The 42,064-nt window shown below is 63.2% G+C and carries 44 protein-coding genes; 24 read left to right on the top strand and 20 right to left on the bottom strand.

The genetic code is table 11. The annotated features are described in order from the left end of the window. Positions 1-114: 114 nt before the first annotated feature. From QCE49_RS12475 to QCE49_RS12465, 3 genes are all read right to left on the bottom strand, one after another. Positions 115-693, bottom strand: a complete 579-nt coding sequence (locus QCE49_RS12475; protein WP_250460276.1) for a hypothetical protein — start codon at positions 691-693, stop codon at positions 115-117. A 551-nt stretch (positions 694-1,244) separates the two neighbouring features. Next, a complete protein-coding gene (gene chrA / locus QCE49_RS12470) occupies positions 1,245-2,450 on the bottom strand; it encodes a chromate efflux transporter (RefSeq protein WP_250460278.1) in 1,206 nt (401 codons plus the stop codon). 280 nt (positions 2,451-2,730) lie between these two features. Beyond that, positions 2,731-3,432, bottom strand: coding sequence for a FadR/GntR family transcriptional regulator (locus QCE49_RS12465; RefSeq protein WP_250460280.1), 702 nt, complete (start codon positions 3,430-3,432; stop codon positions 2,731-2,733). A gap of 381 nt (positions 3,433-3,813) precedes the next feature. Between QCE49_RS12465 and garL the strand changes: the two genes are divergently transcribed. From garL to gudD, 4 genes are all read left to right on the top strand, one after another. Beyond that, complete coding sequence (gene garL / locus QCE49_RS12460) at positions 3,814-4,599, top strand: 2-dehydro-3-deoxyglucarate aldolase (RefSeq protein ID WP_175979608.1); 786 nt, start codon at positions 3,814-3,816, stop codon at positions 4,597-4,599. Next, positions 4,533-5,543: a 2-hydroxy-3-oxopropionate reductase gene (locus tag QCE49_RS12455; protein WP_268811673.1), complete on the top strand. Its 1,011-nt coding sequence runs from the start codon at positions 4,533-4,535 to the stop codon at positions 5,541-5,543. The genes garL and QCE49_RS12455 overlap by 67 nt, the downstream gene beginning before the upstream one ends. Positions 5,544-5,808: 265 nt before the next feature. Continuing rightward, on the top strand, positions 5,809-7,143 hold the full coding sequence (locus QCE49_RS12450) for an MFS transporter (RefSeq protein WP_008352655.1): 1,335 nt from the start codon (positions 5,809-5,811) through the stop codon (positions 7,141-7,143). Positions 7,144-7,178: 35 nt separating this feature from the next. Next, positions 7,179-8,510 carry a glucarate dehydratase gene (gudD, locus tag QCE49_RS12445; protein WP_175979607.1) on the top strand — a complete coding sequence of 444 codons (1,332 nt, stop codon included), beginning with the start codon at positions 7,179-7,181 and terminating at the stop codon, positions 8,508-8,510. A 7-nt stretch (positions 8,511-8,517) separates the two neighbouring features. Here gudD and QCE49_RS12440 read toward each other — a convergent pair whose 3' ends face one another. Together QCE49_RS12440 and QCE49_RS12435 are read right to left on the bottom strand one after the other, a co-directional pair. After that, the gene (locus tag QCE49_RS12440) at positions 8,518-9,333 is read right to left on the bottom strand and encodes a DUF72 domain-containing protein (protein ID WP_250460283.1); all 816 of its coding nucleotides are present in this window, start codon (positions 9,331-9,333) and stop codon (positions 8,518-8,520) included. Positions 9,334-9,535: 202 nt separating this feature from the next. Then, the gene (locus tag QCE49_RS12435; protein ID WP_239295478.1) at positions 9,536-9,838 is read right to left on the bottom strand and encodes a hypothetical protein; all 303 of its coding nucleotides are present in this window, start codon (positions 9,836-9,838) and stop codon (positions 9,536-9,538) included. Between the two features lie 408 nt (positions 9,839-10,246). Between QCE49_RS12435 and arsC the strand changes: the two genes are divergently transcribed. The 3 genes from arsC to QCE49_RS12420 all read left to right on the top strand — a co-directional run bounded on the left by arsC (position 10,247) and on the right by QCE49_RS12420 (position 12,505). Next, positions 10,247-10,669, top strand: coding sequence for an arsenate reductase (glutaredoxin) (gene arsC, locus QCE49_RS12430; protein WP_008352660.1), 423 nt, complete (start codon positions 10,247-10,249; stop codon positions 10,667-10,669). 125 nt (positions 10,670-10,794) lie between these two features. Beyond that, positions 10,795-11,085, top strand: a complete 291-nt coding sequence (locus QCE49_RS12425) for a hypothetical protein (protein ID WP_008352663.1) — start codon at positions 10,795-10,797, stop codon at positions 11,083-11,085. 247 nt (positions 11,086-11,332) lie between these two features. Next, the gene (locus QCE49_RS12420) at positions 11,333-12,505 is read left to right on the top strand and encodes a GGDEF domain-containing protein (RefSeq protein WP_250460294.1); all 1,173 of its coding nucleotides are present in this window, start codon (positions 11,333-11,335) and stop codon (positions 12,503-12,505) included. Here the strand turns inward: QCE49_RS12420 and QCE49_RS12415 are convergent. Continuing rightward, on the bottom strand, positions 12,502-12,996 hold the full coding sequence (locus tag QCE49_RS12415) for an MgtC/SapB family protein (protein WP_051996639.1): 495 nt from the start codon (positions 12,994-12,996) through the stop codon (positions 12,502-12,504). The genes QCE49_RS12420 and QCE49_RS12415 overlap by 4 nt on opposite strands. A 129-nt stretch (positions 12,997-13,125) precedes the next feature. Between QCE49_RS12415 and QCE49_RS12410 the strand changes: the two genes are divergently transcribed. Next, entirely contained in the window at positions 13,126-13,515 is a 390-nt protein-coding gene (locus tag QCE49_RS12410) for a RidA family protein (protein WP_008352667.1), read from the top strand. Positions 13,516-13,521: 6 nt separating this feature from the next. On the opposite strand, the gene QCE49_RS12405 is transcribed toward QCE49_RS12410, so the two are convergent. Beyond that, positions 13,522-14,118 carry an alpha-ketoglutarate-dependent dioxygenase AlkB gene (locus QCE49_RS12405; protein ID WP_175979604.1) on the bottom strand — a complete coding sequence of 199 codons (597 nt, stop codon included), beginning with the start codon at positions 14,116-14,118 and terminating at the stop codon, positions 13,522-13,524. A 189-nt stretch (positions 14,119-14,307) separates the two neighbouring features. Between QCE49_RS12405 and QCE49_RS12400 the strand changes: the two genes are divergently transcribed. After that, positions 14,308-14,703 carry a response regulator gene (locus QCE49_RS12400; protein ID WP_008352671.1) on the top strand — a complete coding sequence of 132 codons (396 nt, stop codon included), beginning with the start codon at positions 14,308-14,310 and terminating at the stop codon, positions 14,701-14,703. 6 nt (positions 14,704-14,709) lie between these two features. Here QCE49_RS12400 and QCE49_RS12395 read toward each other — a convergent pair whose 3' ends face one another. Together QCE49_RS12395 and QCE49_RS12390 are read right to left on the bottom strand one after the other, a co-directional pair. Then, complete coding sequence (locus QCE49_RS12395; RefSeq protein ID WP_008352672.1) at positions 14,710-15,516, bottom strand: endonuclease/exonuclease/phosphatase family protein; 807 nt, start codon at positions 15,514-15,516, stop codon at positions 14,710-14,712. Between the two features lie 50 nt (positions 15,517-15,566). Next, positions 15,567-16,088, bottom strand: coding sequence for a hypothetical protein (locus QCE49_RS12390; protein WP_239295483.1), 522 nt, complete (start codon positions 16,086-16,088; stop codon positions 15,567-15,569). 330 nt (positions 16,089-16,418) lie between these two features. Here QCE49_RS12390 and QCE49_RS12385 point away from each other — a divergent pair, with 330 nt between their 5' ends. The 6 genes from QCE49_RS12385 to QCE49_RS12360 all read left to right on the top strand — a co-directional run bounded on the left by QCE49_RS12385 (position 16,419) and on the right by QCE49_RS12360 (position 21,252). Further along, entirely contained in the window at positions 16,419-17,396 is a 978-nt protein-coding gene (locus QCE49_RS12385; protein ID WP_008352674.1) for an AAA family ATPase, read from the top strand. Positions 17,397-17,581: 185 nt separating this feature from the next. Next, positions 17,582-18,682 (top strand): NAD(P)/FAD-dependent oxidoreductase, encoded by a 1,101-nt coding sequence (locus tag QCE49_RS12380; protein WP_175979601.1) that lies wholly within the window; start codon positions 17,582-17,584, stop codon positions 18,680-18,682. A 132-nt stretch (positions 18,683-18,814) separates the two neighbouring features. Next, positions 18,815-19,132: a high-potential iron-sulfur protein gene (locus QCE49_RS12375; RefSeq protein WP_008352676.1), complete on the top strand. Its 318-nt coding sequence runs from the start codon at positions 18,815-18,817 to the stop codon at positions 19,130-19,132. Positions 19,133-19,302: 170 nt separating this feature from the next. Continuing rightward, positions 19,303-20,592, top strand: coding sequence for an MFS transporter (locus tag QCE49_RS12370; RefSeq protein ID WP_175979600.1), 1,290 nt, complete (start codon positions 19,303-19,305; stop codon positions 20,590-20,592). 124 nt (positions 20,593-20,716) lie between these two features. Further along, complete coding sequence (locus QCE49_RS12365) at positions 20,717-21,085, top strand: hypothetical protein (protein WP_250460296.1); 369 nt, start codon at positions 20,717-20,719, stop codon at positions 21,083-21,085. A 23-nt stretch (positions 21,086-21,108) separates the two neighbouring features. Beyond that, a complete protein-coding gene (locus QCE49_RS12360) occupies positions 21,109-21,252 on the top strand; it encodes a type II toxin-antitoxin system YoeB family toxin (RefSeq protein WP_250460299.1) in 144 nt (47 codons plus the stop codon). A gap of 48 nt (positions 21,253-21,300) precedes the next feature. On the opposite strand, the gene QCE49_RS12355 is transcribed toward QCE49_RS12360, so the two are convergent. Together QCE49_RS12355 and QCE49_RS12350 are read right to left on the bottom strand one after the other, a co-directional pair. Next, complete coding sequence (locus QCE49_RS12355; RefSeq protein WP_008352684.1) at positions 21,301-21,609, bottom strand: hypothetical protein; 309 nt, start codon at positions 21,607-21,609, stop codon at positions 21,301-21,303. Between the two features lie 9 nt (positions 21,610-21,618). Next, the gene (locus tag QCE49_RS12350) at positions 21,619-22,374 is read right to left on the bottom strand and encodes a Mut7-C ubiquitin/RNAse domain-containing protein (protein WP_250460321.1); all 756 of its coding nucleotides are present in this window, start codon (positions 22,372-22,374) and stop codon (positions 21,619-21,621) included. Here QCE49_RS12350 and QCE49_RS12345 point away from each other — a divergent pair. From QCE49_RS12345 to QCE49_RS12330, 4 genes are all read left to right on the top strand, one after another. Continuing rightward, positions 22,373-23,368, top strand: a complete 996-nt coding sequence (locus tag QCE49_RS12345; RefSeq protein WP_279613006.1) for an NAD(P)-dependent oxidoreductase — start codon at positions 22,373-22,375, stop codon at positions 23,366-23,368. The two genes, QCE49_RS12350 and QCE49_RS12345, sit on opposite strands and share 2 nt — an antisense overlap. Before the next feature lie 66 nt (positions 23,369-23,434). Then, entirely contained in the window at positions 23,435-24,064 is a 630-nt protein-coding gene (locus QCE49_RS12340; RefSeq protein WP_250460303.1) for a LysE family translocator, read from the top strand. A 152-nt stretch (positions 24,065-24,216) separates the two neighbouring features. Next, positions 24,217-24,657 (top strand): hypothetical protein, encoded by a 441-nt coding sequence (locus QCE49_RS12335; protein ID WP_175979596.1) that lies wholly within the window; start codon positions 24,217-24,219, stop codon positions 24,655-24,657. A 7-nt stretch (positions 24,658-24,664) separates the two neighbouring features. Beyond that, positions 24,665-25,030 carry a response regulator gene (locus tag QCE49_RS12330; RefSeq protein WP_008352689.1) on the top strand — a complete coding sequence of 122 codons (366 nt, stop codon included), beginning with the start codon at positions 24,665-24,667 and terminating at the stop codon, positions 25,028-25,030. A gap of 236 nt (positions 25,031-25,266) precedes the next feature. On the opposite strand, the gene argC is transcribed toward QCE49_RS12330, so the two are convergent. The 3 genes from argC to QCE49_RS12315 form a co-directional block, all read right to left on the bottom strand. Beyond that, positions 25,267-26,220, bottom strand: coding sequence for an N-acetyl-gamma-glutamyl-phosphate reductase (gene argC, locus QCE49_RS12325; protein ID WP_008352692.1), 954 nt, complete (start codon positions 26,218-26,220; stop codon positions 25,267-25,269). Between the two features lie 46 nt (positions 26,221-26,266). Beyond that, entirely contained in the window at positions 26,267-26,881 is a 615-nt protein-coding gene (locus QCE49_RS12320) for a flavodoxin family protein (protein ID WP_239295487.1), read from the bottom strand. A 126-nt stretch (positions 26,882-27,007) separates the two neighbouring features. Then, positions 27,008-27,598, bottom strand: a complete 591-nt coding sequence (locus tag QCE49_RS12315) for a YbhB/YbcL family Raf kinase inhibitor-like protein (RefSeq protein WP_008352697.1) — start codon at positions 27,596-27,598, stop codon at positions 27,008-27,010. Positions 27,599-27,890: 292 nt separating this feature from the next. Between QCE49_RS12315 and QCE49_RS12310 the strand changes: the two genes are divergently transcribed. Beyond that, positions 27,891-28,604, top strand: coding sequence for a response regulator (locus QCE49_RS12310; RefSeq protein WP_008352699.1), 714 nt, complete (start codon positions 27,891-27,893; stop codon positions 28,602-28,604). A gap of 82 nt (positions 28,605-28,686) precedes the next feature. Here the strand turns inward: QCE49_RS12310 and QCE49_RS12305 are convergent, their stop codons facing one another. Then, the gene (locus QCE49_RS12305; protein WP_008352701.1) at positions 28,687-29,373 is read right to left on the bottom strand and encodes an orotate phosphoribosyltransferase; all 687 of its coding nucleotides are present in this window, start codon (positions 29,371-29,373) and stop codon (positions 28,687-28,689) included. A 308-nt stretch (positions 29,374-29,681) separates the two neighbouring features. On the opposite strand from QCE49_RS12305, the gene QCE49_RS12300 reads away from it, so the two are divergent. Then, positions 29,682-30,923 carry an MFS transporter gene (locus QCE49_RS12300; RefSeq protein ID WP_250435327.1) on the top strand — a complete coding sequence of 414 codons (1,242 nt, stop codon included), beginning with the start codon at positions 29,682-29,684 and terminating at the stop codon, positions 30,921-30,923. Positions 30,924-31,174: 251 nt separating this feature from the next. After that, positions 31,175-33,448: an NADP-dependent malic enzyme gene (locus tag QCE49_RS12295; RefSeq protein WP_250460305.1), complete on the top strand. Its 2,274-nt coding sequence runs from the start codon at positions 31,175-31,177 to the stop codon at positions 33,446-33,448. Positions 33,449-33,517: 69 nt separating this feature from the next. Here the strand turns inward: QCE49_RS12295 and QCE49_RS12290 are convergent, their stop codons facing one another. Then, positions 33,518-37,093: an indolepyruvate ferredoxin oxidoreductase family protein gene (locus tag QCE49_RS12290; RefSeq protein WP_250460316.1), complete on the bottom strand. Its 3,576-nt coding sequence runs from the start codon at positions 37,091-37,093 to the stop codon at positions 33,518-33,520. 345 nt (positions 37,094-37,438) lie between these two features. Between QCE49_RS12290 and QCE49_RS12285 the strand changes: the two genes are divergently transcribed. Further along, positions 37,439-37,648, top strand: coding sequence for a hypothetical protein (locus QCE49_RS12285; RefSeq protein WP_250460318.1), 210 nt, complete (start codon positions 37,439-37,441; stop codon positions 37,646-37,648). A 94-nt stretch (positions 37,649-37,742) separates the two neighbouring features. Here the strand turns inward: QCE49_RS12285 and hppD are convergent, their stop codons facing one another. Further along, positions 37,743-38,846, bottom strand: coding sequence for a 4-hydroxyphenylpyruvate dioxygenase (hppD, locus tag QCE49_RS12280; RefSeq protein WP_008352709.1), 1,104 nt, complete (start codon positions 38,844-38,846; stop codon positions 37,743-37,745). Between the two features lie 145 nt (positions 38,847-38,991). On the opposite strand from hppD, the gene QCE49_RS12275 reads away from it, so the two are divergent. Next, a complete protein-coding gene (locus tag QCE49_RS12275) occupies positions 38,992-39,495 on the top strand; it encodes an Lrp/AsnC family transcriptional regulator (protein ID WP_008352710.1) in 504 nt (167 codons plus the stop codon). 73 nt (positions 39,496-39,568) lie between these two features. Here QCE49_RS12275 and QCE49_RS12270 read toward each other — a convergent pair whose 3' ends face one another. From QCE49_RS12270 to QCE49_RS12260, 3 genes are all read right to left on the bottom strand, one after another. After that, entirely contained in the window at positions 39,569-40,165 is a 597-nt protein-coding gene (locus QCE49_RS12270; protein ID WP_235366314.1) for a GNAT family N-acetyltransferase, read from the bottom strand. A gap of 288 nt (positions 40,166-40,453) precedes the next feature. Beyond that, a complete protein-coding gene (locus QCE49_RS12265) occupies positions 40,454-41,059 on the bottom strand; it encodes a TetR/AcrR family transcriptional regulator (protein ID WP_250460319.1) in 606 nt (201 codons plus the stop codon). A gap of 33 nt (positions 41,060-41,092) precedes the next feature. Then, a complete protein-coding gene (locus QCE49_RS12260; RefSeq protein WP_034473234.1) occupies positions 41,093-41,893 on the bottom strand; it encodes a DUF1835 domain-containing protein in 801 nt (266 codons plus the stop codon). Positions 41,894-42,064: the final 171 nt, after the last annotated feature.

The following is a 42,064-nucleotide window of genomic DNA, read 5'->3' as shown; positions in this document are numbered from 1 at the left end:
TTTCGGGGGGGGTCCTAAACACCGGCGGCGATGCCACGTGCGCAATTTACCCCCTGGGCGTTGATGGCCGCCGGCCCGCCCCCCCCCCACCCTCGACCGTGAGCGAAATGCGGGTCAGGCAACCATGTACTCCCTGAACGGCGTCACGAGCCGCTCGCGTAAGTCTGGCGGTACGTTTCCAAGACCTGCTTGGTCAAACGTATCGACGTTCATTTTGAAGAACGCTCGCTCAACGCTCCGTAACAACGTAATGGCATTTGGGTATAGCGCGAGGAGCTGTTCTACAGCTTCCAATGCGCTAGCGTATCGGGCATCAGTCGGGGTGTAAGGATAGTTGTGCTCTCGTAGCAGCCAATCATTAGCGAAGAGAGTCGCGAGTCCTTCTTCCATGACCGGTGCATTTACGCCGCCACTTGGGGCCAACAGGTGAACACATTCGTGGGCAAGCTGATATTCGGCTTGCAACCAGTAGTCTTGCGCCGACGTCGAGAGTTGGATTGCGACGTGCTTGGCGCTGCCCGGATACCAGATTCGTGGGCCGGTTGATTCGAATTCAACCCCTACTAACGTGTAGGTCTCGTCGCGGCTGCCGTATTTCGACTCGATTTCTCGCAAAATTGTGGCCGTTCGGCTCGCCAGGGTCCGTCGGTACCCGCCGGGCGTTGGATGGGTGATAAAAAAGTCGTCGTTCATGTCTGCTCGAGAACTGGTGTCACCTGAGGTGGCGTCGAATGCTTTTAGCAAATTCCCGTCGGATTTGACACCGCTGCTGTGAGGAAAGACATAGATGCTCCGGCACCGCAGGAAGTTGCGCCCCCGAGGTGGTCATGCTAGGAGAGACGAGCGCGGCTCGACAGTTGTGCTTCCTTAGACACGACGCTGCTACGGATTTGGCGATGAGGCTCGCCGTTAGCTGTCGACGCTCTCGTCCAACCCTTACAACGGCTTCGGGCGCTTCGGTTTTGCCGCCAATCTCAGTTGCCGGTTCTGGAAGCAAATTTTGCCCGAGCCTTGCTGCATAAGGGCGCGCGGGGTGAACCGAAAACTGGTAACAAACTTGGTGCTCGCAAAGTCTTGCACTTCCTGGAAACAGGACGCGGAGTCTGCGAGCGGCGGGATTGTCTCAGGGGCTTGATGGCAGGGGGTTTGGAAGAGAGGCTCCGTTGCACCCAACATGCGCGCGGTGCACGTTTTAAATTGGCAAGAATAAAGAGGTCCGCGCATGTCGCGGACCTTTTTCATTTTCACGCGCCGATCACCCATCCGCCGATCGCGGTCAGCGCCACGACGATCACCGGAGACACGCGCCCCACGACGAGCAAACCGAACGCGGCCAACGCCAGCGCGACATCCGCACGCGAATGCACGGCGCTCGTCCAGACCGGGTCGTACAGCGCCGCGCCGAGAATGCCGACGACCGCCGCGTTCACGCCGCCCATCGCGCGCTGTATCGCGTCCCGCTGACGCAACGTCTCCCAGAACGGCAGTGCGCCGAGCACGAGCAGAAACGCGGGCAGGAACATGGCGACGAGCATCGCGAAACCGCCGATCCATCCGCCGAGCGGCGCGGGCATCACCGCGCCCAGAAACGCGGCGAAGGTAAAGAGCGGCCCCGGTACGGCTTGGGCCGCGCCATATCCGGCGAGAAAAACATCGTTGGGCACCCATCCGTTCGGCACGACGCTCGCCTGAAGCAGCGGCAACACGACGTGCCCGCCGCCGAAAACGAGCGAGCCCGACCGGTAAAACACCGACGCCATCGCGAGCCAGTTCGCGCCGGTCCAACCGGCGACGCCCGGCAGCAAAGCGAGCAGCACGAAAAAAACCGCGAGCAGCATCGCGCCCTGCGTTCTGCCGATGCCATATCGCCGATGCTTCGCCGACGCCAGATGCGTCAGCGTCAACATCCGCCAGCCGATGATTCCGCCGAACGCGATGGCGCCCAATTGCCCGGCGGCCGACGGCACGGTCAGCGCGATCAACGCGGCGGCCACGGCGATGCCGGCCCGCAACCGGTCCGGACACAGCGACGTCTTCATGCCCCACACCGCTTGCGAGACGATGGCGACCGCCGCGAGCTTGAGACCGTGCACGATCCCGGAGTGAATCAGCTGCGCCGAGTGCGCCAGGCCGAGGGCGAAGAGAATCAGCGCAATCGCGGACGGCAACGTGAAGCCGGTCCATGCCGCCAGCGCGCCGATCCATCCTGCGCGCGCGAAGCCGATCGCGATTCCGACCTGGCTGCTCGCCGGCCCGGGAAGGAACTGACATAGCGCGACGAGATCGGTGAAGCTCGTGTCGTCGAGCCATTTCCGGCGTTCGACGAATTCAGCGCGAAAGTAGCCGATGTGCGCGACCGGTCCGCCGAACGATGTCAGGCCGAGTTTGAGAAACGTCGCGAACACTTCGAACGGCGTTCCGCGCGCGGACTTCGGTTCATGCAAAGCCATCGTCCTGTGGACAACCTTGTTGGCACATCGTCGCGTTAACTGTTGGCGCTTTCTGAACAACTCGACGTCCGTCGAAACGACGCGAAAGTTGTCCCGAGTTCAGGCCGAAACCACGCCCGCCATACCGGAGTTGTCGGCGCGGTAAACCTCTGACGTAAAAAGCGCATTGCCAGTTATCCACCGATTTGCGGCGAGCTTGTTAACTACTACCACGTATACATACGAACTCTTTCGTTTACTCAGACAACGTGGCGGCACTGCCCAAAACATCGGCGCTCATTCAGGCGGCAACGCCATGCGCGTGTCTCAACCGTTCGCGGCTGTTGCTCAGATGCATGCGCATCGCGGCGCGGGCATCGTCCGGGTCCTGACGCACGATCGCCTGATAGATCGCCTTGTGCTCGCTCAGCACACAGCGCAGACGTTCGATCTGATCCAGCTCCGCGATTTCGGCCTTGCCCAGCCGCGTGCGCGGACTGACGCCGCGTCCCATCTGACTAAGCACGTCGTGGAAATAGCGATTCCCGCTCGCCCGCGCGATCTGCAAGTGAAACTCGACGTCGTGTTGCAGCACGTCTGTACTTCCGTTCGAGAGTTGCTCCTCGAAGCGCTTGAGCGCGGCGGCGATCTGCTTCAGATGCGCGTCCGTGCGCCTGCCGGCGGCGAGCGCGGCGGCGGCGCCTTCGAGATCGATGCGAAATTCGATGATCGCCATGATGTCCAGCAGGTTCGACAGGTCGGCATCCGCGAGACGCACCGATTCGCGTTCCTCGGGCGAGCGGATGAACGTGCCGACGCCGTGCCGCGTTTCCACGACGTTCGCCGCCTGCAAGCGCGACACCGCCTCGCGCACCACGGACCGGCTCACCGACAGTTGCTTCATCAGCGCGGCTTCGGTCGGGATCTTGTCGCCGGGACGGAGAACGCCGCGTTCGATATCCTCGATCAGAGTTGCGACGACTTTATCGGTGAGACTGGCCATGGTGATTCGCTGCTGATGGATATTGTTCGGGGAAGCGCGGCGTTTACGCGCGATGTCAGACGTCTTGGCTTCGCTTAGGATCGGTCGACGCGCATGGCGCGATAAGGCTCGCGCGTGGGGATGTCCGACGACGCATCTTCCTGCGTGGGGAACGCTTCGTCAATTCGACGCGGCCCGCATGTCCTGCGAATTGATATAAGACATCATATAAGTAGAATTAGACGATTCTTAGCAGAAATCTCTTAAACTAAAGGAATGCAGGGTTTACGCCGCTGTCGTTTTCCCGCGTTTCCACAGTACCCTGTGTTAAGACGTCCGATAACTACGTGAGTTCGGACTTGCCGCTTTCCAATCAGATCGCCGTCGTCACAGGGAGGCATCATGCCGTCTTCGTCACCATATCAACCGCTGCCCAATACATTCCGAACGTCGCTGCGCGAGCGCAAGCGGCTGATCGGATGCTGGATGTCGCTGGCGAGTCCGATCGTCACCGAACTCGTCGGCGTGGTCGGATTCGACTGGATGCTGCTCGACGCCGAGCACGCGCCGAACGACGCGCTCACGCTCATCCCGCAATTGATGGCGCTGAAAGACAGCCCGAGCGCGCCTGTCGTGCGCCCGCAGGCCAACGATCCCGTCGCGATCAAGAAGCTGCTCGACGGCGGTGTCGTCAATTTCCTGATTCCGTTCGTCGACAGCGCCGCCGATGCCGAGCGCGCCGTCGCCGCGACGCGTTATCCTCCTCAGGGCATCCGCGGCGTGTCGGTCGGGCATCGCGGCAATCGCTACGGCACGGTTCCGAACTACTTCCAGGTCGCGAACGACAATATCAGCGTCGCGGTGCAGATCGAGAGCCGCGCGGCGGTCGAAGCGATCGACGAGATCATCGCGGTCGAAGGCGTCGACGCGCTGTTCGTCGGACCGTCGGATCTCGCGGCATCGTACGGTCACATCGGCCAAGCGAACCATCCGGACGTGCAGGCGGTCATCGCACATGTGTTCGAGCGCGCGCACGCGGCCGGCAAGCCGAGCGGCATTCTCGCGCCCGTGCAGGAAGACGCCGAGCGCTATCTGGCAATGGGCAGCACATTCGTCGCCGTGTGCGCGGATCTGGGGATGCTCAGAAACGCGGCGCAGGGCGTGCGCAAACATTTCATCCCGGACTGAGCGTCGCGCTCGACAAACCGGCATCGAAAATCGACATCAAGGAGCGATACATGCAAAAGGCAGGCTTCATCGGACTGGGCATCATGGGCAACCCCATGGCGGCCAATCTTCTCAAGGGCGGCGTCCAGCTCGCGGCATTCACGCGCAGCGGCGTGCCCGCCGATCTGACCGGCGCGGGCGCCACGGCCTGTGATTCGCCCGCGGCCGTCGCGGAGCAGGCCGACGTCATCTTCATCATGGTGCCGGACACGCCGGACGTCGAACGCGTGCTGTTCGGCGAGAACGGCGTCGCGAGCAAGCTGAAGAGCGGTCAGATCGTCGTCGACATGAGCTCGATTTCGCCGATCGCCACGCGCGAATTCGCGGCGAAAGTGCGCGAGAAGGGCGCGGATTATCTCGACGCGCCCGTGTCCGGCGGCGAAGTCGGCGCGAAGGCCGCGTCGCTGACGATCATGGTCGGCGGCGCGCAAGCCACGTTCGACAAAGTCAAGCCGCTTTTCGACCTGATGGGCAAGAACATCTCGCTGATCGGCGAAGTCGGCGCGGGACAGGTCTGCAAGGTCGCGAATCAGGTGATCGTCGCGGCGACCATCGAGGCGGTCGGCGAAGCGCTCTTGCTCGCATCGAAGGCCGGCGTCGATGCCGAAAAGGTTCGCACCGCGCTGATGGGCGGCTTCGCGTCGTCGCGCATTCTCGAAGTGCACGGCGAGCGCATGACGAAGCGCACGTTCAATCCGGGCTTCCGTATCGAGCTGCATCAGAAGGATTTGAATCTTGCGCTCGCGACGGCGCAATCGCTCGGCGTCGCGCTGCCGAACACGTCGACGTGCATGCAGTTGTTCAATGCGTGCGCCGCGCACGGCGGCAAGGCGTGGGATCACTCGGGCATGGTGCGCGCGCTCGAGATCATGGCGAATCACGAGATCGGGCAGGACAAGAAGTAAGCGTCAGCCTTTCCCGTCTTCGCTAAACACTGCCGGCCTCGCGCCGGCAGTGTCGTTTTCGCAACCGGCTTTGTGCTTCTGTAGTTGTCGGACGTCCTAGTTTAGAAGGCCAGCGTCCGAACATGCGCTCGGTGTCCATCGGCGTGTAAGCCATATACGACAAGCCTAGAGCCGAGAAAGGGTAAACACGCGATTGGCCCCGAAAGCATCTCGCCATAGAATGTCATCAGACAACGTACCACGAGACGCGATCCGGAGACATCCCTTGAACACGATTCCCGCCACGCCAGCCGCCGATCTGCTCGAATCGGCCAGCGCCAAGGTCAAGCGCCATGTGCTGCCCTTGTTCCTCATCATGTTCATCGCGAACTACATCGATCGCGTGAACGTCGGTTTCGTGAGCTCGCATTTGCAGACCGATCTCGGCATCGGCGCGGCGGCGTACGGTCTCGGCAGCGGTCTGTTTTTCATCGGCTATGCGCTGTTCGAAGTGCCGTCCAACGTGCTGATGCAGAAGTACGGCGCGCGCGCGTGGCTCACGCGCATCATGGGTACGTGGGGCGTCGTCGCGGCGATGATGGCCTTCGTGCAGAACGAAACGTCGTTCTACGTGCTGCGCTTTCTCCTGGGCGTCGCGGAAGCGGGATTCTTTCCGGGCGTCATCTATTACTTCACGCAATGGCTGCCGCAGAAGGAACGCGGCAAGGCGATCGCGATTTTCCTCGGCGGCTCGGCATTCGCATCGATTCTGTCCGGCCCGATCACGGGCGGTCTGCTGTCGATTCGCGGTCTCGGCCTGCACGGCTGGCAGTGGATGTTTCTGATCGAAGGCGGGTTCTCCGTCATCCTGTGCGGCGTGAGCTGGATGCTGCTGAAATCGCGCATCAGCGATGCTCACTGGCTCTCCGTCGACGAGCAACGCGCGCTGCAAAACGCGATCGCATCCGAACAGGCGGAACGCGAAGCGGCCACCGGCGGCCACATTCCCGCGATCAAGCTGCTGAAAGATCCGCAGATCGTGCTGTTCTGCTTCATGTATTTCGCGATTCAGCTCACGATTTATGCCGCGACCTTCTGGCTGCCGACGATCATCCGCAAGATGGGCGGCCTCACCGATTTCCAGGTCGGCCTCTACAACACGATTCCGTGGATGATCGCGATCGTCGCGATGTACTGCTTCGCGCTGCTCTCGGCGCGCTGGCGCTTCCAGCAGGCGTGGGTCGCCGTGGCGCTCGTGATCGCGGCATGTGGCCTGTTCGCATCGACGACCGGCAACGCGGTGCTGTCGTTCGTCGCCATCTGCTTCTCCGCGATCGGCTTCAAGGCGGCGTCGTCGCTGTTCTGGCCGATTCCGCAAGGCTATCTCGATGCGCGCGTCGCGGCTGGCGTGCTCGCGCTCATCAACTCGGTCGGCAATCTCGGCGGTTTCTTCGCGCCTGCGACCTTCGGCTATCTTCAACAACATACGGGCTCGGTGTCGGGCGGCTTGTACGGCCTCGGCGTCGCATCGCTGATCGCGGCGGTCGCGGTCTTCTTCACGCGCAACCGCCGCTCGGATCGCACGCCGGACGGCCACGTCGCGCATCAAGGCGCGCACTGAAACCCGCTTCAACCTCTCTGGGAAGGATCACGCTCATGTCCACGAACACTCCGAAAGTCACCGAATTGCGCGTCGTGCCGGTCGCGGGCCGCGACAGCATGCTCATGAACCTGTCCGGCGCGCACGGTCCGTTCTTCACGCGCAATCTCGTGATCCTGACGGACAGCGCGGGCAACACGGGCGTCGGCGAAGTGCCGGGCGGCGAGAACATCCGCCAGACGATCGACGATGCGCGCTCGCTCGTCGTCGGACAATCGGTCGGCAATCTGCATGCGGTGCTGAATCAGGTCCGCACGAAATTCGCCGATCGCGACGCGGGCGGCCGCGGCCTGCAAACCTTCGATCTGCGCACGACGATCCACGCCGTCACCGCGCTCGAAGCCGCGCTGCTCGACCTGCTCGGCAAGCATCTCGGCGTGCCCGTCGCGGCCTTGCTCGGCGAAGGCCAGCAGCGCGATGAAGTGGAAATGCTCGGCTATCTGTTCTACATCGGCGATCGCCACAAGACGGATCTGCCGTATGCGTCCGGCGCGGACGGCAAGGACGATTGGGACCGCGTGCGTACCGAAGTCGCGCTGACGCCTGAGGCGGTCGTGCGTCTGGCCGAAGCGGCACAAGCGCGCTATGGCTTCAACGATTTCAAGCTGAAGGGCGGCGTGCTCGCGGGCGATGCGGAAATCGAAGCCGTCACGGCGCTCGCCGAGCGTTTTCCGGATGCGCGCGTGACGCTCGATCCGAACGGCGCGTGGTCATTGGCCGAAGCGATCCGCCTGTGCCGCGACAAGCACGACGTGCTCGCCTACGCGGAAGATCCGTGCGGCGCGGAAAACGGCTACTCCGGCCGCGAAGTGATGGCGGAATTCCGCCGCGCGACCGGCCTGCCGACGGCGACGAACATGATCGCGACGGACTGGCGTCAGATGGGTCATGCGATCCAGTTGCAATCGGTCGACATTCCGCTCGCCGATCCGCATTTCTGGACGATGCAAGGCTCGGTGCGCGTCGCGCAGATGTGCAACGACTGGGGCCTGACGTGGGGCTCGCATTCGAATAATCACTTCGACGTGTCGCTCGCGATGTTCACGCACGTCGCCGCTGCCGCGCCGGGCAAGATCACCGCTATCGACACGCACTGGATCTGGCAGGACGGCCAGCGTTTGACGCGCGATCCGCTCCAGATCGTCGGCGGGAAAGTGAAGGTGCCGGAAGCGCCGGGCCTGGGCGTCGAATTGGATATGGACGAAGTCGAGAAGGCGCACGAACTGTACAAGCAGCATGGACTCGGCGCGCGCGACGACGGCGTCGCGATGCAATATCTGATTCCGAACTGGAAGTTCGACAACAAGAAGCCGTGTCTCGTCCGCTAGAGGTTCTTTAGCCTTTCAGACGTTCGATGAGCGCGATCGCCGCCGCGGGATTGCGCTCCTTGAATCCGCTGATGACGTAGAGAAACACATCGCGCGATGCGGCTTTCGGCGCAGCCTTGCCGAAGGTCTGCAAGTCGTCCGGCGGGCCGCCCGACGACCACGTCTTCGCGCGCTCGGCCCAGCGATCGAGCGCCGCTTTCGCATAGCCCTTCGCCTGCTTGTCGGTCGTGCCCATGATGCGCGCATAGACGAACGGCGCGGTGATATCCGCGATTTGCGGATACTTCGAATCCCCCGCGATGACCACCGCGACGCGATACTTCCGCGCGAGCGCAACGAAGGCCGCATCGCAAAAGCTCTCGTGCCGAACTTCGACCGCGTGACGAATCGCGCGGCCTTCCACTTTCGCGGGCAGCAGTTCGAGAAAGCGTTCGAAGTCCTCCGGATCGAACTTCTTGGTCGGCGCGAATTGCCAGTTGATCGGGCCGAGCTTGTCCTTCAGTTCGAGTACGCCGCTGCCGAAGAATCGCTCGATGGTATCGCCCGCTTCGGCGAGCACCCGGCGATTCGTCGCGTAGCGCGGCGCCTTCAGCGAGAACACGAAGTCGTCGGGCGTTTCGTCGCGCCACTTGATGAACGTCGCGGGCTTTTGCGCGCCGTAGAACGTGCCGTTCACTTCGATGGACGTCAGCGCGCGGCTCGCGTATTCGAGTTCGCGCTTTTGCGGCAGATCGTCCGGATAGAACGTGCCGCGCCACGGCTCGAACGTCCATCCGCCGACGCCGACGCGAATGCGCGCGGTCTTGCTTTTCGAGGTGGCCATCGCGCGCTTACTTCCGGCCGGCATCGAGCGAACCGTCCGGCTCGCGCGTCTCGGTCACGACTTGGTTGAAGCCTTCGTCGAAGAGAGGTGCGGGAGATTCGTCGCAGTGCATGCTGGCCATTCCGTGGATAAGGGAAGCGCGTCCGTTCTCACCGAACGGACGCGCCGGGTCATGCACCTATGCTGGCGCAGTCTAAAAAATTCACTGGCCGAAGAAGATATTGCATTGCGGCCCGCGCGTGCAGGGCTTGGAGGCCGGACTGTCCATCGTGCCCATCGTGGTTGCGCCGGCCGCGCCGCGTGTCATCGGCGAGCCGCCGTAGGACGTGTCGGTCGACTGGCCCTGCATGGCGCTTTGCGCGGGCGCGGCGGGATCGGTCCAGGTGTCGGCGGTGGCCTGTCCCGGAACCTGCGCGGTGCGGTAGTAGGACTGCTGAGCCGATGCGAGACCGGCAGTGGCGAGTAACGAGGCGGCGAGCGCCGCCATGGCGATACGTGATTTCATGTCGACTCCTTGATCGAAAGGCGCGTTCGCGTGTACGCCGCGCAACGCTGTTCGCTGATTCGAATCGTTGATCCGCACGGAACGTGCCACGAGTGCTGCATGTGCCATGCATGGCGCTGGCGAGCGGATATTGGCGCCGGTTCCCGGCGAGGCTGCCGCGGCGGGTTTCCCGGACTTGTTCGAATGTGATGCAGACGGAGCGCCGGTGCGCTTGCCGGCGAATGGGACCCGCGGGTCCGCAGAAGACGCATGCCGCGCTGCACTCTTCGTTATAGGCCGTCGCTCCGCGATTGAACAGGGCAATTGAACGCGCATGGCGCTCGCGGTCGCGTGCGTGACGCGAAGCTGTCGATCGCGCCATCGCCTAGAATGCGATGGCTAATCCACGAACGCAGGGACATCGCCGCCATGACCGTCACCATCTATCACAACCCGAAGTGCGGGACTTCGCGCAACACGCTCGCACTGATCCGCAACGCGGGCATCGAGCCGGCGGTGATCGAGTATCTGACGCATCCTCCGAGCCGCGAGACGCTCGTTGCGCTGATCGCGCGCGCGGGACTGTCGGTGCGCGAAGCGCTGCGCGAGAAGGGCACGCCATACGCGGAACTCGGCCTCGACGATCCGAGCCTCAGCGACGAACAACTCATCGACGCGATGCTCGCGCATCCGATTCTCATCAACCGTCCGTTCGTCGATACGCCGAAGGGCGCGCGGCTGTGCCGGCCATCGGAGCTCGTGCTCGATATCCTGCCCGAAGCGCAGAAGGGGCCGTTCACGAAGGAAGACGGCGAAGTCGTCATCGACGGTTCCGGCAAGCGTGTGCGCTAGGACACCTTCGTTTTCGCTGACCGTTACCTGACGTTACCTTTCTGGCAAACCCGTTGCACCTGTATCCGTCATCGCTTTCTAGACTGCACTGACTCACACGGCACTCGGTGCAAGGAGAAAGCGGCATGAAGAAGAAACTTCTTGGTACGGCGATCGGGCTGGCGGGGCTCGCGGCACTTGCGATATCGGCATCGGCGAACGCGCACGTCGATGTGGCGGTGGGCGTGGGCGTGCCGGTCTACACGCAGCCCGTGTACGCGCAGCCCGCGGTGCCGGTCGGCTATTACGGATATGGATACGGCGATCGCGACGAACGCTGGCGCGAGCGCGAATGGCGTCGTCACGAATGGCGCGAGCGCCGCTGGCATCACGAGATGCGCCGCGAGCAACGCTGGCGCGAGCGTCATGAATGGTAAAAGCGCGCGGGAATCCGCGTTCGAACGCGGCGCGCCGAAAGGCTGCGCCGCGTTTTTACATGCGTCATGCGACGCCATGACGCAGGTCGACCTGTTCAAGGCACGCCGATTCAAGCCGTAAACACGTCGGTGTTGTCGGATACTCGTGCTCTTTCGCCGCGAATCCCTTTTAGCGAATCTTTTCGTCGCACCGCGCGTGCGGCGTCGTTTGCTCAAAGCACGAGCGATATCCCGTCCACTTTCAGCGATGTTCAGTCCCGTCAGCATTCTCGTCGTCACGGCGCTGTCGAGCATCCTCTCGATACTGGTGCTGATCTCGCTGCTCTCGCACGCGATTGCGGGCGTGCCGCGCTGGCTTGGGGCGAACGTCATCGCAATCGTTTCGCTCTTGCTTTTTGCCGTGCAGAACGTGGCGCCGGCGTGGCTCGGCATCGTCGTCGCGAATCAGTTGCTCGCCGCGACGGTCCTGCTCATCTACGAAGGCTGCAACGATTTCTTCGACGTTCGCATGCGTCCCGCGCAGCGCTGGGCCGGCTGGATCATGTGGCTCGGCGTGATGGCGGGCATCGTCTACTTCACGTATGTGACGCCGGATGTGAATGCGCGCGTGGTGATTGTGTCGGCGTTTCATGCCGCGTGCGATTTCGCGATCGCCGGACGCGTGCTGATCGAGCGTCCGAGGGAACGGCCGCGCTATAACTACTTGTTCGTCGCCGGCGCGGCGGCGCTCGGCGCGCTCGGCCATACGGTGCGCGGCGCGATCTACGTCGTGGAGCCGCCCGCGCAGACATCGCTGCTGCAGCCCGGCGTGATGCAGATCACGTTTCTCGCGCTCGGCATTCTCGTGCTGCCGTCGCTGTGCATCGGCCTCGTGATGATGGCGCACGACCGTCTCGCGCAGCGGCTCGAACGGCTTGCGCGCTTCGACGATCTCACCGGCGCGCTTTCGCGCAAGGCATTGCTGGCCGGCGCGGGCGAGCGTCTCGCGCGGGCGCGGCAGGAAGGCGAGTGCGAGTTCGTCGCGGTCATCGACATCGATCACTTCAAGAGCGTGAACGACCGCTACGGTCACGCGGCGGGCGACGAAGTGTTGCGCCATTTCGCGTCGATCGTGCGCGCGCGCATTCGCGAAGACGATGCGTTCGGGCGTATCGGCGGCGAGGAGTTTTGTCTTTTCTGCACGGCGGCGCGCATCGACGATGTCACCGCGCTCGTCGAGCGGCTGCGCAAGACCGTCGAGGCGACGCCGTGCGCCGCGCCCGGCGGCCTGCTGCATTACACCTTCAGCGCGGGCATTGCGATGTGGGACGGGCGCGAGCCGCCCGCATCGCTGATGGCGCGCGCCGACGGCCTGCTCTATGCCGCGAAGGTCGCGGGTCGCAATCGCGTGAAAGCGCCCGCCGCCGACGCGTTCGCCTAAGCCTCTTCGACGTCCGCGTATTTCTGGCGTTCGTCTTCCGGCTTGCTCATCCAGCGACGCAACAGACGCTTCTCGACGACGCGCCCGATCGTGAGCAGCGCGATCATCAGGATCATCGCGATGAACGCGAGGCTCCAGACGCCCAGTCCGCAGACGATGCCCACCGCCGCCGTCACCCAGATCGACGCCGCCGTCGTGAGCCCGCGCACGCGATTCTCGCGCGGATTCTGCAGGATCACGCCCGCGCCGAGAAAGCCGACGCCCGTCACGATGCCCTGCACGGCGCGCGACACGTCGGCGTCGTTGGAGAGCGTCATCGAGAAGCCTTGCGCGCACATGGTCGCGATGCACGCGCCGAGCGACACGAGCCCGAGCGTCTTCATGCCGGTCGGCTTGCCGTGCAGATCGCGATCGATGCCGATGATGCAGCCGATCAGCATCGCGGCCAGCATGCGCAACACGGCGTCGGCGAGAATGGGATAGGGAAGCATCGCGTGTGAAAAGGTAATCGTAAGCCGGGCCATCTTCGCATGCGGCGCCGGCGCGCGCGCAATTTTGGCGCGCTAACGTGCCGGTTCTGCTTTATATCGAACGCAAAACGGGGAGACGAAGTGACTCAGATGCCGAAATTCACGATGGTCGATGCCGCGCCGACGCCCGTCGGCCCTTTCTCGCACGCAGCCGAAGCAGACGGCTGGGTGTTCCTCACCGGTCAGATGCCGACCGATCCGAACGACGACGGCGCGCCGTTGCCCGAAGGCGTCGCCGCGCAGACGCGCCGCGTGATGGACAACCTGATTCTCGTGCTGAACGGCGTCGGGCTGACGCTCGACAATGTGGTCAGCGTGCGTATCTTTCTGACCGAGTTCAAGCGCGACTACGACGCGATGAACGCGGTGTATCGCTCGTACTTTCTGCCGAAGCCGCTGCCGGCGCGAACGTGCATCGGCGTGACGGGGCTTGCGCGCGATGCGCTCGTGGAGATCGATTTCGTCGCGAAACGTCCTTGAGCGCGATTACTTCCGTTTCGACGCATCGACCCAGCGGAAAGTGAGATTGATGCGCTCGCCGCGCGCCCCCGGCTCTTTCGGCACGCGATGCACCCATTCGCGCTGCGTGCGCCCGCGCATCACGAGCAGGCTGCCGTGTGTGAGCGCGAGCGTGTGCGTCGCGTGCGTGCGCGCGTGACGAAACTCGAAGGTGCGCGTCGCGCCGAGACTCACCGATGCGATCACCGGCTCGGGCCCGAGTTCGCGTTCCTTGTCGGCATGCCATCCCATGCTGTCGAGGCCGCTGCGATAGCGGTTGAGCAGCACGCTGTTGAAGCGCGCATCGCAGGCGGCCTCGGCGCGCTCGCGAAGTTGCGCGACGGCGGGCGTCCACGGCTGCGGCACATTGCGGATGCCGGAATAGACATAGACCGCGTCCGGTTCGCCTTGCCACGCGGTCAGGCGCGGCAGCGGCACGCGACCGCCCGGCGTGGTCATCGTGTCCTGCTGCCAGGCGACTTCCGCGATCAGGGCGCCCATCAGATCGGAAGCCGCGTCGGCGTCGATCCAGTCCGGATGCCACGCGATGTCGGGCTTGGGAATGTCGTCGAAGAGATCGAACATGACTGTGGTGCGAGACGGCGGCGGAAGGAACGTTCACGATAGCAGAGCCGCCGGGCGGCGTGATTGCGGAGTCGTTTTCTTGCCCGCGAACCCGCTGTGCTACATTGCCCCAATCATCTCAATAACGTCGTGCGAGGGTCGGAACATCCGCTTTGGCCTTTTCGCGCGACGACGGCAACGGGGAACTGCATGAACACCACCGCCCAAGCAAGCGGCGGCACGGTGCCGGGCCGCCGCATCCTGCTCGTCGACGACAGCGTCGATGCGGCGCTTGCCATGTCGATGCTGCTCGAAGCGCTCGGCCATGAAGTCCGCACCGAGCATGACGGCCCGCGCGCGCTCGCATCGCTCGACGATTTCAAACCGGATGTTGTCGTGCTCGATATCGGATTGCCGGGCATGAGCGGCTTCGACGTCGCGCGCGAAATGAGAAAGCGCGACGCGACCCGAAGCGCGCTGCTGCTTGCATTGACCGGCTGGGGCAGCGATGCCGATCGTCGCAGCGCGCTCGACGCGGGCTTCGATCATCATCTGACGAAGCCCGTCACCATCGCCGATCTGGAAGCGCTGCTCACGAAGCCCTGAGCGCGCTCACTCCACGCGCAGCCGCGCCATGTACGGAAGGTGATCGGACAGCCACGCGGTGTCCTGCGTCGGCACGAGCCATTCGACCGGCTTCAGGCCGCGCACGAACATCTTGTCGAGCGCGAGCGCCGGTGAGAAAGCCGGAAACGTGCGGCCCGATTCGCCGAGCATCGTCGCGACTTCGCTCATGCCGAGTTCGCCGAAAAGCGGCACGGAGTCGTTGCGCCAGTCGTTGAAATCGCCCGCCAGCATGAGCGGACCTTCCGGCGCTTCCTTCGCGATCCAGTGCGCGATCCAGTTCATCTGACGCAGCCGCGCCTGCCGCGTCAACGCGAGATGCGCGCACAGCAATGTGATGGCCTGACCGGCGAAGGTCGCGCGCGCGACCAGCAAGCCGCGCTTTTCGAAACGATGCGCGGAGATGTCCCAGCGCCCGGAAAGATCGAGCGGATGCGGCGAGAGAATGGCATTGCCATGCCGCCACGACGGCTTGAACACGTTCGGTCCGAGCGCGATCTGCAATTCGAGCGCGGTGGCGATCTCGGTCGCCTGGCAATGCCAGACATCGTCGAGCGGCGCGTCGAACGGCTTGCCGAAGCCGCTTGCGAGCACGGGCTGCGGCATGCGCCGCGCCATCGCTTCCTGAAGAAAATAGACGTCGGCGTTGGTGGTCTGAACCCACCGTTGCATCGCGGTCCACGCGCGCAGGCCGAGGGGCGAGCGGCCCTTGTGCAGATTCCAGCTGACCGCCGTGAAATCCGGCGTGGCCGAATGAGCGGACGGGCCTGGCGGAAGATGTTCTGGGTTTCGCATGCGTTCTTTGTCTCGAGCGGCGGCCTCTTGAGTCTATGTCACCGCGGTTGTCATTGCGCCGCCGCCGGCGACCCCAGGCTCGCGCGTACCCGGTAGGCGAGCGACGGATTGCTGTCGATGAGCTGCCACTGCGCCCATTCGCCTGGCTTGAGCGCCAAGCCCGGATGCGATCCGCTCACCTGACGCGGCACCGGCGGCAGCTTGCAGCCCGAGGGCGATGCGCGCGAGCTGTCGTCCTGCAAGGTTTCCTGCGCGTCGATGGCGAGCGTGATGTCGTCGGCGTTCGCGCGCGTCGGCGAAATGGTGATGGTGCGTTGCAGATCGATGTCGCCGGCAGGCTGATCCGCGCAGCCGACGCGATTCTGCACCTTGTTGTGATGCGTGTCGGTGCGCGCCTGTCCGACGTTCGTCGTGCCGGAAAACGAGTCGATCTGTTGTCCGTCGCGCACGACCTGCAACTCCCAGGTCACCGGTTGCGATGGCGCGGTCTGCGCCTGCGCGTTAAGCGCGCCAAGACCGGCGCCCGTCATGAGCGCGGCATTCAGAAAGACGGTGCGTATCGTTTTATGCATTGAAAGCGACTCCTGCGCGCGGACTGTTCGGATGGCGGCGCGGCTGGCGCGTCGCTGGATCGGCGTTCTCCGGCGAATTCGTTGTGACACGGCGGCGCAGGTACGGTTCAGCCAGACCGCGCAACACACAATTGTGGACGAACGAAACGAATCTCAACCTGGTCTGACGCGAAGCAGATTTCGAACCCGCTCGCCGCGTCGTCCGACGATGATACTCGCACGCTTTGCGCGCATCGCGATTAGCAGCACACGCGTTCGACTGCTCGCTTGCGTGCGGTTTTGGCGTCGATACACTGGACTCGTCGACCATAAAAATTGACGGGGTGTGACATGACGACGGCCGTGGTCAAACAGGAACTCGCAGTGGCATCGTTCAGCAAGGTCTACAGTCTCGACGATGTGGAGTCCGCGCTCAACGATCTCTCCGAAGGCGCGAACGACGCCTTGCGCGCCACTTACGAAAAAATGCTCAAAGTGGGTAATCTGCGTTTCTGCGTGAAGCCGAACCGCATGCCGTCGGTGGACGATCTCGCCGCCGACCTGCCGAATTTCGAGGAGCCGCTCGCCGATATCCGCAAGCAGATCGCGCTGTGCCTCGAAACCGACGATCGCCTCGAACTCATGCCGATGCTGCTGCTCGGCGAGCCGGGCATCGGCAAGACGCACTTCGCGAAGCAGCTCGCGCGGCTGCTCGGCACGTCGAATCACTATGTCGCGATGAGCTCGCTGACGGCGGGCTGGATCCTGTCGGGGGCGTCGTCGCAATGGCGCAATGCGAAGCCCGGCAAGGTGTTCGATGCGCTCGTGAACGGCAGCTACGCGAATCCCGTCATGACCGTCGACGAAATCGACAAGGCCACCGGCGACGCGCAATACGATCCGCTCGGCGCGCTCTATGCGCTGCTGGAGCATGACACGGCGCAGACTTTCGTCGACGAATTCGCCGAAGTGCCGATCAACGCGGGCAACGTCGTGTGGATCGCGACGGCCAACGACGCGCGCGCGATTCCCGAGCCCCTGATGAATCGCATGAACGTCTACGAAATTCCGCCGCCCGATCGCGACGGCGCGCGGCGCATCGCGCAGTCGATTTACGCCGAAATCCGCAATGCTCATTCGTGGGGCGCGCGTTTTCCGGAAACACTCGGCGACGCGCCGCTCGACGCGCTCACGCAGGCGTCGCCGCGCGGCATGCGGCGCGCGATGCTGAACGCGTTCGGCAACGCGCGTATCGACGGACGGCATCACGTCGAAGCGCGCGACATTCAGATCGACCGCAACTTGCGCAAAAAAGCGATCGGCTTCTGAAAGCGCGCCGTTCGCGAAATTGCCGAAAAGGCCGCCAAAACCTGTCGTTTTTGACATCTGGCGGCCAGATTCTTGCCTTTTTCTGAATTGCACCGGAAAACGATCTAATCGGCGTGCATTTGTTGTGTAACGCGCAATAGTCCCGAACGTAAAATAGTTGGGACAAATCTGCCGCGGAAGAAGACATGGATCGGATCGAGTGCGTAGTAATCGGGGCGGGCGTCGTCGGACTGGCGATCGCCCGCGCGCTGGCCAAGCGCGGCCGCGAAGTCATCGTGCTGGAGGCGGGCGAGGGCATCGGCATCGGCACGAGCTCGCGCAACAGCGAAGTCGTTCACGCAGGCATCTACTATCCGCGCGGATCGCTGAAGGCCGAACTGTGCGTGCGCGGGCGCGACATGCTCTACGCGTTCTGTCAGGAGCACGGCGTGCCGCACCGGCAATGCGGCAAGCTGCTCGTCGCGACGGCGCGCAATCAGGTGCCGCAACTCGCGGCGCTGGAACAGAAGGGCATCGAGAATCGCGTGAAGGGACTCGTGCGCATCAGCGGCGCACAGGCGGCCGAGATGGAGCCGCAACTTCAATGCGTCGAGGCGGTGTGGTCGCCGCTGACGGGCATCGTCGACAGTCATCAGTACATGCTCGCGCTGCAGGGCGAGGCGGAGAATCACGGCGCGAATATCGTGTTCCATACGCCGGTCACGTCGATCGATGCGCGCGAAGGCTGCTTCATCGTCGAGACGGGTGGCGAGTCGCCGGCGCGCTTTCGGGCGTCGTTTCTCATCAACAGTGCGGGCTTGCATGCGAACGAGATCGCGCGGCGCATTCGCGGACTCGACGATCGTCACGTGCCGCCGCTCTACTTCGCGAAGGGCAACTACTTCAGCGTGAGCGGACGCGCGCCGTTCGAGCGGCTCATTTATCCGATGCCGAACGAAGCCGGCCTCGGCGTGCATCTGACGATCGATCTCGGCGGGCAGGCGAAGTTCGGTCCGGACGTCGAATGGGTGCAGGCGCTCAATTACGACGTCGATCCGCGTCGCGCCGATTCCTTCTACGCCGCGATCCGCGCGTATTGGCCGGGTCTGCCCGACGACGCGCTTCAACCCGCGTACGCCGGCATCCGTCCGAAGCTGTCCGGTCCGGGCCAGGCGGCGGCGGATTTCGTGATCCAGGGCAAATCGGCGCACGGCGTGCCGGGACTCGTGAACCTCTTCGGCATCGAATCGCCGGGATTGACGGCATCGCTCGCGATCGCCGAACGCGTCGCCGACATGGCGCGCTGACTGTCATGCGACTTTCCGCCGTGCCTTATCTCTAACATTTGGCGTCGTCGACTCGCTTTCAGGTTGCTATGCTCGGGTATCGCCGTCGCCAAGAACGGCGCTATCCCCCAATACAACATGGAGTGAGTCACCATGAAGACATCACGTCGCACGTTTCTCATTACCAGCGTGGGCGTCGCATCGACGTTCGCGCTCGGCTCGAAAGCGGCCTTCGCCGCCGACGCCCCGAAAGTCGCTGAAAGCGATCCCACCGCGCAGGCACTCGGCTACAAGGAAGACGCGAGCAAGGTCGACAAGGCCAAGTTCGCGAAGTACGCCGCCGGGCAGGACTGCGGCAACTGTCAGTTCTATCAGGGCAAGCCGACGGACGCCTACGCGCCGTGCCCGATGTTCAGCAACAAGCAGGTCGCGGCGAAGGGCTGGTGCAGCGCCTATGTGAAAAAGGCATAAGCGCGGCTCGCGCCCGAGCCGAAGCGCGCCCGGCCGAAAGGCACGGCGCGCTTTTCTTCGTTCGCAATTAGCTTGATCGGGAGAAAAACCGTCTTTACACTCGCCAAGGAAAAAAGAGCCGCGCGTTCGCATCTTTAAAGCGCGGACACCCACTGACCTTGGGGGATCGCATGCCAGGAAGAGCATTGAACGCGCGCGCCGTGATGGCGGCGGTCATCGGCAACGCGCTGGAGTGGTACGACTTCACCGTGTTCGGCTTCATGACGGTCGTCATCGCCCGCTTGTTCTTTCCGAGCAGCAGCGATTATTCGTCGATTCTTCTGACCACCGCGACCTTCGGCGTCGCGTTCGTGATGCGTCCCGTGGGCGGCATCGTTCTCGGCCTGTATGCGGATCGCGCGGGGCGCAAGGCGGCGCTGACGCTCGTCATCGGACTGATGACGCTCGGCATTCTCCTGCTCGCGATAGCGCCGCCGTATTCGGCGATCGGCATCGGCGCGCCGCTCGTCATCGTGTTCGCGCGGCTGCTGCAGGGATTTTCCGCTGGCGGCGAGTTCGGCAGTTCGACCGCGCTGCTGATCGAAGCGGCGCCGTTTTCGAAGCGCGGCTTCTACGGCAGTTTCCAGATGGCGAGCCAGGCGGCGTCGCTCCTGCTCGGCGCGATGGTCGGCTCGGCGATTTCGCGCGGACTGTCGCCCGAAGCGCTCGATTCATGGGGATGGCGCGTGCCGTTCATCTTCGGTCTCGTGATCGGGCCGGTCGGGCTGTACATTCGCCGCAACATGGCCGACACCGAAGCGTTCCTGCACGCGAAGAAAACCGCGCGCCGCGCGACGCTCGGCGAAGTGTTCAGCACGCATGGCCGCGAGGTGCTGTGCGGGCTCGGCTCGGTGATCGCGTTGACGGTGAGCGTGTACGTGCTGATCGCCTATCTGCCGACGTTCGCCGTCAAGCAATTGAAGCTGCCGTTCGGTCAGTCGTTCACGGCGTTGATCGTCGGCAATCTTCTGCTGACGGTGCTGTCGCCGGTCACGGGCGCGTGGTCGGATCGCATCGGGCGCAAAGGGCTGTCGCTGTGGTCGCTCGCGATCACGCTCGTCATCATCTATCCGCTTTTCGCGTGGCTCGCGGCGGAACCGAGCGTGATGCGGCTCGTTGTCGTGCAGGCGCTGCTGTCGATCGCGCTGTCGGGATACTACGGGCCGTTCGGCGCGCTGATCGCGGAGCTGTTTCCGGCGCACGTGCGCTCGACAGGGCTTTCCCTCGCGTACAACATCGCGGTGATGATCTTCGGCGGCTTCGGACAGTTCATCGTGACGTGGCTCATCCGCGTGACCGAATCGCAACTCGCACCCACGTTCTATGTGATGGGCGGGCTCGTGCTCTCGCTGATCGCGGTGGCGTGCATCCCGGCGACGCGCCATGCGGATGTCGACGAAGCGCGCGACCTCACGCGTTAGGCGGACGCCGACTACACGGCCGGGCGCGCGCAGGCGATTCTTCCTAACCCGTTCGGACAGGTGGCATGGGGCGAACGTTGGCGGTCATAATCTGCCCATCGTCGTGCAAATGCGAGGGCGGAAAATGGTTAGGACCGTTGAATTAATCGAGCGTAAGTATGAAGCGGGGCGGGCAGCGGGGCGGTTGTCGAGCGAATGGGGCGAGATGCCGTTGCTGGATTCGGAGAAGCTCGTCGTGGTTCCGAAGCACAGGCTGGCGCTGTACATTGCGCGGCTTCAAGAGGTCGAAAACGAGCTTTGCCGGCGGACAGTCGACGAGACGTTCGAGTTGATGGAGGCGCAGGGCGTCAGTTTTCTTACGCCGGCAGATCTGGAAGAGGAGGAAACGTCGCAAGGTGGGAAGCCTCTGCGAGCGCGGCGCATACGTAGGACGCGGGCGCCGAAATCGTCGTTTCTCAATATGTTCGCGAAACGAACGAAGCAGGCCGGATGATGGGGCGCGGCGTGAAGTTCTTGATGCCGAGCTGGTGTGATTATCACCAGTGGCGCAGCTCGGATGCGAAGACCTTCGAGAAGCTGACGAGCCTGATCGATGAGTCCTGCCGCAGCCCGTTCAAGGGAACGGGCAAGCCGGAACCGCTCAGGCACGACAAAGCGTAGTCGCCGCGCATCGTTCGCTGCCGCGGCCACCACGGCGACAACCAGCGCTTACCGCTCCAGCCCCGCCTTCACCAGCAACTCGGCCAGCACTTCCGTCATCCCGCCTTCATGCGCTTCGGCGCGTTCCTTCAACTGCTTGACGAGCTTTTCATCGAGCTTGCACGCGAACGGCACGAGCCCCTTCGCCTGATCGAGCTTGCGCTGTTCACGCCGATCTACCTTCTGCGCATCCGCTGCGCCCACGCGTGCCCGGCCGCCCTGCTTGAGGTCGTTGGCGAGTTTGAATGCCTTGTTCTGTTCCAGTTCGAATTTGTTCACGCGATGCTCCGATGCGACGATTGATTGCAAGTCCGACATTGTACGGAACTAGCGACCCGCCTCCGCCAGCGCATCGATGCGCGCCCGCATGCGCCGCCAGTGCGAGCCTTCCCAGAACACGCGATGGCACACATCGCAGGTCACGAAGCGCGCATGCCGCTCACGTACGCCCTCGGGCACGCGGCCGTCGATCTCGCCGGGCGCGGCCGGACGCAATGGCGCGTTGCACATCAGGCAGAGACGGAACGCGCGGACGTGCGGCGCGAGATCGAAGCGCTCCGAGACTTCGCGGAACTGTTCGTCGGCTTGCAGGGTCCGCACGTAGCATCCGCGCAAGACGGTGCGGCGCTTGAGCAATTCGCGATCGCGCGTGAGCACGATGCGCGCTTCGTCCTGCGCGAGCTGCTCGATTTCATCGTCGGGGAAGTTGTTGTCGTAGCGCGTGTCGAAGCCCGCCAGTCGCAGCAATTGCGCGAGTCCGCCGAGATGCGCATCGGCGATGAAACGCAGGTCCGCGGCGTCGAGCGGCGGGCGCAGCAGCAGCGCGCCGTTCTCCATTCCGGCGGGCGCGTGACGCGCGGGATAAACCTCGATGAGATCGTCCGGCTCGATCGGGGCGTCGAATCCAACCGCGCGGCCGGCCTTCACGATCAGATCGACTTCGGTATGCGGCACGCCGAGCGCCTCGATCATGTGCTTGATCGACGAAGACTTCGCGCACGCGCACGCGAACGTGTGCCCGCGCAGGGATCGAGCGAGGAAATCGTTCAGTTCGCGATGGAAGTGAAAGCGCGCCTTGACCATGCAGCAGTATGGCATTGCGCGCTTCTGCGCGCTTTCCGGCGATGTGCTTTACTGGCGCTCGGTCCGCGCGGCATTGCGCGCGCGGCAAGCGGACAAGGCAAAGGAGCACACGAGCATGGATATCGGATTCATCGGATTGGGGGAAATGGGCGGCGCGATGGCGGAGCGCGCGCTCAAGGCGGGGCACAGCGTGCGCGTCTGGAATCGCTCGCGCGACAAAACGCGCGCGCTCGCGGATCAGGGCGCGTCGGTCGTCGATACGCCCGAGCAGGCTTTCGCCGGCGACGCCGCGTTCTCCATGCTCGCCGACGATACCGCGCTGCGCTCCGTGCTCGTCGATGGCGGCCTGCTCAAGCACGCGCCGAAAGGCCTGGTGCACGTCAACATGGCGACGATCTCGGCGGCGCTCGCCACCGAGCTCGCCGAATTGCACGCGCAGCACGGCGTCGCGTATGTCGCCGCGCCGGTGCTCGGCCGGCCGGACGTCGCGGCGGCGGGCAAGCTCAACATTCTCGCGGCGGGCGCGAGCGAAGCGATCGACCGTGTGCAGCCCGTCCTCGATGCGCTCGGCCAGAAAACGTGGCGCGTCGGCAGCGAGCCGCAGCACGCGAACGTGCTCAAGCTCGCCGCGAATTTCATGCTGGCGTCGGCGATCGAGAGCTTCGGCGAGGCGGCGGCGCTCGTGAGCGGCCACGGCATCGAATCGCAGACGCTGCTCGACGTCATCACGAATTCGCTGTTTCCGGGTCCGGTGTACCAGGGCTACGGGAAGATGATCGCCGAGCGGCGCTACGAGCCCGCGCTCTTCAAGGCGCGTCTCGGACTAAAGGACGTGCGTCTCGCGATCGCCGCGGGCGATGCCGTCAACGTGCCGCTGCCGGTGGCGAGCGTCGTGCGCGACAACCTCGTCGATGCGCTCGCCCACGGCGACGGCGAGAAGGATTTCGCCGTGCTCGGTCAGGTGGCCGCGCGCCGCGCGGGGCGCGAGTCGTAAATCGATGTCGTGGAAGGCGGTCAAACGGCATAATTCGAATCCCGTTTCCGTCCTTGCCACGCCGTAATGAGCGTGCATCTCTGGTGGCTGTTCGTCGCCACCGTCTTCGTCGTATCCGCGATTCCCGGCCCCAACATGCTGCTCGTCATGACGCACGGCGCACGGCATGGTCTCGAGCGCTCGACCGCCACCATGGCCGGCTGTCTGACGGCGCTCGTCATCATGTTGTCGGTGTCGGCGGCGGGGTTGGGCGTGTTTCTCGAAGCGTGGCCGCGCCTCTTCGACACGCTGCGTCTGATCGGCGCGGCGTATCTCGTCTGGCTCGGCGTGAAAAGCTGGCGCGCCAAGGCGGGCGCGATCGACGTGCGCGACGAAACCGGCGGCGCGCATGCTTTCAGACCCTTCACGCTTTTTCGCAACGGCTTTCTCGTCGCGAGCAGCAATCCGAAGGCGATTCTCTTTGCGGCGGCGCTGCTGCCGCAGTTCATCGATGCAAGCCGGCCGGTCTTGCCGCAATTCGCGGTGCTCGTGTCGACGTTCGCCGTCATCGAGGTGAGCTGGTACGCCGTGTACGCGGGGCTCGGCGCGCGCATCGGCGACAAACTGAAAAGCGCGAGCGTCGCGCAGGTGTTCAACCGGCTGACGGGCGGCGTGTTCGTCGGCTTCGGCGCGATGATGGCGCTCGTGCGTCACTAACGCGCTTCCAAACGTCTGCAAAAACGGGTGCGTGACTTGCTGCCGTTTTCAGTGCTTCATTCGCTTTCGAACAGACATACGCGAATCGGCAGCGCATAGTCGCGCTCGCCGGTTCGCGGCGAAACGAAAAGAACAGCTAAAAGGAGGCGCTCATGGATGAGACAGGCCGACGCGCCGTTTTCGCCGCGCTCTTGCCGCTCTGCTTCGGCATGCTTTCGACGACGTGCGCGCGCGCCGACGACACGCCGAATCCGTGCGATGCGCTCAAACGCGTGCTGTCCGCCGCGCCGAATTTCTCGTCGCTTTCCGCTTTCGACGGCCGCGCGATCGCGCTTCCCTACGGCGACGACGCGAAGTGCGCCGCTTCGCAAACCAACTATCGATGCACATGGACGCCGCGCGGCGGATCGAGCGCGGATGCGCTGCAGGGCGTCGCGGCGGACATCGCCTCGTGCGTGCCCGACGCGACGCACGATCAGAATTCGCCCGCGCGCCAGCACTTCTATCTGGGCGCACGCGGTGCGCGCACCGAGATTACGGCGGCGCAGGCCGGGTCGAACAAGCTGACACTCGAAATTTACGGTTCCCGCTGAGGCCATCATGAGCAAGCGCATCCTGATAGCCGACGACGACGACGATGCGCTCGCCGGTCTCGCGAACTTGCTGACCGGCATGGGCCACGAGGTCGCGCTCGCGGCGAACGGCGCGCAGGCTGTGGAAGTCGCCGCGCAGTTCGACCCCGAAGTCGTGATCCTCGATCTCGGCATGCCGCTCGTCGACGGACTTGCGGCGGCGCGCCAGTTGCGCAAGCTGCCGAACGGCCACGCGTTGATGCTCGTCGCGCTCACCGGCTGGGGGCAGCCCCAGCATCGAGAAATGACGCTCGACGCAGGTTTCGACATGCATCTCGTCAAGCCGATTTCCGCGGATCAGCTCCAGTTCATCCTTTCGATGATGCAGCCCTGAGTTTCGTCGGCGTGTCGGGCGTCAGCCCGTTGCGACGGTCATGTTGCGATGCACCAATATTCTTGGTATATTTACTCCTGTCTCCTCCATGTCTCCACTGATATGGATTCAGCCCGTCAACCTTGGCGGGCTTTTTTTCGTCAGTACATTCCGATGCTGCGCCGCACCGACTGATACGAAAAAGGCCGATTCGCCCCCTAGGCGAGTCGGCCTTTTTTGATTCGGCTGAAGCTCGATCAGCGGGCGAGCCCCGTCTCTTCGTCGGCGCCGATCGCGAGATTCATACACTGGATCGCCGCGCCCGACGCGCCCTTGCCCAGATTGTCGAGGCGCGCCACGGTCACGAAGCGCTCGTCGTTGCCGAACACGAAAATATCGACGCGGTTCGTTTCGTTGCACGCCTGAACGTCGAAGAAGCCGGCGTCGAGGTTACTCTCAGCGTCGAACGGCATGACGCGCACGAAGGGCTCGTTGTTGTAATACTCGGCGAGCATGTCGCGCACGTCCTGCGGCTTCGCCGGGCGCGCGAGCTGGTCCGGCGAGAAATACGTCGTCACGGCGAGACCTTTCAGGAACGGTCCGACGATCGGCGTGAAGACCGGCGCGCGTTTCAGACCCGTGCGCACCGACATTTCCGGCAGATGCTTGTGCGTCAGGCCGAGCGCATACGGGCGCGGGCTCATCAGCTTGTCGTCGCCGCCTGCTTCGTACTCCGCGATCATCTTCTTGCCGCCGCCGCTGTAGCCGGTGATCGAATAGGCGTGAGCGTGGAAATCGGCGGGCACGAGGCCGCCCGCGACGAGCGGCTGCACCGACAGCACGAACGCCGACGCGTGGCAACCCGGCACCGCGATGCGCTTCGCCGTGCGCAGGCGCTCACGCTGCGCGCGCGACAACTCCGGCAGACCGTACGCCCAGTCGTCCTGCGTGCGGAACGCCGTGCTGGCGTCGATCATCACGGTGCGCGTGTTGTCCGGCGCGACGAGCGAAACCGACTCGCGCGACGCGACATCCGGCAGGCACAGGAACGTCACGTCCGATGCGTTGATGAGGCGGCGGCGCTCCTCCACGTCCTTGCGCTTCGCATCCTCGATGCGCAACACTTCGATGTCACGGCGCTGCGACAGATATTCGAAAATCTTCAGGCCGGTGGTGCCTTCCTGTCCGTCGACAAATACTTTCGTGGTCATCTCGATCTCGCTGGTTCGTGCGGGCGCTCGCCGCAAAACGGACATTTTAGTGCGAATTCGAGGCGGACTGATGTCCGTCGTTGTCGACGGCGGCGCGATCGCCGATCCAGCGCGCCGTCACAGCCGCGACGCGCGCGCCGAAAACCTTCGCCGTCTCCAGATCGCCGATCGGCGGCGCTTCCTCCGGCGAGGCATCCGCGGGCGATTGCGTGAGCAGCCCGGTGAATCCGCCGACGAAATTCAGGTCGTTGCGCGTGGCCGCCTTCGTGTTCGACGGCATCATGCCCGTGCCGACCCAGACCATGCCGTGCTGCATGGCGAGCGTTACGAAATACGAGATCGTCAGGAATTTATCGCCGTTCATGTGCGCCGAATTCGTGAAGCCGGCCGCGATCTTGTCCTTCCATTTCTGCGCGAACCACGGTTTCGAGCTTGCATCGGCGAATTTCTTGAAATCGGCGGACGGCCCGCCCATGTAGGTCGGCGCGCCGAAAACGATGGCGTCGGCGGCGTCGAGTTCGGCCCAGCCAGCGTCGTCGAGCTCGCCGACGGCGATCAGCTTCACGTTCGCGCCGGCGTCCGTTGCGCCGCCGAGCACGGCGTCCGCGACCTTCTTCGTGTGGCCGTAGCCGCTGTGATAAACGATGACGATGTTCGGCATGGTGTCCCCGAGGTCGGTCCGTGCGCGGCGGCACACGCCGAAGGCGCGCCGTGCGGACGGTTCGGGCCAGTCTAGCAAGAACAATTTTTGACCGACCGGCGCGACCGCACGGTTCTCGACGTCCGACTATCGCCCGTATGTGAAGGTGAGTCGCGCGCTGGCGATGGCCATTGTGCGGATTTCGTGTTCGAACATGAGTGCGGGCGTGCCCTGGCGCAAGCGCAGATCGGCGCTGTTGAGCGCGTACACGGTCACGATGTAGCGATGCGGCTTGCCGGGCGGCGGGCAGGGGCCGCCGTAGCCGTCCGTGTCCCAGTCGTTGCGCGCTTCGATGGCGCCCAGCTTGCGCAGCGCGCCCGAAGCGCTCGCGTTGTTCGGCAGCCGATCCGTGCCGGCGGGAATGCCGGCGACGGCCCAGTGCCACCATCCGCGCCCCGGCGCGTCGGGGTCGAAGATGGTCACGGCGAAGCTGCGCGCGTTCGAAGGCGCGCCATGCCAGGAAATTTGCGGCGAGCGGTTGCCGCCCTTGCACTCGGATTGATCGAAAAGCAGATCGCGCCCGATAGTCTTGCCCGGCGCGAGATCCGTACTGGTCACGGTGAAGACGGGATCGGCCGCAGCGTCGCGCGAAATGGGAAAAACCGCCGCCGCCAAGGCGATGAACAGTACTGATACGACATGGCCACTCGAACTCACGCGTCGGCCGGTGAGGCGCATGGGCTGAACTCCTGTCAGTATCGCCGCGCGTTATAGCAGCGTTTCGCTGGCCGCAACGATGTTTTTTGTCTCAGTGATGCGCTTCGAACCAGCTTGCAGTTTAACATTGCAACAAAGCATTAAAGCTTGGATTCCTTGGGACTTAACCGATGGCGCATTGTGCGCTCGCAGGTTTGGACGTAGTGAAAGCAGCGCCTTGACGGCGACGACTTCCGACTCTATTGAATGTAGAAATGAGTAATTCGATGCAGATTCGCGCGGCAACAAATCGACTGAAATACAGGAGAGTTAAATGAGCCAGCGAATAAAAGTCATTATCGCAGACGACCATCCGGTGATCCTTTTCGGCGCGACGCAGGCGCTCAACAAGTTTCCGGAGGTTGACGTCGTCGGGCAGGCGCGTCAGTCGACCGAACTCATCCAGTTGCTTCAGAAGTCTCCCTGCGACGTTCTCGTCACCGATCTCGCCATGCCCGGCGGTTCGTACGGCGACGGCATGCCCTTGCTCGGCTACATCGGACGGCAGTTCCCGCGGGTCAAACTCGTCGTGCTGACGATGCTCGAGAATCCGGCGTTGCTCAAACGTTTGCGCGAGGTCGGCGTGATGTCGATCATCAACAAGGCCGACGACATGAATCACATCGGCTGGGCGATCCAGCACGTGATGCGCGGCCAGGAATACCTCGGGCCGTCGGTGAAGGTCGCGCTCGACAGCATGGGCCTCGGCGCGAGCGGGCAGCAGCGCAGCGTCATCCTGTCCAAGCGCGAGCTCGAAGTGGTGCGCCTGTTCGTCTCGGGCATGACGATCACCGAAATTGCGGCTCAATTGCGGCGCAGTATCAAGACGATCAGCACGCAAAAGAATACGGCGATGCGCAAACTCGGCATCGAGCGCGATTCGGAATTGTTTCAGTACGCGCAAAGCAACGGATTAATGAACCTGTCGGCGTATTCCGGCGACGGCTCGCTCGACGATTCCTCGCTTTCCAATCCGAACTCGCTCTAGTTCGTCCGCTTGCAGAATTAAAAAAACCGCTGAGTTTAATCAGCGGTTTTTTGCATTTTCATTGCCTTGCGACTGTCAATATTTATTGCGGAGCCGCAGTTGCGCCGCCGTGCGCGGCCGACCATTCCGCCGGCGCATGCAGGAATTTCTCGACTTCATCGAGCGTCTTCGTCTCGAAATAGCCCTGTTCCTTCGCGACGCGCAGCACGTCCCACCATGTGGCGAGCGCGTGCAGATCGACGTCGATGTCCTTCAGCACGGACACGCTTTCCTTGAAGATGTTGTAGTGGAAGAGCACGAAGCAGTGATTCACCGTCGCGCCCGCGGTGCGCAGCGCGTTGATGAAGTTGATCTTGCTGCGGCTGTCGGTGGTCAGGTCCTCGACCAGCAGCACGCGCTGGCCTTCGGTCAGCAAACCTTCGATCTGCGCGTTGCGGCCGAAGCCCTTCGGCTTCTTGCGCACATATTGCATCGGCACCATCAGGCGATCGGCGATCCACGCCGCGAACGGGATGCCAGCGGTCTCGCCGCCGGCGACCGCGTCGATCTGCTCGTAGCCGACGTCGCGCAGAATGGTCGCTTCGGCCATCTCCATCAGGCCGCGGCGCACGCGCGGGTAGGAGATCAGCTTGCGGCAATCGATATACACGGGACTCGCCCAACCGGACGTAAAGATGTACGGTTTTTCCGCGTTGAAGTGCACCGCCTGCACTTCGAGCAACATCTTGGCGGTGGTGTCGGAGATCGTCTGGCGATCGAAGCCTGTCATGGGCGAATCCTTGGACTTGTGTGGCGCTTGGAAAGCGGGAGGCGGCCGCGCGGGCCCTGGCGCATGGATCGACGCGGAAAGAGCATTCCTTTCGGATGGCTTTTGGCGTTTCCTGCGCGCGTGTCGACGGGACTTGGCGCTTCGGCGCCTTAGTTCGGCGCGTTAGTTCGGCGCCTTAAGGCCGTCCCATGCACAGCTAGCCCGCCATTTTACCCGAGGCGGCGAGGCGGGGCGAATTGTTTGCAGGTTGTGAAGCCGCGCCGCTCGCGCGTAAACTCGCGGCGCCGTTGCGCAACTTCACATCGCCGATGACATCCGTTCCCTCTACACAAGATTCCAGCGTCGCGCCCACGCGCCACGCGCTGCAGGCGCTCATCGCGTCCGTTCTCGGCTACGCGATGGACGGCTTCGATCTGCTGATTCTAGGCTTCATGCTGCCCGCGATCGCCGCCGACCTGCATCTCACGCCCGCGCAATCCGGCGCGCTCGTCACGTGGACGCTCGCCGGCGCGGTCGCGGGCGGCATCGTGTTCGGCATGCTGTCCGACTATTTCGGCCGCGTCCGCATGTTGACCTGGACGATTCTCGTGTTCGCCGTCTTCACCGGTTTATGCGCGCTCGCGCAGGGCTATGGCGATCTGCTGATTTACCGCACCATCGCCGGGATCGGGCTGGGCGGGGAATTCGGCATCGGCATGGCGCTCGTCGCCGAGGCGTGGCCCGCGCGTTTGCGGGCGCGCGTGTCGTCGTATGTCGGAATCGGCTGGCAACTGGGCGTGCTCGCCGCCGCGCTCGTCACGCCGTTGCTCCTCCCCCTGATCGGCTGGCGCGGCATGTTCGCGGTGGGGCTGCTGCCGGCGGTGGCGTCGTTTTTCGTGCGGCGGCATGTGGAGGAACCCGCGCTCTTCACCGAACGCCGCGCGGCCGCGAAAGCGAACCGCGCCCGCAAGCTGCCGCTCAAACGTCTCTTCGACGACGCCCGCACCGCGCGCGCGAGCATCGGCGTCATCATTCTGTGCTCGGTGCAGAACTTCGGCTATTACGGGCTGATGATCTGGCTACCGAGCTATCTGTCGAAGACGTTCGGCTACTCGCTCACGAAATCCGGTCTCTGGACCGCGGCCACCGTGCTCGGCATGGCGCTCGGCATTTGGCTGTTCGGTCTCGCGGCGGATCGCTTCGGGCGCAAGCCCGCGTTTCTCGTCTATCAGATCGGCGCGGTCGCGATGGTCTTCGTCTACTCCAATCTGACGAGCCCGTCCGCGTTGCTGATTGGCGGCGCGGTGATGGGCGTGTTCGTGAACGGCATGCTCGGCGGCTACGGCGCGCTGATCTCCGAAATCTATCCGACCGAAGCGCGCGCGACAGCGCAGAACGTGCTGTTCAACATCGGGCGCGCGGTGGGCGGTCTGGGACCGGTCGCGGTCGGCGCGCTGGCGGCGCGCTATTCGTTCGCGGTCGCGCTCGCGTTCCTCGCGTCGATCTATCTGCTCGATGTCATCGCGACGCTCTTTCTGATCCCCGAAAAGCGCGGCGCCGAGCTCGTCTGAGCGTGCTTCATCGGACGAAATTGCGCTGAAACGTTGCATCGCGTCATTTCAAGTGCGCGGTGTACACTGGACGTCCCAAAAAAACCAAGGCTCCGTCCGCTCGTCACATCCTTCCGAGCGGCACGTTGCGTCTATCCGACGTGCCGAGCCGTGATACTTGGTCCATCGATTCACATTTCCGCATTCATTGCAGCACGGTCGACGGCAGTGTGAACCCTGTTCAAATAATTCCCAAACGTCTCAGGTCAATCATGGACGAACAACTCAAGCAAAGCGCCCTCGCGTATCACCAGAATCCCCGCCCCGGCAAGATTTCGGTTACTCCGACCAAGCCGCTATCCAACCAGCTCGATCTCTCGCTCGCGTATTCGCCGGGCGTCGCGGCCGCTTGCATGGCGATCTACGACGAACCGCTCGACGCGCAGAAGTACACGTCGCGGGCGAATCTCGTCGGCGTCGTGACGAACGGCACGGCCGTGCTGGGACTCGGCAACATCGGCCCGCTCGCGGCCAAGCCGGTGATGGAAGGCAAAGGGTGCCTGTTCAAGAAGTTCGCGGGCATCGACGTGTTCGACATCGAGTTGGCTGAAACCGATCCGGACAAACTCGTCGATGCGATCGCGATGCTCGAACCGACGCTCGGCGGCATCAATCTCGAAGACATCAAGGCGCCGGAATGCTTCTATATCGAGAAGAAGCTGCGCGAGCGCATGAAGATTCCCGTTTTCCATGACGATCAGCACGGCACGGCGATCATCGCTTCGGCGGCGATTCTCAACGGCCTGAAAGTGGTCGGCAAGAAGCTCGAGGAAGTGAAGCTCGTCTGCTCGGGCGCGGGCGCGGCGGCGATCGCGTGTCTGGATCTGCTCGTGCATCTGGGTTTGAAGAAGTCGAACACGCTCGTGATCGATTCGAAGGGCGTGATCTACGAAGGCCGCGGCAATCTGGATGCGTCGAAGGAGCGCTATCAGGCGTCGACCGACGCGCGCACCCTCGCCGATGCGATGCACGGCTGCGACGTGTTCCTCGGCTGTTCCAGCGCGGGCGTGCTGAAGGCCGAGATGGTCCAGACGATGGCCGACAAGCCGCTGATTCTCGCGCTCGCGAATCCCGAGCCGGAAATCCGCCCGGAAGAAGCGAAGCGCGTGCGTCCGGACTGTATCGTCGCGACGGGCCGTTCGGACTATCCGAACCAGGTCAACAACGTGCTGTGCTTTCCGTTTATCTTCCGCGGCGCGCTGGATGTCGGCGCGACGACGATCACCGAAGAGATGAAGCTCGCGTGCGTGCGCGCGATCGCGGAACTCGCCGAAGAGACCGATCAGGGCGATGAAGTCGCGAAGGCATACGAAGGTCATTCGCTGGAATTCGGTCCGGAATATCTGATTCCGAAGCCGTTCGATCCGCGCCTCATCATCAAGATCGCGCCGGCTGTCGCGCAAGCCGCGATGGATTCGGGCGTGGCGACGCGTCCGATCAAGGACATGGACGCGTATCGCGAGACGCTCGGCGCGACGGTGTATCGCACGGGCATGGTGATGCGCCCGGTGTTCGCGGCGGCGAAGGCGGCGCCGGCGCGCATCGCGTTCGCGGAAGGCGAGGACGAGCGCGTGCTGCGCGCCGCGCAGTTCGTGCTGCTGGAGAAGATCGCGAAGCCGATCATCATCGGGCGTCCGGCGGTTGTCGAGATGCGTCTGCAGAAGATGGGCTCGAAGCTGAAGCCAGGCGTCGATTTCGAGATCGTGAATCCGGAAGACGATCCGCGTTATCAGAAGAGCTGGCAGGCGTATCACGAGATCGCCGCGCGTCAGGGCGTGACGCCCGAAAGCGCGAAGGCCGCGCTGCGCAAGTTCAACACGCTGATCGGCGCGATTCTGGTTCATACCGGCGACGCGGACGGGATGATCTGCGGTCTCATCGACACGTATCAGGATCATCTGAAGTTCATCGATCAGGTGCTCGGCAAGGCCGAAGGCGCCAACAACTTCGCGGCGATGAACTTGCTGATGCTGCAAGGGCGCAATCTGTTCATCAGCGACACGTACGTCAATGAGACGCCGACGGCCGAACAACTCGCCGACATGACGATTCTCGCCGCGCGCGAGATCGAGCGTTTCGGCGTGCAGCCGAAGGTCGCGCTGCTGTCGAATTCGAACTTCGGCAGCGTGCCGAGCGCATCGGCGAGCCGGATGGCCGAAGCGCGCACGCTGATCGCCGAGCGCGCGCCGGATCTCGAAATCGACGGTGAAATGCACGGCGACGCGGCTTTGTCGGAAGCCGTGCGCAAGGCTTCGTTCCCCGGTACGACGCTGCATGGCGAGGCGAATCTGCTCATCATGCCGAACGTCGAGGCGGCGAACATCACGTATAACCTGCTCAAGATGGTGAGCGGCGAAGGCGTGACGGTCGGGCCGTTCTTGTTGGGTGCCGCGAAGCCGGTTCATATCCTCACGCCGGCGGCGACCGTGCGTCGGATCATCAATATGACGGCGGTGGCGAGCGCGAATGCGCGCGTGGCGAAGTAAGGTTTATTTGCTGCGCTGAAAGAAAAACGGCGATCCGGAAAGGATCGCCGTTTTTTTTGAGCCAGCGCGTCAGGCTACTTGTCGCTTTTGGTCACCCTGCGGATCGCGCCACCGTCCCAGCAACTTCTCCCACTTCAGCTTCGCGGCCTTCACGTTGTTTTCCTTGATGTGCCCATACCCGCGCATCGAATCCGGCAGATTCGCCAGTTCGATCGCGAGCGGCAGCTTCTCTGCCGTCAATCCGCCGATCAGCTCCTTCACCAGCGCTTCGTATTCGCCGATCAACGCGCGCTCCATCTTCCGCTCCTCCGTGCGTCCGAACGGGTCGAGCGCCGTCCCGCGCAGGAACTTGAAACGAGCGAGAACACGCATCGCGGACATCATCCACGGGCCGTACTGCTTCTTCACCAGATGCCCATGCGAATCCTTCTTCGACAAGGAAGGCGGCGCGAGATGCACCTTGATCTTCCAGTCGCCTTCGAAGCTCCCGCGAATCTTGTCGAGGAAAACCGGATCGGCATACAGGCGCGCGACTTCGTACTCGTCCTTATAAGCCATGAGCTTGTGAAGATTCTTCGCGACAGCTTCCGTCAACGAATAATCACCGGTTCCGAGTTCCGCTTCCTTCGCGCGCACCGACGCGACCAGCCGCCCATACCGCGCCGCATAAGCCGTGTTCTGATACTTCGCGAGATAGTCGAGCCGCTTGTCGATGAGCGTATCGAGCGCCTTCGGCGTATGCAGCGCAATGATCTTGCCCGGCGCGTCTTGCGTTTGCGTCCCGTGAGCGAGCCGCGTAACCGACGAAAGATCGTGCGCCGCGCGTCGTCCCCATTCGAACGCCGCGAGATTCTTCTCGACCTGCACCGCGTTCAATTCGATCGCGCGCACCAGCGATTCATGCCGCAGCGGCACCCAGCCCTTCTGCCACGCAAACCCGAGCACGAACGGATTCGTATAAATCGCGTCGCCCATCAGCGCGACGGCGAAGCGGTTGGCATCGACGAGCGCGACGTGCTCGCCCGCCGCCGCGCGGATATCCGCCTCGGCGCTCGCGCCCGGAAAGCTCCAGTTCGGATTCTTGATGAACTCGGCGGTCGGCGTTTGCGCGCTGTTCACGACGACACGCGTGTGGTCCGGCTGCATCCGCGAGCCGCATTCGTTGCTCGCGGTCACGATCGCGTCGCAGCCGATGACGAGATCCGCCTCGCCCATCGCGATGCGCGTCGCGTGGATATCGGCAGGACGATTCGCGATCTGCACGTGGCTCATCACGGCGCCGCCTTTCTGCGCGAGACCGGTGACGTCGAGCACGGTGACGCCTTTCTGCTCCAGATGCGCCGCCATGCCGAGCAGCGCGCCGATCGTCACGACGCCCGTTCCGCCGACGCCCGTCACCAGCACGCCATACGGCCGCCCGATTTCCGGCAGCTCGGGCGTGGGCACGGCGGGCATCGCATCGCTCGCGACGCTCGTCGCCTTCGGTTTCTTCAACTGCCCGCCTTCCACCGTGACGAAGCTCGGGCAGAAGCCGTTCAGACACGAATAGTCCTTGTTGCACGTCGACTGGTTGATCTGCCGCTTCGTGCCGTACTCGGTTTCGAGCGGTTCCACCGACAGGCAATTCGACTTCACCGAGCAATCGCCGCAACCTTCGCACACGGCCTCGTTGATGACGACGCGCTTCGCCGGATCGGGAAACGCGCCGCGTTTGCGGCGACGCCGTTTCTCGGTGGCGCAGGTCTGGTCGTAGATCAGGATCGACGTGCCCGGAATGTCGCGCAACTGGCGCTGGATATCGTCGAGTTCATCGCGATGATGCACGTCGATGCCCGGCGCGAGTCCGACGTTCGCCGTGTACTTCTCCGGCTCATCCGTGACGATGACGATCTTCGCCGCGCCTTCCGCCGCGAGCTGATGCGTGATCTGCGGCACGGTCAGCACGCCGTCGACGGGCTGGCCGCCCGTCATCGCGACGGCATCGTTGTAAAGAATCTTGTAGGTGATGTTCACCTTCGCCGCGATCGCCGCGCGGATCGCGAGCAGGCCCGAATGGAAGTACGTGCCGTCGCCGAGATTCGCGAAGACGTGCTTGTCGTTCGAGAACGGCGCCTGGCCGACCCACGCGACGCCTTCGCCGCCCATCTGGCTGAACGTGCTCGTGTTGCGGTCCATCCAGACCGTCATGTAGTGACAGCCGATTCCGGCCATCGCGCGCGATCCTTCCGGCACGTTCGTCGACGTATTGTGCGGACAGCCCGAGCAGAACCACGGCTTGCGCTCCGCCTCGACGCGCGGCCGCGCGAGCGATTTTTCCTTCGCGTCGATCACGGCGAGGCGCGTCGCGATGCGCGCACGCACGTCGGCGGGGAGATCGAACTTTTCGAGGCGCGTGGCGATCGCCTTCGCGATGATCGCGGGCGACAGCTCGTAGTGCGCGGGCAGAAGCCAGTTGCCCATCGGCACGGACCATTCGCCGCCGGCGCCGTCTTTCTCGTCGAACTTGCCGTAGACGCGCGGACGTTGGGCATCCGGCCAGTTGTACAGCTCTTCCTTGATCGCGTATTCGAGAATCTGGCGCTTTTCTTCGACGACGAGAATCTCTTCCAGCCCGCGCGCGAATTCCTGCGCGCCTTGCGCTTCCAGCGGCCACACGCAGCCGACCTTGTAGAGACGAATGCCGATTTGCGAACACGTCGCGTCATCGAGGCCGAGATCGGTCAGTGCCTGACGCACGTCGAGATACGCCTTGCCGCCGGTCATGATGCCGAAGCGCGCGTGCGGCGAATCGATCTCCACGCGGTCGAGCTTGTTCGCACGCACATAGGCCAGCGCCGCGTACCACTTGTAGTCGAGCAGACGCGCTTCCTGCACGAGCGGCGGATCGGGCCAGCGGATGTTCAGGCCGCCGTCGGGCATCGCGAAATCGGTGGGCAGCACGATTTGCGTGCGATGCGGATCGATATCGACCGAAGCCGACGACTCGACGACATCTGTTACGCATTTCATCGCGACCCACAGGCCGGAGTAGCGCGACATCGCCCAGCCGTGCAGGCCGAAATCGAGATATTCCTGCACGTTCGACGGAAACAGCACCGGCAGTCCGCACGCCTTGAAAATGTGCTCCGACTGATGCGCGAGCGTCGACGATTTCGCGGCGTGATCATCGCCGGCGAGCACGAGAACGCCGCCGTGCTTTGCGGAGCCAGCGGAGTTGCCGTGCTTGAAGACATCGCCCGAGCGATCGACGCCCGGACCTTTGCCGTACCACATCGAGAAAACGCCGTCGTATTTGGCGCTCGGGTACAGGTTGACTTGCTGCGAGCCCCACACGGCGGTGGCGGCCAGATCTTCGTTCACGCCCGGCTGAAACACGATCTGATGCCCGGCGAGATGCTTCTTCGCCTTCCAGAGGGACTGATCGAGACCACCGAGGGGAGAACCGCGATAACCGGAGATGAATCCGGCCGTATTGAGACCAGCGGCTTTGTCGCGCTCTTGCTGGAGCATCGGCAGACGCACCAGCGCCTGGATGCCGCTCATGTAGGCGCGGCCGCGTTCGAGCGTGTATTTGTCGTCGAGCGTGACGGACTTCAGCGCGGCTTCTAGCGAAGCTCTCTGTTCTGCGTCTAGCGGGGCGTTCATTATGTGTCTTCCTCCACCCGAGGTTTGGGATCACCAAAGCATGTTTCGGGCCGTCGCGTCTTATGAACGGTCGGGCCGGGATTCCAGTTTGCCGGTCTAAGGGTTTTCGAGACAGTGGGACAAACCCGTTAAAAATTCCTCGCTTGGTTGCGCTTTGCGTCAATTCCTTGACGATTTGACCGTGATCGGGAAGGTTTTGTTACATCGTGTAAAACCGACCGATCTGCGGAACCCTGCCACTCATCCCTGTCTAAAATGGCGCTTCCGGAAATCCCGTGTCATCTTTTTAAGCACGTTTTGGCTTCCGAAAGCGAGTTGTACGCAAGCAGTTAGAAGGAGATAACGATGAAACAACGCCACATCCAGAGTTTCTTGATGGTTTCGGCAGCCTTTTTCGCCATTAGCGCGCCCGTTGGCGGCGCACGGGCGAATAATGCCTCGCCGTTCGGGGCGTCGTCGGTTGCACAGGTCGCGCAAGTGCGCGTTCAGTCGGTTCAGGCTGGCGCCCAACAGCGCCGCGAATCCGAAAGCAGCGACGACGAGACGGCGGGCTGACCCGATCGTCGCGGTCCGCGCCGACAAAGCGGGTCGCCGGAATGGAAAAAGGGACATGAAATTCATGTCCCTTTTTTTGTGCCCCTCGTATTTCTTAGCTCGCGGTGGTGTCCTTCAGCACGCCACGGCGCATTTGATCCAGTTCGATCGATTCGAACAGCGCCTTGAAGTTGCCTTCGCCGAAGCCCTGGTTGCCCTTGCGCTGAATGATCTCGAAGAAGATCGGCCCAATCTGGTTCTCCGTGAAGATCTGCAACAGGATTTCGTCCTTGGTGCCGTCGATCAGAATCTTGCGCTTTTTCAGTTCCGCGACGGATTCGCAATGCCCCGGCACGCGACGATCGACGAGTTCGTAATACGTGTCGATGGTATCGAGCAGCGCGATCTTCGCGCCGCGCAGTCCGTCGACGGTGCCGTAAATGTCGCCCGTGCCGAGCGCGATGTGCTGAATGCCTTCGCCGTGGTACGCGTCGAGATATTCCTGAATCTGGCCGGCGTTCTCCGAGCCTTCCTCGTTGATCGGAATGCGGATCTTGCCGCACGGCGAGGTCATCGCTTTCGACTTCACTGCCGTCACCTTGCCTTCGATATCGAAGTAACGCACTTCGCGGAAGTTGAAGAGCCGCTCGTAGAACTCCGCCCATTCGACCATGCGGCCGCGATGCACGTTGTGCGTCAGGTGATCGATATACGTGAGGCCGTGGCCGACCGGATTCTGCTCCGCGCCCGGGATCGGCTCGAAATCGACGTCGTAAATGCTGATATCGCCGATGCTGCCCGGCTGCGCGCCGTTCTTGCCGCGCCAGCGATCCACGAAATAGATCAGCGAATCGCCGATGCCCTTGATCGCCGGGATATTCAGCTCCATCGGACCGGTCTTGTTGTCGAAACCCCAGGCGCCGAGTTCGAGCGCGCGCTGATACGCCTTGGCGGCATCGGCGACGCGGAATGCGATCGCGCAGATCGACGGCCCGTGCAGACGCGCAAAGCGCTGCGCGAAGGAATCCGGCTCCGCGTTCACGATGAAGTTGATTTCCCCTTGCCGATACAGCGTCACATCCTTGTGACGATGCTTCGCGATCGCCGTGAAGCCCATCTGCTCGAACAGTTTCCCGAGCGCGACGGGATCCGGCGCGGTGTATTCGATGAACTCGAAGCCGTCGGTGCCGACGGGATTGTCCCAAGTCGTTGCGGTCATGCATGTCTCCTGATTGGCGTGCGGCGCGTGTGCGCGACGTGAAGACAGTTTAGTCAGATGGCGATGGCAAAAACTTGCGAAACAAATCGCGCATCCATAAGATTGCGCACGATACTGCTAATCGAGTGCATTCCGGAGCTATGAAATGGCCGAACCCGAATTGGACATGATAGACCGCCGCATTCTTGCGATCCTTCAGGAAAATGGCCGGCTGTCGAATCAGGAGATCGCCGAGCGCGTGAATCTGTCGCCGAGTCCGTGCTTGCGGCGCATCCGTCGGCTGGAGGAGATCGGCGTCATTCGCGGGTACGTCGCGTTGCTCGACGCAAAAAAACTCGGGCTCGGCTTGCTTGCCTATATCAACGTGCGTCTGGAAAAGCGCGGCGGCACGCAGGCCGCGGCGGGCACGCCGAAGGCGCCGACGCACGGCGATCTCTTTCGCGAAGCCGTGCGTTCATGGCCGGAAGTCGTCGCGTGCGACGCGATGACCGGCGAGATGGACTTTCTGCTGCGCGTGCAAGTGCGCGACATGGATGACTTTTCGCGCTTCGTGCAGGACGAGTTGCTGCATCATCCATCGGTGATCGACGTACGCTCGAGCTTCTCGCTGGAGCGCATCAAGGAGACGACGGTTCTGCCGTTGCGCTGAAATGAAAAAGGGCGGTCGATGCCGCCCTTGCTGGTCCCGCTCGCAGCGCACCCCGCGCTGTTCTCGATGATGGTTAAGCTGCGTCCGCCGTCGGAACGAACGCCTGAAAAACCTGCGACGCACGATGCGCCTGGCGCTTGATCGCGTAGTCGAACACGGCCGCTTGTTCCTGGAGCATTTCGGCCATGATGCTGGTCTGATCGGCCGGCGCGAGCGACAGATAGGCGTCCGCTTCGCCGTACGCGTACTCGATCTTCATGCCCGACTTCTTCGCGATGTGCATCATGGTCGAGTTGCGCGACAGGCAGTGCATGTAGAGCACCGACACGTGCGTGTTGCGGCTGCGCATGGCGGCGCGCTCGAAGAGCTTCGAGCCGACGCCGCGGCCGCGGGCGCTTTCGAGCACCGACACGCCGAACTCGGCGGTGCGCTTGTCGCCTTCGGCGGGCAGATAGGCCAGATGGCCGACGCCGATCAATTCCAGCGCGCTGCCGAAGACACCGAACACCTTGTCGTCCGCGAAATTGATGTTGCGCACGTAGTTCTCGATGACGTGGTCCGGCACGATCTGGCCGAACCGCAGAAGACGGTCGTCTTCATCGAGCGCGAGGAAGTGCGTGAGGAGACGCTCGCGATCCGCCGAAGACAACTCGCGGACGAGAACCGGCATACGCGCGTCTTTGAGCGGCTGATCGTGCGCGACGATCTGCTCGGCAGTGCGGTTGATAGTCAGTTCCACGGTCGTTTCTCCTTCGATTCGTCATGCAGCGTGCTGCAAAGCAAAACGAATTCTAGCCGATCTGGGAGAAGCGAGTACGGGAAAACCCTTAAAACCGATTAGGCGTGACGTTCTAAACGTGCGCTGAAATCAATTTAGGTCAATGAAATCAGTCGCTTAACAGATTGGCGTGAACGCAACGGTTCACCGACCGGTGAGTCTGTTGTGCCGCAGCATTTTCTAATGGTCGACGTTTAACCCATTTTCGATCATGTCGACGACCTGCTCGGCGAATTCGCTGTAGCCGAGCTTTCCGCCCGGCTTGAGCCAGGTGAACGTCCAGTTGATCATGCCGAACACCATCATCGTGAGGGCGGTCTGATTGTCCTTGGTCGCGCGTTTCGGATACGCGCGCGCCAGTTGTCGCGCGAACGCCGCCACGATGTCGCGCTGACGATCGAGGACGATTTCGCGCTGCGCCTCTTCGAGATACTTCACGTCGTTCAGCAGCGCAACGTGCCGGCTGTGCGACGTCTCATATTCGGCGAGGAACGCGCGCACGAGCTCGGCGAACGCCTCGCGCTCGCCCAGTCCGCGCCGCTGGCTCGCGCCTTCGACCTCCGCGATGATCAGCATCAGCCGCTTCGTGTAGCGATCGAGCAGATCGAAGAGGATCGCTTCCTTGCTCTCGTAATAGTGATAGAGGCGGGCTTTCGACGTGCCGCTCGCCGCGGCGAGATCGGCCATCGAGGTACTGGGATAGCTCGTCTGCGCGAATTTCGCGGCGGCGAGTTCGAGGATCTGTTCGCGTTGCGTCTCGTGATCGGGCGCTTTGGTACGGGCCATGTGTTCGAAGAATGCGTTCTTATAAATATGGATTCAGCGGCGCAGTTCGGCCTGACTGATTTCGGACGGCGTGCCGCGGATTTTAAGCCGTCCCGCCATCACGAGTTCGCGGCAACGCCAGAACGCGACGGCATCGGAGAGCAGGAAATCGAAGCGCTGTGCCATCGCCGCGCCGGCGATGCGGGCGGCCGGCTTCCATTCTGGACTGGCGAGATCGAGCAGCGCTTCGTCGACGTCGGTCCACGTTCCCGATACGAGCATGTTGTCGCGCAGCCGGCGCGTTTCCGCGTTGGCGTACTTCGCTTCCTGCCATTCGAGCGCGAGCCGGCTGATGCGCAGCACGGAAATGGGCGCGGCGGTCGGCAGCTTCGCGACCAGTTGCTTCGGCGAGAACATGCCGACGGCCGTCGCGCGGTCTTCGCGGCTGACGCGTTGCGGCTCGCTGTCGTCGGTTCCGATCGACAGATCGTCGTACGTGAGTTTTGCTTCGTTCAGGCGCTGCGGCGCATTGCGCAGATGATAGGCGACGCGTCGCAACGTGAGCTGATCCGCCGCGCTCTGACCGTGCCACACGACGATCTGTCCGTCGCCGCGCGCGAGGCGGGTGAAGAGCGCCTGTTGCTGTTCGAGTTCGTCTTCGAAGTCGATGCCGCTCGTTATGATCTGACGCCAGAACGTGGCGCGCGCGAGCACCGATTCGTCGATGTCCCTGAGCGGACCGACAGCGAGATCGTCGCGCAGCGCAATGACGCGCTCATCGCGTTCCGCGCGCAGCAGGGCTTCGGTGAGCGATTGGGCCGCGCTATCGCCATTCGTGACATGAATCGTGTTCATCGGTGTCGGCTGCCGGAAAGACGAAAGGACCGCTCGGGTGAGCGATCCTAGTTTACGCGAATCGAATGCCGGCGGGACGTCGCTTACCGCTCGTCGAAGCTCACAACCACGCGCTCGCTCACCGGATGGCACTGGCAGGTCAGCACGAAACCCTCATCGATCTCGTGTTGT

The organism is Caballeronia sp. LZ008 (assembly GCF_031451435.1).
Classification (GTDB): Bacteria; Pseudomonadota; Gammaproteobacteria; order Burkholderiales; family Burkholderiaceae; genus Caballeronia; species Caballeronia zhejiangensis.
This window is presented reverse-complemented; position numbering and strand designations above follow the sequence as displayed.

Excerpts from the sequence above, each read along its gene's own strand:
- argC (WP_008352692.1), bottom strand. The coding sequence starts at position 26,220 with ATGACCACGAAAGTATTTGTCGACGGACAGGAAGGCACCACCGGCCTG.
- QCE49_RS12260 (WP_034473234.1), bottom strand. The coding sequence starts at position 41,893 with ATGAACACGATTCATGTCACGAATGGCGATAGCGCGGCCCAATCGCTC.
- QCE49_RS12435 (WP_239295478.1), bottom strand. The coding sequence starts at position 9,838 with ATGAAATCACGTATCGCCATGGCGGCGCTCGCCGCCTCGTTACTCGCC.
- QCE49_RS12360 (WP_250460299.1), top strand. The coding sequence starts at position 21,109 with ATGCCGAGCTGGTGTGATTATCACCAGTGGCGCAGCTCGGATGCGAAG.
- QCE49_RS12365 (WP_250460296.1), top strand. The coding sequence starts at position 20,717 with ATGGTTAGGACCGTTGAATTAATCGAGCGTAAGTATGAAGCGGGGCGG.
- QCE49_RS12270 (WP_235366314.1), bottom strand. The coding sequence starts at position 40,165 with ATGCCGGTTCTCGTCCGCGAGTTGTCTTCGGCGGATCGCGAGCGTCTC.
- garL (WP_175979608.1), top strand. The coding sequence starts at position 3,814 with ATGCCGTCTTCGTCACCATATCAACCGCTGCCCAATACATTCCGAACG.
- QCE49_RS12330 (WP_008352689.1), top strand. The coding sequence starts at position 24,665 with ATGAGCAAGCGCATCCTGATAGCCGACGACGACGACGATGCGCTCGCC.
- hppD (WP_008352709.1), bottom strand. The coding sequence starts at position 38,846 with ATGACCGCAACGACTTGGGACAATCCCGTCGGCACCGACGGCTTCGAG.
- QCE49_RS12295 (WP_250460305.1), top strand. The coding sequence starts at position 31,175 with ATGGACGAACAACTCAAGCAAAGCGCCCTCGCGTATCACCAGAATCCC.
- QCE49_RS12410 (WP_008352667.1), top strand. The coding sequence starts at position 13,126 with ATGCCGAAATTCACGATGGTCGATGCCGCGCCGACGCCCGTCGGCCCT.
- QCE49_RS12355 (WP_008352684.1), bottom strand. The coding sequence starts at position 21,609 with ATGTCGGACTTGCAATCAATCGTCGCATCGGAGCATCGCGTGAACAAA.
- QCE49_RS12370 (WP_175979600.1), top strand. The coding sequence starts at position 19,303 with ATGCCAGGAAGAGCATTGAACGCGCGCGCCGTGATGGCGGCGGTCATC.
- QCE49_RS12335 (WP_175979596.1), top strand. The coding sequence starts at position 24,217 with ATGGATGAGACAGGCCGACGCGCCGTTTTCGCCGCGCTCTTGCCGCTC.
- QCE49_RS12265 (WP_250460319.1), bottom strand. The coding sequence starts at position 41,059 with ATGGCCCGTACCAAAGCGCCCGATCACGAGACGCAACGCGAACAGATC.
- QCE49_RS12390 (WP_239295483.1), bottom strand. The coding sequence starts at position 16,088 with ATGCATAAAACGATACGCACCGTCTTTCTGAATGCCGCGCTCATGACG.
- QCE49_RS12290 (WP_250460316.1), bottom strand. The coding sequence starts at position 37,093 with ATGAACGCCCCGCTAGACGCAGAACAGAGAGCTTCGCTAGAAGCCGCG.
- QCE49_RS12375 (WP_008352676.1), top strand. The coding sequence starts at position 18,815 with ATGAAGACATCACGTCGCACGTTTCTCATTACCAGCGTGGGCGTCGCA.
- QCE49_RS12415 (WP_051996639.1), bottom strand. The coding sequence starts at position 12,996 with ATGCTTCCCTATCCCATTCTCGCCGACGCCGTGTTGCGCATGCTGGCC.
- gudD (WP_175979607.1), top strand. The coding sequence starts at position 7,179 with ATGTCCACGAACACTCCGAAAGTCACCGAATTGCGCGTCGTGCCGGTC.
- QCE49_RS12465 (WP_250460280.1), bottom strand. The coding sequence starts at position 3,432 with ATGGCCAGTCTCACCGATAAAGTCGTCGCAACTCTGATCGAGGATATC.
- QCE49_RS12395 (WP_008352672.1), bottom strand. The coding sequence starts at position 15,516 with ATGCGAAACCCAGAACATCTTCCGCCAGGCCCGTCCGCTCATTCGGCC.
- QCE49_RS12285 (WP_250460318.1), top strand. The coding sequence starts at position 37,439 with ATGAAACAACGCCACATCCAGAGTTTCTTGATGGTTTCGGCAGCCTTT.
- QCE49_RS12320 (WP_239295487.1), bottom strand. The coding sequence starts at position 26,881 with ATGCCGAACATCGTCATCGTTTATCACAGCGGCTACGGCCACACGAAG.
- QCE49_RS12345 (WP_279613006.1), top strand. The coding sequence starts at position 22,373 with ATGCAGCAGTATGGCATTGCGCGCTTCTGCGCGCTTTCCGGCGATGTG.
- QCE49_RS12400 (WP_008352671.1), top strand. The coding sequence starts at position 14,308 with ATGAACACCACCGCCCAAGCAAGCGGCGGCACGGTGCCGGGCCGCCGC.
- QCE49_RS12420 (WP_250460294.1), top strand. The coding sequence starts at position 11,333 with ATGTTCAGTCCCGTCAGCATTCTCGTCGTCACGGCGCTGTCGAGCATC.
- QCE49_RS12305 (WP_008352701.1), bottom strand. The coding sequence starts at position 29,373 with ATGACAGGCTTCGATCGCCAGACGATCTCCGACACCACCGCCAAGATG.
- QCE49_RS12425 (WP_008352663.1), top strand. The coding sequence starts at position 10,795 with ATGAAGAAGAAACTTCTTGGTACGGCGATCGGGCTGGCGGGGCTCGCG.
- QCE49_RS12350 (WP_250460321.1), bottom strand. The coding sequence starts at position 22,374 with ATGGTCAAGGCGCGCTTTCACTTCCATCGCGAACTGAACGATTTCCTC.
- QCE49_RS12380 (WP_175979601.1), top strand. The coding sequence starts at position 17,582 with ATGGATCGGATCGAGTGCGTAGTAATCGGGGCGGGCGTCGTCGGACTG.
- QCE49_RS12315 (WP_008352697.1), bottom strand. The coding sequence starts at position 27,598 with ATGCGCCTCACCGGCCGACGCGTGAGTTCGAGTGGCCATGTCGTATCA.
- arsC (WP_008352660.1), top strand. The coding sequence starts at position 10,247 with ATGACCGTCACCATCTATCACAACCCGAAGTGCGGGACTTCGCGCAAC.
- chrA (WP_250460278.1), bottom strand. The coding sequence starts at position 2,450 with ATGGCTTTGCATGAACCGAAGTCCGCGCGCGGAACGCCGTTCGAAGTG.
- QCE49_RS12385 (WP_008352674.1), top strand. The coding sequence starts at position 16,419 with ATGACGACGGCCGTGGTCAAACAGGAACTCGCAGTGGCATCGTTCAGC.
- QCE49_RS12440 (WP_250460283.1), bottom strand. The coding sequence starts at position 9,333 with ATGGCCACCTCGAAAAGCAAGACCGCGCGCATTCGCGTCGGCGTCGGC.
- QCE49_RS12340 (WP_250460303.1), top strand. The coding sequence starts at position 23,435 with ATGAGCGTGCATCTCTGGTGGCTGTTCGTCGCCACCGTCTTCGTCGTA.
- QCE49_RS12475 (WP_250460276.1), bottom strand. The coding sequence starts at position 693 with ATGAACGACGACTTTTTTATCACCCATCCAACGCCCGGCGGGTACCGA.
- QCE49_RS12405 (WP_175979604.1), bottom strand. The coding sequence starts at position 14,118 with ATGTTCGATCTCTTCGACGACATTCCCAAGCCCGACATCGCGTGGCAT.
- QCE49_RS12300 (WP_250435327.1), top strand. The coding sequence starts at position 29,682 with ATGACATCCGTTCCCTCTACACAAGATTCCAGCGTCGCGCCCACGCGC.
- QCE49_RS12275 (WP_008352710.1), top strand. The coding sequence starts at position 38,992 with ATGGCCGAACCCGAATTGGACATGATAGACCGCCGCATTCTTGCGATC.
- QCE49_RS12310 (WP_008352699.1), top strand. The coding sequence starts at position 27,891 with ATGAGCCAGCGAATAAAAGTCATTATCGCAGACGACCATCCGGTGATC.